The 57,671-nt window shown below is 40.0% G+C and carries 50 protein-coding genes (2 of these 50 running past the window's edge); 19 read left to right on the top strand and 31 right to left on the bottom strand.

From position 1 onward, the window contains the following. The 11 genes from AN390_RS09485 to AN390_RS09435 all read right to left on the bottom strand — a co-directional run. Window positions 1-638: the 5' portion of a DUF1365 domain-containing protein gene (locus AN390_RS09485; protein WP_055254120.1), read on the bottom strand. 100 nt of this gene lie to the left of the window's left edge; the window shows 638 of its 738 coding nt (coding positions 1-638); the start codon lies at window positions 636-638; its stop codon lies off the left edge, out of view. Beyond that, complete coding sequence (locus tag AN390_RS09480; protein ID WP_054981922.1) at window positions 631-1,887, bottom strand: NAD(P)/FAD-dependent oxidoreductase; 1,257 nt, start codon at window positions 1,885-1,887, stop codon at window positions 631-633. The genes AN390_RS09485 and AN390_RS09480 overlap by 8 nt, the downstream gene beginning before the upstream one ends. After that, on the bottom strand, window positions 1,884-2,594 hold the full coding sequence (locus AN390_RS09475; RefSeq protein ID WP_055254118.1) for an SDR family NAD(P)-dependent oxidoreductase: 711 nt from the start codon (window positions 2,592-2,594) through the stop codon (window positions 1,884-1,886). Before AN390_RS09475 ends, AN390_RS09480 begins: the two co-directional genes overlap by 4 nt. Before the next feature lie 2 nt (window positions 2,595-2,596). Continuing rightward, a complete protein-coding gene (locus AN390_RS09470; RefSeq protein WP_024031753.1) occupies window positions 2,597-3,025 on the bottom strand; it encodes a nuclear transport factor 2 family protein in 429 nt (142 codons plus the stop codon). 1 nt (window position 3,026) lies between these two features. Continuing rightward, complete coding sequence (gene phrB, locus AN390_RS09465) at window positions 3,027-4,418, bottom strand: deoxyribodipyrimidine photo-lyase (protein WP_055254116.1); 1,392 nt, start codon at window positions 4,416-4,418, stop codon at window positions 3,027-3,029. Then, window positions 4,418-5,371, bottom strand: a complete 954-nt coding sequence (locus AN390_RS09460) for a DUF523 and DUF1722 domain-containing protein (protein ID WP_055254114.1) — start codon at window positions 5,369-5,371, stop codon at window positions 4,418-4,420. Before AN390_RS09460 ends, phrB begins: the two co-directional genes overlap by 1 nt. An 8-nt stretch (window positions 5,372-5,379) precedes the next feature. After that, window positions 5,380-6,060 carry a ChrR family anti-sigma-E factor gene (locus tag AN390_RS09455; RefSeq protein WP_055254112.1) on the bottom strand — a complete coding sequence of 227 codons (681 nt, stop codon included), beginning with the start codon at window positions 6,058-6,060 and terminating at the stop codon, window positions 5,380-5,382. Further along, window positions 6,053-6,676, bottom strand: a complete 624-nt coding sequence (locus AN390_RS09450) for a sigma-70 family RNA polymerase sigma factor (RefSeq protein WP_055254110.1) — start codon at window positions 6,674-6,676, stop codon at window positions 6,053-6,055. Before AN390_RS09450 ends, AN390_RS09455 begins: the two co-directional genes overlap by 8 nt. 69 nt (window positions 6,677-6,745) lie before the next feature. Beyond that, the gene (locus tag AN390_RS09445; RefSeq protein WP_004586417.1) at window positions 6,746-7,327 is read right to left on the bottom strand and encodes an LON peptidase substrate-binding domain-containing protein; all 582 of its coding nucleotides are present in this window, start codon (window positions 7,325-7,327) and stop codon (window positions 6,746-6,748) included. A 223-nt stretch (window positions 7,328-7,550) separates the two neighbouring features. Then, window positions 7,551-7,829, bottom strand: a complete 279-nt coding sequence (locus AN390_RS09440) for a hypothetical protein (RefSeq protein WP_055254108.1) — start codon at window positions 7,827-7,829, stop codon at window positions 7,551-7,553. Window positions 7,830-8,054: 225 nt separating this feature from the next. Next, window positions 8,055-8,414, bottom strand: coding sequence for a hypothetical protein (locus AN390_RS09435; protein ID WP_024031760.1), 360 nt, complete (start codon window positions 8,412-8,414; stop codon window positions 8,055-8,057). A gap of 167 nt (window positions 8,415-8,581) precedes the next feature. On the opposite strand from AN390_RS09435, the gene AN390_RS09430 reads away from it, so the two are divergent. Both AN390_RS09430 and AN390_RS09425 read left to right on the top strand, forming a co-directional pair. Continuing rightward, window positions 8,582-9,211 (top strand): hemolysin III family protein, encoded by a 630-nt coding sequence (locus AN390_RS09430; protein ID WP_055254106.1) that lies wholly within the window; start codon window positions 8,582-8,584, stop codon window positions 9,209-9,211. 606 nt (window positions 9,212-9,817) lie between these two features. Next, on the top strand, window positions 9,818-10,717 hold the full coding sequence (locus AN390_RS09425; RefSeq protein ID WP_055254399.1) for an SDR family oxidoreductase: 900 nt from the start codon (window positions 9,818-9,820) through the stop codon (window positions 10,715-10,717). 272 nt (window positions 10,718-10,989) lie between these two features. Here the strand turns inward: AN390_RS09425 and AN390_RS09420 are convergent, their stop codons facing one another. The 3 genes from AN390_RS09420 to AN390_RS09410 all read right to left on the bottom strand — a co-directional run bounded on the left by AN390_RS09420 (window position 10,990) and on the right by AN390_RS09410 (window position 13,296). Next, a complete protein-coding gene (locus tag AN390_RS09420; RefSeq protein ID WP_055254104.1) occupies window positions 10,990-11,541 on the bottom strand; it encodes a hypothetical protein in 552 nt (183 codons plus the stop codon). Window positions 11,542-12,098: 557 nt separating this feature from the next. After that, window positions 12,099-12,410, bottom strand: coding sequence for an MGMT family protein (locus AN390_RS09415; RefSeq protein WP_055254103.1), 312 nt, complete (start codon window positions 12,408-12,410; stop codon window positions 12,099-12,101). Continuing rightward, window positions 12,400-13,296, bottom strand: coding sequence for a LysR family transcriptional regulator (locus AN390_RS09410; RefSeq protein WP_055254101.1), 897 nt, complete (start codon window positions 13,294-13,296; stop codon window positions 12,400-12,402). The genes AN390_RS09415 and AN390_RS09410 overlap by 11 nt, the downstream gene beginning before the upstream one ends. 123 nt (window positions 13,297-13,419) lie before the next feature. Between AN390_RS09410 and AN390_RS09405 the strand changes: the two genes are divergently transcribed. The 3 genes from AN390_RS09405 (at window position 13,420) to AN390_RS09390 (ending at window position 18,504) form a co-directional block, all read left to right on the top strand. Next, the gene (locus AN390_RS09405) at window positions 13,420-14,502 is read left to right on the top strand and encodes an efflux RND transporter periplasmic adaptor subunit (protein WP_024031767.1); all 1,083 of its coding nucleotides are present in this window, start codon (window positions 13,420-13,422) and stop codon (window positions 14,500-14,502) included. Between the two features lie 2 nt (window positions 14,503-14,504). Beyond that, entirely contained in the window at window positions 14,505-17,585 is a 3,081-nt protein-coding gene (locus tag AN390_RS09400; protein WP_055254099.1) for an efflux RND transporter permease subunit, read from the top strand. A 334-nt stretch (window positions 17,586-17,919) separates the two neighbouring features. Next, window positions 17,920-18,504: a hypothetical protein gene (locus AN390_RS09390; RefSeq protein WP_029774483.1), complete on the top strand. Its 585-nt coding sequence runs from the start codon at window positions 17,920-17,922 to the stop codon at window positions 18,502-18,504. 18 nt (window positions 18,505-18,522) lie between these two features. Here AN390_RS09390 and rluF read toward each other — a convergent pair whose 3' ends face one another. From rluF to AN390_RS09340, 10 genes are all read right to left on the bottom strand, one after another. Continuing rightward, window positions 18,523-19,500, bottom strand: a complete 978-nt coding sequence (gene rluF, locus AN390_RS09385; RefSeq protein WP_055254096.1) for a 23S rRNA pseudouridine(2604) synthase RluF — start codon at window positions 19,498-19,500, stop codon at window positions 18,523-18,525. Window positions 19,501-19,576: 76 nt separating this feature from the next. Further along, window positions 19,577-20,656 carry a DUF418 domain-containing protein gene (locus AN390_RS09380; protein WP_055254094.1) on the bottom strand — a complete coding sequence of 360 codons (1,080 nt, stop codon included), beginning with the start codon at window positions 20,654-20,656 and terminating at the stop codon, window positions 19,577-19,579. 34 nt (window positions 20,657-20,690) lie between these two features. Further along, a complete protein-coding gene (locus tag AN390_RS09375) occupies window positions 20,691-21,905 on the bottom strand; it encodes an EAL and HDOD domain-containing protein (RefSeq protein WP_055254092.1) in 1,215 nt (404 codons plus the stop codon). A 91-nt stretch (window positions 21,906-21,996) separates the two neighbouring features. Beyond that, window positions 21,997-23,532 (bottom strand): glycogen synthase, encoded by a 1,536-nt coding sequence (locus tag AN390_RS09370; RefSeq protein ID WP_055254090.1) that lies wholly within the window; start codon window positions 23,530-23,532, stop codon window positions 21,997-21,999. A 41-nt stretch (window positions 23,533-23,573) separates the two neighbouring features. Continuing rightward, a complete protein-coding gene (glgC, locus tag AN390_RS09365; RefSeq protein WP_055254088.1) occupies window positions 23,574-24,875 on the bottom strand; it encodes a glucose-1-phosphate adenylyltransferase in 1,302 nt (433 codons plus the stop codon). A gap of 14 nt (window positions 24,876-24,889) precedes the next feature. Beyond that, entirely contained in the window at window positions 24,890-27,427 is a 2,538-nt protein-coding gene (locus AN390_RS09360; RefSeq protein WP_055254086.1) for a glycogen/starch/alpha-glucan phosphorylase, read from the bottom strand. After that, window positions 27,420-29,483 (bottom strand): glycogen debranching protein GlgX, encoded by a 2,064-nt coding sequence (gene glgX / locus AN390_RS09355; RefSeq protein WP_055254083.1) that lies wholly within the window; start codon window positions 29,481-29,483, stop codon window positions 27,420-27,422. Before glgX ends, AN390_RS09360 begins: the two co-directional genes overlap by 8 nt. Further along, a complete protein-coding gene (glgB, locus tag AN390_RS09350; RefSeq protein WP_055254082.1) occupies window positions 29,476-31,695 on the bottom strand; it encodes a 1,4-alpha-glucan branching protein GlgB in 2,220 nt (739 codons plus the stop codon). Before glgB ends, glgX begins: the two co-directional genes overlap by 8 nt. Further along, window positions 31,688-33,685, bottom strand: coding sequence for a 4-alpha-glucanotransferase (malQ, locus tag AN390_RS09345; RefSeq protein ID WP_055254080.1), 1,998 nt, complete (start codon window positions 33,683-33,685; stop codon window positions 31,688-31,690). The genes glgB and malQ overlap by 8 nt, the downstream gene beginning before the upstream one ends. 9 nt (window positions 33,686-33,694) lie before the next feature. Next, window positions 33,695-33,997: an isoamylase early set domain-containing protein gene (locus AN390_RS09340; RefSeq protein WP_004586437.1), complete on the bottom strand. Its 303-nt coding sequence runs from the start codon at window positions 33,995-33,997 to the stop codon at window positions 33,695-33,697. 373 nt (window positions 33,998-34,370) lie between these two features. Between AN390_RS09340 and AN390_RS09335 the strand changes: the two genes are divergently transcribed. Continuing rightward, on the top strand, window positions 34,371-35,303 hold the full coding sequence (locus AN390_RS09335) for a hypothetical protein (RefSeq protein WP_055254078.1): 933 nt from the start codon (window positions 34,371-34,373) through the stop codon (window positions 35,301-35,303). A gap of 53 nt (window positions 35,304-35,356) precedes the next feature. Here AN390_RS09335 and AN390_RS09330 read toward each other — a convergent pair whose 3' ends face one another. The 3 genes from AN390_RS09330 to AN390_RS09320 all read right to left on the bottom strand — a co-directional run bounded on the left by AN390_RS09330 (window position 35,357) and on the right by AN390_RS09320 (window position 37,740). Further along, on the bottom strand, window positions 35,357-36,529 hold the full coding sequence (locus AN390_RS09330; protein WP_055254076.1) for a hypothetical protein: 1,173 nt from the start codon (window positions 36,527-36,529) through the stop codon (window positions 35,357-35,359). 86 nt (window positions 36,530-36,615) lie between these two features. Continuing rightward, a complete protein-coding gene (locus tag AN390_RS09325; RefSeq protein WP_162231848.1) occupies window positions 36,616-36,987 on the bottom strand; it encodes a hypothetical protein in 372 nt (123 codons plus the stop codon). A 324-nt stretch (window positions 36,988-37,311) separates the two neighbouring features. Further along, complete coding sequence (locus AN390_RS09320) at window positions 37,312-37,740, bottom strand: Lrp/AsnC family transcriptional regulator (RefSeq protein ID WP_004586440.1); 429 nt, start codon at window positions 37,738-37,740, stop codon at window positions 37,312-37,314. Window positions 37,741-37,922: 182 nt separating this feature from the next. Between AN390_RS09320 and AN390_RS09315 the strand changes: the two genes are divergently transcribed. The 6 genes from AN390_RS09315 to AN390_RS09290 all read left to right on the top strand — a co-directional run bounded on the left by AN390_RS09315 (window position 37,923) and on the right by AN390_RS09290 (window position 44,941). Continuing rightward, on the top strand, window positions 37,923-39,128 hold the full coding sequence (locus tag AN390_RS09315; protein WP_055254072.1) for an aspartate aminotransferase family protein: 1,206 nt from the start codon (window positions 37,923-37,925) through the stop codon (window positions 39,126-39,128). Window positions 39,129-39,173: 45 nt separating this feature from the next. After that, window positions 39,174-40,208: an arginine N-succinyltransferase gene (astA, locus tag AN390_RS09310; protein ID WP_024031782.1), complete on the top strand. Its 1,035-nt coding sequence runs from the start codon at window positions 39,174-39,176 to the stop codon at window positions 40,206-40,208. Between the two features lie 7 nt (window positions 40,209-40,215). After that, window positions 40,216-41,682 carry a succinylglutamate-semialdehyde dehydrogenase gene (astD, locus tag AN390_RS09305; RefSeq protein WP_055254070.1) on the top strand — a complete coding sequence of 489 codons (1,467 nt, stop codon included), beginning with the start codon at window positions 40,216-40,218 and terminating at the stop codon, window positions 41,680-41,682. A gap of 27 nt (window positions 41,683-41,709) precedes the next feature. Beyond that, window positions 41,710-42,513 carry a DUF1338 domain-containing protein gene (locus AN390_RS09300; protein ID WP_055254068.1) on the top strand — a complete coding sequence of 268 codons (804 nt, stop codon included), beginning with the start codon at window positions 41,710-41,712 and terminating at the stop codon, window positions 42,511-42,513. 56 nt (window positions 42,514-42,569) lie between these two features. Continuing rightward, window positions 42,570-43,424 (top strand): transporter substrate-binding domain-containing protein, encoded by an 855-nt coding sequence (locus AN390_RS09295; protein ID WP_055254066.1) that lies wholly within the window; start codon window positions 42,570-42,572, stop codon window positions 43,422-43,424. Between the two features lie 293 nt (window positions 43,425-43,717). Beyond that, window positions 43,718-44,941 (top strand): type III PLP-dependent enzyme, encoded by a 1,224-nt coding sequence (locus tag AN390_RS09290; protein WP_095206750.1) that lies wholly within the window; start codon window positions 43,718-43,720, stop codon window positions 44,939-44,941. Between the two features lie 159 nt (window positions 44,942-45,100). Here AN390_RS09290 and AN390_RS09285 read toward each other — a convergent pair whose 3' ends face one another. Continuing rightward, window positions 45,101-46,381 carry a flavohemoglobin expression-modulating QEGLA motif protein gene (locus tag AN390_RS09285; RefSeq protein ID WP_055254064.1) on the bottom strand — a complete coding sequence of 427 codons (1,281 nt, stop codon included), beginning with the start codon at window positions 46,379-46,381 and terminating at the stop codon, window positions 45,101-45,103. Between the two features lie 146 nt (window positions 46,382-46,527). On the opposite strand from AN390_RS09285, the gene AN390_RS09280 reads away from it, so the two are divergent. The 7 genes from AN390_RS09280 (at window position 46,528) to AN390_RS09250 (ending at window position 53,298) form a co-directional block, all read left to right on the top strand. Next, window positions 46,528-46,785 carry a DUF3081 domain-containing protein gene (locus AN390_RS09280; protein ID WP_024031788.1) on the top strand — a complete coding sequence of 86 codons (258 nt, stop codon included), beginning with the start codon at window positions 46,528-46,530 and terminating at the stop codon, window positions 46,783-46,785. Beyond that, window positions 46,785-47,090, top strand: a complete 306-nt coding sequence (locus AN390_RS09275) for a hypothetical protein (protein WP_024031789.1) — start codon at window positions 46,785-46,787, stop codon at window positions 47,088-47,090. Before AN390_RS09280 ends, AN390_RS09275 begins: the two co-directional genes overlap by 1 nt. A gap of 414 nt (window positions 47,091-47,504) precedes the next feature. Further along, window positions 47,505-48,080, top strand: coding sequence for a transcriptional regulator BetI (gene betI, locus AN390_RS09270; protein WP_055254062.1), 576 nt, complete (start codon window positions 47,505-47,507; stop codon window positions 48,078-48,080). Window position 48,081: 1 nt separating this feature from the next. Beyond that, a complete protein-coding gene (gene betB, locus AN390_RS09265; protein WP_055254395.1) occupies window positions 48,082-49,545 on the top strand; it encodes a betaine-aldehyde dehydrogenase in 1,464 nt (487 codons plus the stop codon). 10 nt (window positions 49,546-49,555) lie between these two features. After that, on the top strand, window positions 49,556-51,223 hold the full coding sequence (betA, locus tag AN390_RS09260) for a choline dehydrogenase (RefSeq protein WP_055254059.1): 1,668 nt from the start codon (window positions 49,556-49,558) through the stop codon (window positions 51,221-51,223). 146 nt (window positions 51,224-51,369) lie between these two features. Next, a complete protein-coding gene (locus AN390_RS09255) occupies window positions 51,370-52,587 on the top strand; it encodes a BCCT family transporter (protein ID WP_004586453.1) in 1,218 nt (405 codons plus the stop codon). A 9-nt stretch (window positions 52,588-52,596) separates the two neighbouring features. Further along, window positions 52,597-53,298: a TorF family putative porin gene (locus tag AN390_RS09250; protein WP_055254057.1), complete on the top strand. Its 702-nt coding sequence runs from the start codon at window positions 52,597-52,599 to the stop codon at window positions 53,296-53,298. A 259-nt stretch (window positions 53,299-53,557) separates the two neighbouring features. Here the strand turns inward: AN390_RS09250 and AN390_RS09245 are convergent, their stop codons facing one another. From AN390_RS09245 to AN390_RS09235, 3 genes are all read right to left on the bottom strand, one after another. Then, on the bottom strand, window positions 53,558-55,465 hold the full coding sequence (locus AN390_RS09245; protein WP_055254055.1) for a bifunctional diguanylate cyclase/phosphodiesterase: 1,908 nt from the start codon (window positions 55,463-55,465) through the stop codon (window positions 53,558-53,560). 228 nt (window positions 55,466-55,693) lie between these two features. Continuing rightward, window positions 55,694-56,152 (bottom strand): Sbal_3080 family lipoprotein, encoded by a 459-nt coding sequence (locus AN390_RS09240; protein WP_004586456.1) that lies wholly within the window; start codon window positions 56,150-56,152, stop codon window positions 55,694-55,696. 21 nt (window positions 56,153-56,173) lie between these two features. Continuing rightward, window positions 56,174-57,671, bottom strand: partial view of a carbohydrate binding family 9 domain-containing protein gene (locus tag AN390_RS09235; protein ID WP_055254393.1) — the 3' portion only. Its footprint extends 749 nt past the window's final position; only the last 1,498 of its 2,247 coding nucleotides appear in the window; its start codon lies off the right edge, out of view — the gene reads right to left on this strand; its stop codon occupies window positions 56,174-56,176.

The raw sequence follows: 57,671 nt of genomic DNA, 5'->3' as shown, positions 1-57,671 counted from the left end.
AATTTTTTTAATAATTTATTAACTTCTTGCTTCGTTAACTGACTTCGCTTTAATCGTAAAGACGCGTCGAATAACAACTCATCCCCACGTTTATTTTCTATATGAATTAATGTGTTATCGGCTGTATGTTGTACTTGCCAATGGTAGTCCATATCTAAATTCATAAAGGGTGATACGGAGAAAGCCTTCTTAAAGTTCACTTTTTTTTGTAAGGGCACCAAATAATAATGGCGCTCATTCCACGGCGTATTGCTTACCTCAGCCACCATATATTTAAAGTTATCGGTGCTATTACCGTAAAAGTAAAAATTTACAGGGCTGAAATAAATGCCCATACACCTAAGTTGGCCAAGCATATAAATATGCGAAAACGTCTCTTTAACACCTAGCCTTTCTATTTGGCACTGTGCACGTTCGATAATACTTAATGGCTCTGAGTTTGGCAGTGTGTTTAAATAATCGGATTGATTAAAACGCAGTGCTTTAAACCCAAAAGTACCTAGCATAGGGTGAATGTTATTAAGTAATAACGGATTTTTTAAATCTACCCACATCATATAAAGTGGGTATTTAAACTGATGGTTTTTTACCGCAAAGCGCCTGTGCCTTACATCGCCTAAGTATACAGCGCTATTCAAATTCAACACCTAATTGCTTAGCCACATCTACTCCACTGCGAACACCATCTTCATGGAAACCGTTATACCAATAAGCACCACAAAAATAGCTATTATTTTGGCCATCAACAGTGTGCTTGAGTTTTTGTGCGGCAATGGATGATTCGTTAAAAACAGGGTGATGATAAGTGAACTCACGTAATATATTTGCTTTGTTAATCCCTTCTAAGTGATTAAGGGTTACACAAAATTGTGTATCTGAGTCTATACCTTGCAGTATATTCATTTGGTATGTAACAACCGCTGCTTTGTCGGTGTTTTCGTTTAGTAAGTAATTCCAGCTAGCCCAGGCGGCTTTTCTATCTGGCAGTAAACTAGTATCTGTATGCAATACTACCGAGTTTTCGGTATAAGGAATTGCACCTAATACAGCGTGTTCTTGCTCAGTAGCATCACCAAGTAATGCAAGGGCTTGATCTGAGTGACACGCAAATACCACTTTATCAAATTCTGCTTGTTCGCCATTTTCAAGGGTAATAATTACTTTATTATCTACACGTGTAACCGTCTCAATGTCGGTATTTAGTTTTATCCGCTCTGCAAAACCTTTAATAAGCGGCTTAATGTATTGCTTAGACCCACCAGGGATTACATACCACTGCGGCCTGTTTGTAACATCAAGTAAGCCATGGTTGTAAAAAAAGTTTACAAAAAACTCAACCCCTACATTTTGCATCTCTTTGATGCTGGTTGACCAAATAGCCGCCCCCATAGGTAAAATGTAATGGTATTTAAAAAAGTCATTAAAGCCGTGCGTATCTAATAACTGACCCAGCGTTTGATCTTTAGGGTAGTTTTGCTCGCTGTGCATTGCTTTACATAATTTATTAAACTTAACTATATCGCTTAACAAGCGCCAAAACTTAGGCCTAAATATATTTCTTTTTTGAGCGAATAAGCTGGCAAAGGTGTGTCCGTTGTACTCAAAACCACTTGCTTGATTATGAACACTAAAGCTCATTTGTGTTTCTTGTCTGTCTACGCCAATGCGCGCGAGTAGTTTTTCAAAGTACGGGTAAGTGCGGTCATTAAATACGATAAAGCCCGTGTCTATTGCGCGTTTAACCCCAGCATCAGATATCTCTACTGTCGCGGTATGACCACCAATGTAATCGTTTTTTTCAAATACAGTAATATCGTAATGCTTATGCAGTAAATGAGCACAGGTTAAACCCGATACGCCAGAACCTATTATTGCTATTTTTTTCAACGGGCTAATCCTTTTGCTAAACGTAACCAAAGTGGTAACGGTAAAATACGTAATGCTTTTAAAATAAGCGTAAACCGATAAGGAAAATGAACTTCTTTACGGCGTTTATTGATCCCCTTAATCATATAATCGGCGGCCTCTGTTGCAGTGACGGCCATAGGCATTGGGAAATCGTTTTTATCAGTAAGGGGGGTTTTAACAAAACCAGGGTGCACCAACGTAACATCAACATCGTTTAAGTCGATTGCTAAGCTTTTCGCTAAATAGCTTACTCCGGCTTTAGATGCGCCATACGCCTCAGAGCGTGGCAGAGGTAAATACGTAACGCTTGAGCTAACAAGTACAAGTTGTCCGCCCGCACTAATTTTTGGTAATAGTGCCTCTAGGCAGTAGCCCATGGCCAGCAGGTTTACTGAAATAACTCGCTCAAACAAAGCGCTGTCAAAGTTACGGGCATCATCTACATACTCACAGTTACCAGCGTTAAGAATAACCTTATCAAAAGCACTAAACCCCAGGGTTGCTTGCTTTATGTCTTTGAGGTCTGTGGCATCAAACTGACACGTTTTAATATTGGTGTGTTTTTCAAGCTCAGCTAACTTTTCAAGGTTTCTACCGCAAGCAATCACGGTATTGCCTTGCTTTGCGTACTTTATTGCAAGCTGCTCGCCAATACCTGAGGTTGCACCTGTAATTAAAATATTCATCGCTACCCTGCTCGTTTATCTATGTAATTTATAACGCCACCTAAAATAGGAATATGCTTGTATAGCATTTCACCGACATTAAAATAGTCGCGGTGGTTAATAATTTTACCTTCTTTAAAAACCAGCTTACTGTGCCCTTCTACCGATATAGTTTTGCCAGAAGCCAGTTTTGGGTGGGCGTAATGCATAGTCCAATACAAAAATGCTTTGTCATCACGCTCGTAGGTGTCGCTAATATCAAACTGACAATGCTTAACATTACTATATAGATTAGAAAAATATCGGGTAAGCTCGCTTAGCCCGTGTATTTCGTGCATTGGGTCTTTAAATTTAATTTGCTCGCTGTAAATATCATTAAGCAAATGCAGGTTTGATTTATCGAGTTGTTGATATATTTCTACAAATTTTGCTACCGGTAATGCTGTTTCCATATCACCCCTTAAATGCAGCTATTGCACGCTCGCGAGCTGCTTTATGATCTACGATTGACGGCCAGTAACATTGCTTATCAGCCCCTATTGACGCTAAATAAGCATGAGGAAAATGAATATGTTTATCTGGCACTTTTTCAAGCTCTGGTAAATATTTACGTATAAATTTACCATTAGGATCAAAGCGCTCACTTTGAGTGATAGGATTAAATACGCGAAAATAAGGCTGCGCGTCACAGCCAGTGCTTGCAGCCCACTGCCAACCGCCATTATTAGAGGCTAAATCGCCATCAATAAGGTGCTGCATAAAAAACTGCTCGCCTTCACGCCAATCAATTAATAAATGTTTGGTCAAAAAGCTGGCGACCACCATTCTTAAACGGTTATGCATCCAGCCGGTTTGAACTAACTGTCTCATCGCTGCATCAACGAGTGGGTAACCTGTTTTTCCCTCGCACCAGGCTTTAAACTCAGCCTCGTTTTTACGCCATTTAACGCCATTGTACTTTTCGTTAAAGTTATAACCACGAGAAAGCTTAGGAAATTGCGCAATTAAATGACGATAAAATTCGCGCCAAATAAGCTCGTTTACCCAAGTAAACGTTTTACTTTTAGATGTTGTTAAAATATCTGGGTAGCGGTTTTGAATATTAACCAGTAACTGCTTAGGGCTTATAATACCCAGAGCTAGATAAGGGCTTAAACCCGATGTGCCTTTAATGCTGGGTATATCACGCTGATCGTCGTAGCTACTTAATTTGTCGCAAATAAAATTATCAACAATGGTTGCTAAGCTTTCATCATCAACTGGCCATTTTTCTGAGCTGCCATCACTTTTAATTGCCTGTGCGTTGTTATTTATCGGCTGTTTTTTTAAAGGCCACGGTAATAAGCTAAAGTGAGTATCTTGGTGTTGTTTAAGCCACTGTTTTTTAAATGGCGTAAACACTTTGTACATTTCGTTACTTTGGTTTTTAACACTGCCTACAGGCGCTATTACATCTCCCTCATAGAGGGTAAACGTAATATTTTTATCATCACACTTTGCAAGTATTTGCGCATCACGATTTACTTCATTTAACTCATACTCTTTATTGGCAATTACATGTTTTACCTTATGTTTATCACAAAATGATAAAAGCGCACTTTCACAATCGTCAAAGTAAGGAGCATCAATAATATGCAGCTCTATTGCGTACTGTGCTAGCTGCTCGCGTATATAATTGAGGCGTCTTTTTAGTAAATCTATTTGAATGGGAGCGGCGTTGTGTTGTTGCCATTGCTTTTCGCAGATAAAAAAAATGGCCTGTTTAGCGCCATTATTTAGCGCTTCAATAAGCGCTTCGTTAGAAAAAAGGCGCAAATCGCGCCTAAACCAAAAAAGTGTATTCATTATATGCCGTAACGTAATTTTAGTTCATTAGGGTAAGGATTAAAAAACACCTGCTTTTCTAGGTATTCATTAGGGTGTACTTTCAGATGATGTTTTAACAAAGTAAGCGGTACGTACAAAGGCACTAAACCTTGACGGTATTCATCGATGGCATCGCGTAGCTCTTGCTTTTCAACCTTAGATAAGTCTTTTTTAAAGTAGCCCTGCAAGTGCATTAACGTGTTGCAATTATTCCTGCGTGATGCAGGCTTTTTAAGGCCGTTCATTAACCCAAGAATGTACTCATCTGCTAAAGCGTTAATATCATCACCATTATAAGTACCAAGTAAATTACCTAAGTCGCGGTAAGCTTGATAATTATGAGCCATTAATAAGTACTTATATTGCGAATGAAACTGGGTAAGCTTATGCACTGTTAGCGGCTCAGATGCTAGTAACTGCCACTGTTTGTAGGCGTACACGCGCATTACAAAATTTTCGCGTAAGTGCATGTCGTTTAAGCGGCCGTTTTCTTCACATGGCAATAATGGATTGTGCTTCATTATTTGCTCAGCAAAAAAACCAACGCCTTCAGAGGTATTGCCGGTGCCCGCTTCGTTATAAATTTTAATTCTTTCCATACCGCAGCTTGGGCTTTTCGCACAAAAAACAAAACCACTTAGGTTTTTAGCTTGCTCTGTGGCTACTTTTTTACCGTATTCAGTTAACTTAGGCCCAACATCGCCAGTGCCATCTGGGCGACACACTTTTATTGTATCGCCCACACGTACTTGGCGTATGGTTGGCCGAGGAATAGGTAACCCTACGGCTACCTCTGGGCAAAAACGCGTGTACTCTACATGTTTTCCAAGCTCATCCATACAAAAGTTAGACTTTTTATGGCCTGTATCAAAACGTACTTTTTCGCCTGCTAAGCAGGCGCTAATACCTATTTTTATTGTGTCTGTTTGCATAAATTCTCTTAATAAATCAAGTTACCTATAGGATTAAGTAACTTACTGAGCCCTTTATTAAAATGTAGCGCACTACTGACTACTGTAAAGCATAAACAACCATCTTTTGTGAGTGGAGTGTGCTGATGAGAGCCATCTTGCCAAATAAAGTCTCCTGGCACGTAACTACCCTCTTCATCACTAAACTCACCATCAAGTAGCAATGTTACTTCAAAACCAGTATGAGTATGCTCGGGGATTTCGCCCCCTGCGCCAATATGTAAAAGGCTTGAGCGCAATGGGCCATCATCAATAGCAACGCGAGAGCGAGCAAGCTTACCCACTTGCGTAAAACGCCCATGCGAAATACGTGTTAAGGCGCGTGGTAATTCGTAGTTATGCTCATTAACTTGTACGGTTACCGGCTCAACTTCGTAAACTTCATCAATGCTAGCATCGGCGGTTATCAAATCTAGCAGGTCAGCGTCAAAATCTGGCGCTTGTAAATCATTACTTAAATTTAATGTATCAGGGGCGTATGACGCATCGCTAAATACATCCTTTGCATTAGCGGCTTCAAGTTTTGCCACTTTTGTTTGGCAAACTGGGCACATATCAACGTGTATAGATACCGCAACGCTTAACGATGCAGGTAACTGCGCTGAACAATATTGTGCTAGTAAAGATTCACTAGGGTGATGTTTAATCATGCTGATCTCCCATTTCATTACGTAATTTTTGCAAGGCTAAACGCAATCGTGATTTTACCGTGCCTACAGGAATATTTAATTGTTGAGCAAGTTGCTCTTGCGACATATCTTGGAAATAAACGCCTCGGACGACCTCTCGCTGTGCGGTTGGTAGTTTGTCTAGGTAACGTTTAATTTGTTTATCTTCCAAGTGGTCGCTAAATTCAAGTGTTGTATCTTGAGATTCGTTAATAAGTGGCCAAATATCTTCGCTTATATTTTCTTCTTTATTACTTTTCATTTTACGAAGCATATCAAATGAGGCATTACGCATTACGGTATATACCCAGGTCGTCGCAGCCCCTTTATCGCTGTGATACAAATGCGCTTTACGCCACACTGAGGTTAATGTTTCTTGTACAAGCTCCATTGCTTGTGCCTCAGAGCCAAATTGCTTAATTCCAAAGCGTTTGATTTTTGGCGAAAAGTATTCAAATAAGTAAGCAAACGCTCTTTTGTCTCGCGAAGTAGCTACATCAAGCAGAGCTTGCATAAGATCTGCACTTGGCGTTTCTGGCATGGCAGTATATTTACCTGTATTAGGTTCACAACGTGGTGAGGGTTGTTGACTTACCATAATAATTAATCCCGTGTATGCTTTTGTACATATCTATACGCCAAGCAATTAAACGCAGATCACATTATTTTAGGCAAATTCATTGTTGATCACAGTATGGAGGAAGTTTAGTAAGTTAGCAAAGTTACTTTCGAACGCAAGTTGCTGTTTTTTATCGATAGATATAGGTAATAGTTCAAGCCAGCGGGCAGCTACCCAGGCTAAATTATCAAACTTGGTTTGCCTATATAAACTAGAAAGCTCTTTATTGTTTAAAAATATGTCCTGTAAAGAATCAGACAAGCGTTGATTATCAGCCGAAATTTCACTGTGTGAGTCATTGTACCAATACGGCGTATTGCAATCGCTTAATAAGCCATGGCGCAATTCACTTTCATCTTGGTATACGTCATTTATTTGCACGCTTTTAGCAGCGTACACATCAATGAGTAGCATATTGCTAGGGTCTTGATCAAAGTCGATAATATCGACCAAACAGCCCTGAGCGCTAATATTAAATGGCGTGTCGTGCTGATAGGTGCACAGTACAAAACCGACATTATTTTGTAGTGCGGTTTTTACCATGTTTAAATACCTAGGCTCAAATATACGCAAACGCGTATAGCCTTCTGGTAAGACAAATATTGGTAATGGGAAAATCGCACGTTTCATAAAGTCTACTTCTTTAAATTACACTGCCTTTATTTACGTGCGCTTTTACTAAGTCGATCAGCTTACTCAAATCGAATTATTTAGCTATTAATTAAAAGTTGATCCAACTTCCCATACTTTTTATTACTTGAACCATATAGTAAACACTAATCATGCTTACAACAGGCGCCAACATAAGTGCAAATAATCCTAATTCGTTACTCATCGTCTTATCCTTTTACACTTATTTAGCTTTAACTTGCGTAGTTACCGGCATTGAAGACTGCGTGGTAACGTCAGCTTGTTCTTGCGCTTGATTTACAAATTGCTCAAGTACTGCCTGGGCATCAAAACTAAGGCTCTGCGAAATTGATTGTTCAAGTTCTGCCGTTGCTTGATTAATATAGCTTGTTACGTTTTGCGTTATAATATCAGTTACATCTAGGTCCACTTCACTCGCATGTACTTGCGAAGAACCTAATACTAATAAACTTGCCATAGCGATTTTAATTGAATGTTTCATAATGGTATTCCTTGTTGTGTATATTGTTTAGACGCAATAACATAATCAAGGGTTGTGCCAACAGAAAAATAAAAATTAAATGATTGATATTTAAAGACTATATCAAAATCCATATAGCAACGCAGCATTCAGGCTTGGTTAATTTAACTAACCTTTTTAATTTTTTGACTAACTATTAGTAAATATTTTTAGTTCACTATTTGCAGTTTAAAACAACGACTACCATTACTTTTTATTTTGTGTATCGGGTTTAACTTTTTTACCTAACCGATAAGCATCAACCATACTTAGTAACCAAATGACCACCATTAAAGGAAGATATTTATATTCCCCAAGCTGAGCACATTCACCTGATGGATTACGGGCGGCTTGTAAAATGCCTGAAGCCGTCATCGGAATTTTACCTGCTAAAATTTCATTTGCGCTACATTGCGCTATAGCCAAAATATCACCTAATGTCATAAACAAAAGTAGCGTAAATACACCTGCAAAAATACAGCCTATTAAATGCTTTTTAAGCGAAAAATGCCCTGCCCCAGGATACACAATGGCAGTAAGTAAAACGGCTTTGAGCTCTTTTTTCATGATAAACGTGCCTTAATTAATTGAGACTATACGACCACACTATACCCGATTAATTCCCTTTAAAATCAATAAAAGTACGGTGACTAATTTACAGTAACAATGCTGACATTGAAACATTGAGCGTACACCTGTACACTCAAGTTTAATTAATAAGTGGTAGGACTAGTATGACTATAGGTGCACCCTATTCTCGCAAAGAAGAAAAACTCAATGTATTAAGCCATGCACTGGGAATATTTTTTGCTGTGTTTGTAATGTGGGATTTATTTAAACAAGCCACCAGCGTAAAAGCTTATATTAGCACCGCTGTATATGGGGCTAGTTTATTTGTATTGTTTTTATCATCCACACTTTATCACGCCAGTGTACAGCCCAAATTACGCGCTTTTTATAAAAAATGCGATCACTGCGCTATTTACGTATTAATAGCGGGTACGTACACCCCATTTTTGTTGCTATCTCTTAATGGACTGTGGTCTTGGGGCACACTGAGCTTTATTTGGGCAGTCGCGCTTGGTGGCGTTGCTTATAAAGTGCTGGTTAAAAATGGTAATAAAAAAGTCTCGCTGGCTACCTACTTACTTATGGGCTGGTTTGCCCTTGCGATTGTATACCCACTTTATTTAAATATTGATGTAAAAGCACTGTACTGGTTACTGGCCGGTGGCATTTTTTATAGCTTAGGTACATTATTTTATAGCGCTAAAAGCACTCAATTTAGCCACGCAATTTGGCACCTCTTTGTAATAGCTGGGTGTGTGTGCCACTACATTTCAATTACTAATTACGTGTATTAATACATGTAATTAGTAATTTACTGCCACGCACATAAACCGCAATAATTTGGCTACCCTTCTATATAAAAGCGCGATAAAAGCGCGTTGTAGCTTAAGCGATATCACCGCCTTAATTTAAGACGCTGTTATTTACGGCTTTGACTATAAGCCTATCACTGTCCTTACTCGCCTAATTAACTAGCTCGATAAACAGCGTGTAACATTTTCGGTACTCTTATCCATTTTTTACCCATTTTATTCACTTACTCTTTTCCTAGTTTAAAAATAAATGCATTAAAATAAGTGAGATAGCTTCATATTTTGAATGTAACGCTATGGCATATCTATTGCTCCTTCAATATAAATGGTCAGTAAAACCTTGGCCAAGCAAATACGTTAAAGGAGATACAAAGTGGGCGCATTACAAGCTGACTCTATAAGTGAGGCAAGTGCTAGATTAGTAAGTTGCTACTTATACTCAATATTTTACAACCACACTCACTTTTACGTCTATTCCCGCCAAGCAAAGAGATAGGTAACACGCATTGCTGCGTTATCTACCATTAGGCTCTTTGCGATTACATGCAGTTAATCCAACTTAAACTTTACATTAAAGGAGACGTTGATATGCCAACTAACCAATTTACGATGCAAGACCCTAGAAGCCAATATCAAATGGGACGGACCGAAAAAGACAGTGATCAACCAGACCCAGGCCTAGATGAAATTTTAAAACCTAAAGCAGATCACGGCGAAGATACCTATGTAGGTAGCGACAGATTAAAGGGTCGCAAGGCGTTGATCACCGGGGGCGACTCGGGCATTGGCAGAGCGGTTGCCATTGCATTTGCCAGAGAAGGTGCCGATGTGGTTATCAATTACTTAGCCAGCGAAGAAGCCGATGCGAAAGAAACACTCGATATATTAAAAGCCAGCGGTAGCAAAGCTTGGGGAATTGCAGGCGATATCTCCGATGAGAGTTTTTGTAACGACCTTGTGGCGCAAAGCGTTGAAAACTTAGGCTCAATCGATATATTAGTGAATAATGCGGGTAAACAACAGTTTGTTGCCGAGTTAGACGATTTATCTACCGAGCAATTTTGCCAAACATATGCAACAAATGTATTTGCTATGTTTTGGATAACAAAGGCGGCGGTAAAACATATGCCACCGGGCGCTAGTATTATTAATACAACCTCTATCCAATGCTATCAACCCTCAGCTGGGCTTCTTGATTACGCATCTACTAAGGGCGCAATTACAAGCTTTACTAAAAGCTTAGCTAAAATGGTGATTGATAAAGGCATTCGGGTTAATGGGGTTGCTCCTGGGCCAATTTGGACCCCGCTTCAACAAAGTGGCGGCCAGCCGGCTAAAAAATTGCCTGAATTTGGTGATAACGTGCCAATAGGTAGACCAGGCCAACCTGCTGAACTAGCACCCACCTATGTATACTTAGCATCGCAAGAGTCAAGTTACATTACCGCGGAAATAATGGGTGTTACAGGTGGGCAGCATCTACCTTAATCATGCTGGTTCACTTATATTAGTTAATCTCAGCTTATTGATTTTATAAAATAATAGCGGCGTATATACGCCGCTATTATTACCTAGCCTTTTTTCAATTATACCTAAATAAGCCCCACTAAGTATTGGTGAGGCTCTGGTTAACAATACCTTAGACAGCACCTGAGCTTGCCACTAAAACCTGTGCTCACGCAGCACCATTTAGCACAGTGTGAGCAAGAGCGTGCCTATTTAGACACGCATAAATTAACTGCTTAAATAACTTAAGCAGATTAAGTGTTATCTTTTTTAGCACGTATACCGCGAATGAACTCTTCTAAATAAGGCGTAAACTCTAGCGCAAGTGCTATAAATAGCACCGTTGCCAAGTAAGTTATTGGTAAAGGAGAGGCTTTTAATTGCAGCGTAAAGTCAGGAGGAAAGCCGCCTGGAGTAAATAAAGCGGTAAATTGCTCCCAATGGCGCGCAATAATTAATACCAAAGCTAACAGGGGTATCATTTCTAAAAAACTGTGTATATGTTGCTCTACCGGCCCTACCCTTCGCTTACTTACCGCATAACTTACATCCCACATTGCTGTAAGCTCATGCAGAAAAAACAACACAATACAAAGGGCAATAATCAAACTATTAACTTCAAAAATTAAAACGAGGATTAACGGAATGCCCACTTCGGCAAACATTAATAAATGAATAAGTGACTCTTTAGCACCGCTGGTTGTAGAAATATTACTACGTCGATGACAAAACCAATCAGCAATACCAGCAGCAAGCCACACAGGGATCGCAAAGTACATTAAAATCAATAAAGTTGGGTCAGTCATAGTTTGTTAGTCCTTAATATTTGGTTTTAATAACCCTCATGCTTAAAACTAAACATTTACACTTCATCAGCTTCTTCATTCATCACTAGCGATGTGAAAAACCATATTTTTCCAATAATTTATCAGTCACTTTTAAGATGGCTTGAGGATTACTTACGTTTTTACGCTTTTACTCTTTTACCTTTTTGCAAATGAGATACCATTTTAAACGCGCCCTTGAGCCAACATTTGGTATGCTCAATATCTATTTACAACAAATAAGTAGTTCAAGTGTTATGCCAAATCTCGACGCTTAATTGATTTAATGCCATTTTAGCTATAGGTAGGTGTGGAGGTGTTTTTACTTTGCCGTATATATTTTTATTGTGTAAAAAATAGAAAATATATCGCTTTTCATTGTAAGTTTTTCATTCACAAAGCTAGATAAGGAAGTTGTGGTAAAGGTAAAACTACAAGCTGAAAAACCCTATTTGTTGTAGATTTACGCTAGCTAAAAAAAGTAAGCCGCACACTTGTAATAAAGCAGCCTTTAAAGCTCTTTTACGATAATACCTTCACTACTGCCATCTATACTCGCGCATATTTACTTTGTCGTTTTTAAAGCTAACCCCTTCTAATAATAGCTTTTGGCGCTGCTCTTGGTATTTATCACTGCCTGCAGGAAATGATATTTTACCTTGGCTGTTTACTACTCTGTGCCACGGTATAACAGAATCATCTGGCATTTGCTTTAAAAGGCGCCCTACTAAGCGTGAATTTTGCGGATAACCGGCAAGCGTTGCTACTTGCCCGTAGCTTGCAACAAAACCTGCAGGTATATTTGCAATAATGGTGTAGATGAGGGTTTCTTTATCAATATTATCGGCCATTAACGTACGCCTCACTGAGTACTTTAAATTGCTCCCAAATAGAGCGCGCAACAGGACCATGGTGTATTGCATCACGCCTAAATGCACGTACTTCTATACCAAACTCATCTTCTCTGTCGTTTATCTGTATTTGCTGCAACAGCCCTGCTTCTATTTCAGGGGCGCAATAGTCTATGTTCATCATTGCCCAGCCGGCACCAGCAAGCAAAAACGACTTTAAATTGGTTACATCGTCAATCTTCATTAAGGCAGAGCCTTTTGAGTAAGAAAGCTTGTCACTGTCTATGCTTAAGTCACTTTCAAACATGGCCAAACACGGGTAATTTTGTAGCTCATTAAAGGTCATGTACTTAGGAAACGCTTTAGTAGATGCAATAATTCCAATGTTTAATTTACCAATTGGTAGGCTTTCTAAGTGCCCTGTTGCATGAAATAAGTCAAACCAGGGGCCGATGCCTAACTCCACTTGCCCACTATTTACTTGCTCTAAAGAGACAAAGCGTTTGCCACTGGTTAAATTAAACTCTGTACGCTTAAATAGTCTAAAAGTATTACTTATGATCTCGTTATAACTGTCTTTTTGACAAATTTGCTCGTAGCAAATTCGATATTGTGGCTCGTTACCCAGTGCAAGCTCTTTAGCAAGCTGTGCTAGCTCATCATTTGCATGCAATAATTGTTGTGCTTCGCGATGAAAAACACGCCCTTTTTCAGTTAACTGTAATCGGTACTTACTTCTATCGAGTAGTTCAAAGCCAATTTTTGCCTCTAAGTTTTTAATTGCTAAGGTAAGCGCAGGTTGAGTTTTATGTAATTTAAGCGCCGCGCCACTTAAACTTGCACTTTGTACAATGGCATCTAAAATTTGTAATTGATTCAGCTTCATACTGCGCTCAACATGATCATAAATAAAACTTATTATGTTTCTAAAATTTAATGAATTTTATTTTATATGGTTGCGGCGTATCCTGCACTTAATTATTTTGCCCATCATTGCCACGGAGAAGACATGAAACTCTTTCGTCTATGTATACTTACTACGACTCTACTTACCTTAATGGCCTGTTCAGAGCCAGAAAAGCAAGTAAAAGAAGAGCCCATTAGGCCTGTAAAGTTATTCAATATAGGACATGATTCGCAAACAAATGTGCGCAGCTTTCCTGCTGAGGTGGTTGCTAACCAAGGCTCGTACTTAGCATTTAGAGTCAATGGTGAACTGGTAGAGTTTCCGGTATTAGCAGGTGAAGAAGTTGAAAAAGGACAACTTTTAGCAAAGCTGGACCCAGAGGACTTTCAATTACAGTACGATGATAGAAAAGCCCGTTATGAGCTTGCTAAATCACAACTTAGCCGCATTGAACAATTACTTGAAAAAAGAATCGCGAGTCAATCAGAGTACGATGAAGCATTGGCTAATATGCAAGTGGCAGAGTCTGCCTTTAAAATTGCCGAAACCAACCTAGAATACAGCGAACTGCGCGCCCCATTTGCAGGGACTGTAGCCAAAGTATTTGTTAAAAACTTTGAAAACATTCAAGCCAAGCAAAACATTCTACGCCTAGAAACCCGCGATTTAATGGATGTAGAAATCCAAGTTCCTGAAAAAATAATAGCGCGCATTAAAAAAGGCAGCGACTACCACCCTACCGTTGTGTTTGACGGTTATGATAATAAAGAGTACACCCTTGATTTAAAAGAGTGGGACACGCAGGCCGATCCTACTACGCTTACCTACAAAGTTGTTTTTTCGCTGCCAGTACCTAAAGACTTTAACTTACTTGCAGGGATGACGGGCCGTGTATTTATCGATTTATCAAAAGTAACCAGCTCGCAAGTGGCTTACACTATTTTACCGGTAGAGTCGGTTTTTTCTGAAGCTAAAGAAAGCGTGTCGGATAACGCCTATGTGTGGATATATAACCCAGAAACTGGTGTTGTTAATAAACAAGCCGTTAAAGTGGGCCAAGTACACCGTGACGGTATTGAAGTGCTAAGCGGTATTAAAGAAGGCCAAATTGTCGTCTCTGCTGGCGTGCACTCATTAGATGAAGGCATGAAAGTACGTCCATGGAATAAAGAGCGAGGCTTATAATTATGAGCTTTGCGCAACTCTCCATAGAGAAAAAAGTAATTAGCTGGATGTTTGCACTACTGCTGTTAATTGGCGGGAGTGTGTCGTACTTTGATTTAGGCCAACTAGAAGACCCAGAGTTTACGCTTAAAACCGCCATGGTTATAACTATGTATCCGGGTGCATCGCCACAACAAGTAGAGGAAGAAGTCACCTTTCCTATCGAAAATGCGATTCAGCAACTCCCCTACGTAGATTATGTGACCTCTATTTCATCAAATGGTAAGTCGCAAATATCGGTAGAAATGAAAAGTACCTACCGAAAAGAGCAGCTGCGCCAAATTTGGGATGAAATGCGCCGTAAAATTAACGATTTAGCGCCTTCACTCCCGAGTGGCGTTTACCCAAGCACCATTTTAGATGACTTTGGTGATGTATACGGCGTTATGTATGCGGTTACCGGCGATGGCTACTCTTATGATGAACTTAAAGATTACACCGATTACTTAAAGCGTGAACTCGTACTCGTTAAAGGTGTGAGTAAAGTGACCATTGCTGGTGAGCAACAGCCTCAAGTAATGGTTGAAGTGTCTACCCGTAAATTAGCACAACTGGGTATTGCCCCAAGCCATATTTTTGGTTTACTGCAATCGCAAAATACAGTCTCTAACGCAGGTAAAATTAGAGTGGGTGATGAGTCTATACGCTTTCACCCAACCGGCGAATTTAAAGATGTTAAAGAGCTCGAAACCCTGCTTATATCTAAACCCGGTGCTAGCGAGCTTATTTACTTAGGTGATGTAGCCAAAGTATTTAGAGAATACGCAGAAGTACCCAGCAATGTTATTCGCTACAACTCAGAACAAGCGCTTTTAATTGGCGTCTCATTTATGAACAGCGTGAACGTAGTAGATGTAGGTAAACGTATTGACGAGCACTTAGCAGAGCTTGAGTACCAGCGCCCACATGGCATACATGTAGAATCGGTGTATAACCAACCTAAAGAAGTAGAAAAATCGGTAGATGGTTTTATTGTCAGCCTAGTAGAGGCGATTGCCATTGTAATCGTGGTACTGCTTATATTTATGGGGTTAAAAAGTGGTATTTTAATTGGCGGTATTTTATTACTCACCGTTTTAGGCACCTTTATATTTATGAAGTTGTTCGCCATAGACTTGCAACGTATTTCTCTAGGTGCGCTTATTATTGCCCTTGGTATGCTGGTAGATAACGCCATAGTAGTAACCGAAGGCATATTAATAAATTTAAAGCGTGGCCAAACTAAGTTAAAAGCTGCAGTTAATATTGTAGAGCAAACTAAATGGCCGCTACTAGGCGCTACAGTTATTGGTATTACTGCGTTTGCCCCTATTGGCTTAAGCTCTGATGCGACCGGTGAATTTGCGGGTAGCTTATTTTGGGTATTGTTTATATCGCTTTTACTAAGTTGGATCACCGCCATTACGCTTACGCCATTTTTTGCAAATTTAATGTTTAAACAAGATGAGTTTAAAAAAGCTAAAAATGCTGAGGGCGAAGAGGAAGATGACGACCCATATCAAGGCTTTATTTTTACCGGCTATAAAGCACTTTTAGATGTGTCTATGCATTATCGTAAAACCACGCTTGTGCTTATGGTCGTGCTTCTTTGCTCGGCTGTGGTTGGTTTTGGTGCGGTTAAACAATCGTTTTTCCCAGCCTCTAACACGCCTATGTTTTATGTAGATTACTGGCAGCAACAAGGCTCCGACATAAGAGCAACGCTAGAGGGAATTAAAAAGCTTGAAAACTACCTTCAAAAAGAAGAGCTAGTTGAAGAAATAACCAGTACTACAGGCCAAGGTGCTCCACGCTTTATGCTTACTTATGCACCGCAAAAGTCGTACTCGTCATACGGGCAGCTCATTATAAGAGTAAAAAATCGCGAGGCGGTGGCTGTAGTAATGAAAAAAGTGCGTGAATACTCGCAAAATACACCGCTTTCAGCTGAGCTTAAAATTAAGCCCATGGAAATTGGCCCCTCAACCGATGCTAAAATTGAAGCACGCTTTACAGGCCCCGATCCGGTAATACTTAGACGATTAGCAGCCCAAGCTGAAGAAGTTATCGCACAGGACGACGGCGCTTATAATATTCGTGATGATTGGCGCGCACGCACTAAAATGATTCGCCCACAATTTAACGAACAAAAAGCGCGCCGCTTAGGTATTAGTAAGTCAGACCTTGATGATGTACTGCTTACTAGCCTTTCGGGCAAGCAAGTGGGTGTATATCGTGATGGTACGCAACTTCTGCCAATTATTGCTCGCTCACCGGCAAATGAGCGCCTAAATGTTGAAAGCGTTCACGATTTACAAATATACAGCCCTGTATTGGGTGTATTTGTGCCAGTAACACAAGTGGTTGACGAATTTGTGGTTGAATGGGAAGACAGCCTAATTATGCGCCGCGACCGAAAGCGCACAATAACGGTAATGGCCGATCACAACGTATTAGGCGATGAAACTGCCGCTAAGTTATTTGCACGCGTGCGCGGACCCGTAGAAGCAATAGAGTTACCGCGTGGCTATAAATTAGAATGGGGCGGCGAGTATGAGTCGTCATCGGATGCACAAGCCGCTATATTTGGTTCATTACCGCTGGGTTATTTAGCGATGTTTGCGGTAACCGTACTGCTGTTCAATTCACTTAAACAGCCTTTAGTTATTTGGGCTACAGTGCCACTTGCCATTATTGGTGTGAGTGCGGGCATGTTAATAATGAATGCGCCATTTAGCTTTATGGCACTACTTGGATTACTAAGTTTAAGCGGGATGCTGATTAAAAACGGCATAGTGTTGGTCGATCAAATAAATCTTGAGCTTCGCGATGGTAAATCGCCTTATCAAGCTGTGTTTGAATCTGGCGTTAGCCGTGTACGCCCTGTAGCCATGGCGGCTATTACCACCATTTTAGGTATGATCCCGCTGTTGTTTGACGTGTTCTTCCAGTCAATGGCGGTAACTATTATGTTTGGTTTAGGTTTTGCAACCATACTTACGCTTATCGTAGTACCTGTGCTTTATACTGTTGTATTTAGAATAGACTACGAGCCTAGAAAGTAATTTAAAAGCCTTACAGCACGTTTAAAACGCAGCTTACCTCACAGTAGCTGCGTTTTTTATTATTTAAACCGAGGTTAAAGATGGACATAATAAACTAGGTTGTATTTGTATTCTCTTTGGCTATTTTAGCTTTATAACCGACGAAAATGGCAATGTAGATTTAAACAACTACCGTTTCACGGGCGGTATTGCACTGGTAATAACAGGCATGTTTGACGGTACTTACGATTTAATTAAACGACTGCGCTCTAAAAACAGCGTATCTGCATTAGCCATTTATTTAGGGCTTTTTTTTACTTTATATTGGCGTTGTGTTTTATAAATAACCTCTCAAATGACAGCAAAACAACTTTTTAGAATAATAATTACCGCTAGTTTACTATTCCCACCCCTATTTTTTATTGCTTGGGATGAAAATCTCGATCCCCCCTTTATTGCCAATACCGCTTATGATTTTTTAACACATAAGCTGCTTCCTGTTTTGTCAGTAATAATTAGTATTGCAGGGGGGATGTACGGATACAAAAAGTACAACGCATGCATAACATTTAAATCAAATTTTAAAGACTACTTAGAGGATGATGGGAAGCTTAGGGGCTGGCTGGGTATTTTGTTTATACCGGTTTTAGTTTATTTATGGCTGTGGGCTAGTTTTTGTATTTCAGTAAAGTTATGGACGTATTATTATAGCGACAATAGCTGGCAGCAAGAGTACCAGCTACTGGCTGTAGAGGCGTGTCCGAGTGATTACGAATACAGCTGCGCAAAACTGGTTGTGCTTGATTTACAAACTTACAGAAAGCGCTCTTTTAGGTGGTATTTAGATAAACCAGCATTAAAGCGGTTAAAAAATGAGAAAATAAACATCGTGGGCGTTAAAAGCCCACTCGGTAACGTTGTACATCAAATACAATGGTAAGTGCGCACGCTATTTTTTTTAACTTAAAGTGCCAGATGAACGCGCTTTACCGTTTGCTGGCTTTTTGTTGTTTGCACTTTTGCTATCGCCTTGCGTATTTTTGCTAGCTCCCTCTTTACCTACATAGGTGGTTGAGCGCTTTTGAAAAGGCGTGTTACTTCTTTGAGTGCGAGTGCCTCGCTCATTATTAAAGGCACGTGGGTTTTCACCCTGAAAATCACGCTTTTTAGGCTCGCCTTTGTTATTGGCATTTTGCTTATTGGTATCAACCGAGTGCTCTTGCGTTTTACCCGAATCAGCAATGGAGTCATTAATTTGCGCCATTTCTACGTCGGTTAAATGTCGCCACTGGCCTACTTTTAAGCCCTTTAACGTTACATTCATAATGCGGGTACGTTTAAGGGTCACAACTTCATAACCTAGGTATTCACACATACGACGAATTTGGCGGTTTAACCCCTGCGTAAGCACAATTTTGAATTCTTGCGGAGCTGTTTGTGTCACTTTACATTTTTTTGTAACGGTATCTAAAATAGGAATACCGTTGGCCATTTTGCTCACAAATTGGCGATTGAGTGGTTTATCAACTGTCACCACGTATTCTTTTTCGTGGTTATTACCCGCTCGCAAAATTTTATTAACGATATCGCCTTCGTTAGTTAAAAAAATCAATCCTTCTGAAGGTCTATCTAAACGGCCGATAGGAAATATACGGGTGGGATAATTAACGGCTTTGACAATATTACTTTGAATTTTACTCTCGGTGGTACAGGTAATACCCACTGGCTTATTATACGCAATGTACACGCGTTTTGGTTTTTCGCGCAGCGGTTTTCCATCTACTAAAACAGTATCGGTATCAGCCACTTTTACGCCCATTTCAGGCGTATTACCATTAACTGTTACACGACCTTGCTCAATATATTTATCGGCTTCACGGCGTGAACAAAAACCTGTTTCACTAATAAATTTATTTAAACGTTTTAATTCGGTCATGGCACTTAATGGTCCTAATTTTAAAGGCGACTAGTGTAAACCACACGCCATTATTTTTCGCCCCTAATTTAAACCTTTACGCATTAATTTTTGCAATTTTTGCTTGAGTTAACCTGCGCCAAACATATTCCAGTGGCCCTTGCTCATAATAGCGACAATATAAAGCAGTAAACAATAGCTGCACGCTAACTAGGCCAGTCGCGATTATCCAATAGTCTATTCGGTTAAAACTTAATACCCACTGCGGATACAACACTTTATAAAGCAACAGCTGCATAAGTGTTTGGCATATATATAAGGTAAAGGCTAAACGCCCAGCTTGCTGAATAAGCCGACCCACATGGGCACGGTTATTACAAAATTTAACGATGAGATGAATATAAAATACAGCCATGAACAATGCGGCAAAGGTATTTATAAACTCTTGTATGGCGAACCCTGCTCCCCCTGTGAACTTTGACGCATAAAGCCTCATGCCTGAAAAAATAAAGGCGCCAGCTATACAAACAATAAGGTGCGGCTTAGTTAAACCTTTACTAAAAACCTCATTTTTATATAAATATATGCCAATCAGCATTAGCCCTACGCACAACCACATGATCATGATAGGAACAGCTACCAGCATTAATACATTCATACCTAGATTACTCAAAAAGTAATCGCTGTAATACGGGCTATATAAATCGATATACTGTGCTGAATCACGATAGACGACCTCATCTGGCGCACTAAAGAGCACCAACCCCGTGGCTACACAACCAATTAAAAGAAACTCCCCTGCCCTTTTTACAAGCAGTTGATTATTACTTTGCAAATATTTTAGAACAAACCAGCCAGATACACCGTACAAAAATAAAATGTCGCCAGCCCAAAGTAAAAAACCATGTACCAAACCAAAAATGATAAGCCAATGCAATCGCGCTTTTAAAGGCGCTGTTGATTTAACTTTTTGCCATTGAATATAAAGCCCTGCCCCAAACAGTAAGCTAAACAGTGTTCTAAATCGGCCATCAACAAAAAAAGTACTCACAGCATGGATAAGGGTGTCGCTAAAAGGCGGGGTAGATAAAGGAATATAGCTATAATCCACTAAGCCAAACGCATAGCCATTCATATACACTAAGCAAAGCACAGCAATGCCGCGAATAAAGTCCATATTATAATTTCGCATAATGAGCGGTTACTGTCCTTTAACTATTATTTTTATAATTATCTGCCCAATCTACGGCTTGATTATATAACCCTGGCAGCACATCACTTTTAACATTAAGTAATATAACGGCTTTTTCTAATGTCCACCAGCTACCTGTTTCGTACGCTTGTACTACATTTAAAATATAATATAGGGTGTTTTTTTCGTTTAATAATGCCGCTTTAATATCATCAGGAAAAGGTAATTTTTCGACTAATAAACTCATAGGTTGATCGAGTATGGCATCTAGTAACGAAAACAAGCCGGTTAAAAACGCCTCACCCGCCAACGATTTAGACACCTGCTTTGCTATTAGCTCACAAAAGCGTGCTCTAACTACACACACTTGCATTAGTTCTGCTGGCTTTTTACCCGCGGTGTGCGCGGTAACAATTAAACTAACAAACTTTTTTAAACGCTCATGCCCTAAATACACTAACGCCTGCTTAATAGATGAAATTTTACTCTGAATAGGAAAAACACCGCTGTTAATTAGCCGCATAAGCTTATAAGCCAAGGCCGCATCGGCTTCAAATAACGCACTAATTTGCTTTATATCTGGGCTTGGTTTCATTACTTGCGCGTAAATAGCCACAACTAACGCATAGTTATAATCAATGTCTTGCTGTTCGTGTATTGTGGGCTTGGCAAAAAAGTAGCCTTGAAAGTAATCAAACCCCATTTTATGTGCTTGGTGATAATCGGCTTGGGTTTCTATTTTTTCTGCTAATATTTTTATTTTTTTATGCTGTTTTAGTTTTTCTACAATCTCAGCAATATCTGATAAAGGCGTTTGCGCAATATCAAACTTTACTAGCTTAATAAACTTTAAAAATCGCTCCCATTGCTCGTTATAAACAAAATCATCTAATGCGAGTTTATAGTTTTTATGAAAAAGCTCTCTGCAAAGCTGATAGTTATCATCGGTGGGTTCAATGGTTTCTAACAGCTCAATGACCACATCTTTACAGGGTAAAAAGTCACATAAATTGTGCTTTAAAGAGTCTGGGCCTATATTTATCAGTGCCGTTTTACCTGAGGTGATGTGGCGTGTGCCTAAATTAAGCTGGTTTTCCATTATTAGGCGAGCAGTTGCTTGACCTTCTTCTATATCGGGAAAAAAGTTTTCACCACTATTACGAAATAAAAGCTCGTAAGCAACTACATTTTGCTTACGATTGAATATTGCTTGCCTTGCAACAAATACAGACACATTACCTACTTCTTATTTATATACTCAAACTAAGTAATTAATAGCGTAAATAGGTATAAATGTCACTTCTACTGCGTTTAATTTTAATGATTTAGCAATACATGCTTGAAATATAATCAGCAGCGACCGTTTCCCACGAAAAACGTGCTCCTTTAGCATTAGCTGTAATGTTACTCCATTGCTTAGGATTTTGCTGTTTTAGCGTAAGGGTTTCAGTCAAGCATGTCATTAACCCATCAACTTGTTCATTCAACGAGCCGCCAGAAAATGCAAAGCCATTGTTGTTGTGGCTTACGGTGTCTTTTAAACCGCCAACACTGTGTACTAAACAAGGTTGCCCTGCGCGCATAGCAAGCATTTGACTAATTCCGCATGGTTCAAACGAGCTTGGCATTAAAAATAAATCCCCAAGCTCATATAGGCTATCGCCAATACCTTGCCCATAACCTTTTAAAAACAATAAGTTTGCATTGCGTGCCATGGCCTTGGTGAAAATGCTTTCAAGGGCTTTGTCACCAGAGCCTAAAATAATAAGACGACCATTAAAACGGTTAATTATTTCACACACGTTATCAAGCGCTAATGCATTACCGTATTGTTGGCAATGTAATAATACCTTTTGCTCGGTCAGCCTGCCAACACTTGTTACGAGGGGCCCATCTATTGGCGTGTTTTTAAACTGCAGCATGCGCTGATGCGCCACATAGTAGCTCGTTTCAAGCTGCTCATGTTTTGCCATCCAGTTAAATAAAGTATGTTCAATACGCTCATACAAGAGCGATAAAGTAACCTGCTCAGGGTTTTTCTCAGGGTATTCACAGCCATTTAATATTCCCACCACCTTGCCTTGAGCCGATTGATTTTGTAAATCAAGCTCTAAGCCTTCTCCACCAAAAAAACCTTGCTGATAATTACTCGGCTTTAGTACCTCGGTACTGTAAGTAGGTGAGACTAAATGAACTTTATCTGCCAAATTTATAGCACTGCGCATAGGATTAAAACAGTGTGGGTAACGAGGGTCACACAAATGTTGCCCGTTATAACCTAACGAAGGAAACCAAGCCTCTAAACTCGAGTCGTCGTGTTTAAAAGGCCTGATCCCTTGCAGTGCTAAATTATGAACTGTATAGGCAATATGTAAATTAGCGAGGGTATCGTAGCGTTTATCAAATTTTAATAATACGGCGACACACGCGCTATGCCAATCGTGTAAATGCAGTGCTTGAGGGCGCGTTATTAAACCCTGTAGCAGCGCTTCACATAGAGCGGCACTAAATAATGCATATTTTGTTGCATCAGTAGCAAAAGGTCGCCCGGGTTCGTCATTGCAATACACCGAACCCGATTGGCTAAACAGTGGGTGCGAAATAACAAATTGATTAATGTGTGTGTTGTCATCACTTATTTTAAATAAAGATAATACCTGTGGCTGCGCTCTAAATATAACAGTGACATCACCTATATATTCACGTTGCAGTTGCTCAAACCCATAATCAGGAATAACAACATCTACGCTCACGCCTTGTGCTGCTAGTGCTTTTGGGGCATCTCTGACTACATCTGCTACCCCACCCACTTTAGCGTTTGGTAGAGCATCGTTTTCTGCGGCAACCATTAATACATGCATTTATTTACTACTTCCTTAACCTTTGTTATTCGCATCCGATTTTAAGCGAACTTTTTATTTTCGTGTGCTTGACGTTCAAGCTTTTTAGCAAGTTCCGTGAGCATATCACGGGTGACTAATACGATGCCTTTTTTAGATACCCTAAAGCCATTTTCTTCATCGGCTTTTCTATCGTAGCCAATTTCAAGCCCTGCGGGTATTTCACAGCTTCGATCAATTATGGCTCGCTTAATTTTACAATGACGATTAATGAGAGCTCCGGGTAAAATTACTGATTGCTCTATTTCGCAAAATGAACGCACGTGCACGTTTGAAAACAACAGTGATTTTCTAACCACTGAGCCCGATACAATACACCCTCCTGATACCGTTGAGTCTACCGCCATACCTCGTCTATCTTCATCATCAAAAATAAACTTAGCCGGTGGCAACTGCTCTTGATAGGTCCAAATAGGCCAGGTTGGATCGTATAGATCTAGCTGTGGCTCTGGCATTACCAATTCCATATTGGCTTCCCAAAACGAGTCTAACGTTCCTACATCGCGCCAATAAGGTTGCCCTTCTTGCATGGTATCTCTAAACGGAAACGCATACACACTGTGCTCTTCTATAATTGCCGGAATAATATCGTGCCCAAAGTCGCGGCCAGAACCTTCATTTTCAGCATCTTTTTTTAGCTGCTCAAATAAAAACTCAGTATTAAACACATAGTTGCCCATAGAGGCTAAGCAGGTACCTGGCTTACCAGGGACAGAGCTGGGGATCGAAGGCTTTTCATCAAAGCGACATACCCGATTTTTTTCATCAACGGTCATTACCCCAAAGGTATCTGCAGCCTCTTTAACAGGTACTTCAAGGCAACATACTGTCATGTCGGCGCCTTTTTGCACATGCTCGGCTAATAAAGCGCCGTAATCCATTCGATAAACGTGATCGCCTGACAAAATCATCACATATTTTGGCAGTTCGTGGCGAATAATATCCATGTTTTGAAAAACCGCATCGGCAGTCCCACAATACCACTCATCACCATTACGCTGAGATGCGGGTAAAATTTCAACCGACTCCCCCAGCTCCTTTTTAAAATGGCCCCAGGCGCGATTAACATGGCGAATCAAAGAGTGCGATTTATATTGTGTGGCTATGCCTACACGCCTCACACCCGAATTGATACAATTTGATAATGGAAAATCGATAATACGGTGCTTACCGCCAAAATAAACAGCGGGCTTTGCGCGCCAATCTGTCAATTCGTGTAAGCGTGAGCCGCGTCCACCAGCCAGTATTAACGCGTACGTATCTCGGGTTAAGCTACTTATGTAACGATTTGCATAACTAGGCATAATACTCTCTCCGTTTAGTCTGTGCTCTTAGTGGCATGGCTCGTAGTTGCGTGTAAGTCTGTTTCACTAATAGTTAGGGGGGTTAGGTGCCAAATATCTTCACTGTATTGGCTTATGGTTCTATCGCTTGAAAATATGCCGCTTGCGGCCGTATTTAAAATACTCATTTGCGTCCAATGCGTTTGGTCTTGATACGCAGCCTCTACCTGCTTTTGCGCTGCCACATAGCTTTCAAAGTCATGTGCAACCAACCACGGATCGTGAGGGCTTTTAATAGCATTAATAATGTCGTCAAATAAATTAGGCTCAAACAGGTTAAATTGCCCGCTTTCGAGTAATTGCATTACATGGCTTAGGTCGCTGTTTTGCTCTATTAAATGTGAAGGGTTATATCGCGATTTAATATCATCAATTTGATGAGCCTGGGCACCAAACAAAAAGAAGTTATCAGCGCCAACAGCGTCTCTAATTTCAATATTCGCCCCATCTAACGTGCCAATAGTAAGCGCACCATTCATCATAAACTTCATGTTACCAGTGCCTGATGCTTCTTTACCTGCGGTCGATACTTGCTCTGATAAATCGGTTGCAGGGCAAATAGTTTCCATGGCGGTTACATTATAATTTGGCAAAAACGCAACTCGTAAATAAGGCGCTGCAAGTGGGTCTTTATTAATAAACTCAGCTACGTTATTAATTAACTTAATTATTTTTTTAGCCATGTAATAACCAGGGGCAGCTTTACCCCCTAAAAGCACACAACGTGGTACTAAGTTTGTGGTATCGCCTCGGCGTATACGGTCATATAAATGAATAACATGAAGTACATTTAATAACTGGCGTTTGTATTCGTGAATACGTTTAACTTGTACGTCAAACATCATCTCTACATCAAAATCAACACCACAGCGCTCTTTCACCAAATCGACGAGACGTTGTTTGTTTTCGCGTTTAACATTTTGCCATTGCTGATGAAATGCGGTGTCGTCGAAGTAGCGGCGTAATTGGCTTATATCTGCAAAATCGCTAACCCATCTTGAGCCAATTTTTTCTGTAATTAAATGACTCAAGGCCGGGTTGCAGTGTGCTAACCAACGCCTTGGCGTAACCCCGTTGGTTTTATTATTAAACTTGTTAGGCCAAAGCTCGTAAAAGGTTTTAAATAGCCCTTCTTTTAAAAGTTCGGTATGTAGTGCGGCCACACCATTTACCGAATAGCTACCCACAATCGCTAAATAAGCCATACGTATTTGCGGCACGTCGCCTTCTTCAATTAACGAAAGCGCGCGCTGTTTACTTGCATCGCCTGGCCAATGCTGTGCCACTTGCGCTAAAAAGCGGGCGTTTATTTCATAAATAATTTCTAAAATTCGCGGCAATAGTTTCGCAAAAAGCGGCACTGACCATTTTTCTAATGCCTCTGGCAATAGCGTGTGGTTAGTGTAAGCCATTGTGCTGGTTGTAATTTCCCACGCGTTATCCCAATCAAGCTCGTAGTCATCAACTAAAATGCGCATTAACTCTGCCACGGCAATACTTGGGTGCGTATCGTTTAATTGAAATACATGATGTGCAGCAAAGTCACTAAAGTCTTCGCCGTATTGTTCAACCCATTGCGATACGATATCTTGAATACTCGCTGATGATAAAAAGTACTGTTGGCGCAATCTAAGCTCTTTACCATTTTCACTGCTGTCATTTGGGTAAAGCACCATTGTGATTTGTTCTGCTAGGTTTTTTTGCGCTACCGCTTCTGAATAACTCCCCGCATTAAACTCGGTTAAGTTAAATTCGTCGGTCGCTTCTGATTTCCATAGCCTTAGCGTATTAACAATGTCGTTTTTATAACCAGGAATAGGCACATCATATGGCACAGCTAATACGTCGTGACAACCAACCCATTGACGGTGTTCGCGCCCATGTTTATCGGTATAACTTTGTACGTGCCCAAAAAACTTCACTCGTTGTGATTGCTCAGGCGCGGCAAGCTCCCACGGGTGCCCCTCACGAAGCCAGTTATCGGGTTGCTCAACTTGGTGGCCATTTTTTAATGATTGGTTAAACATACCGTATTCGTAGCGAATACCGTAACCAACCACGGGAAGCGCAAGGCTTGCACAACTATCTAAAAAGCAGGCAGCTAAACGCCCAAGGCCACCATTACCTAGCCCTGCATCGTGCTCTGCCTGGGCTACGGTTTCAATTGTGGTGCAATACTCTTGCAGTGCATTGGAGACTTGCTCGTCTAAGTCGAGATTTAAAATTGCATTACCAAGTGCTCTACCCATTAAAAACTCTAGCGATAGGTAAGCTGTTTTACGGCGTTTTTCTTGCTTGATTTGTTGTTTGGTTTCTCTGCAACGTGCAACCAGCCGATCTCTGATTGTCAGCGCAAGCGCATGATATAAATACAGTTGCGACTCACCAACTTTGTCACGCCCTAAACTGTAATAAAAGTGCCGAGTTAAATCATCTTTTAAAGTGCTTTCATCAATTACAGGGCCTTCTTGCCACCCTTTTACCACACACACATTTTCGTCTTGCTTAGACATGACCTTCGTCCTCTAAATTTGCACTAAAAACCCAGCTGCTTTGTGCTGAAATTTCGACTATTGCATCCTCTTTACTGCTTAGCGATGCGTTATGTACACTTGATAAAACCATCTCCCATTGCGCCGCGATAGGCGATGGGGGTAACTTACAAAAAACTGTTTTTTTACTCGCATTTAAAATGATTAATAAGGCGTATTTATTTTGCTTATCTAACAAGCTATACATTAAAAACTGGCGCTGTGGCTCGTGCCAATGCTCGTTGGTCATTTTTACGCCTTGCTCGGTAAACCATTTAACCGTAAAGCGCTCGTCAATATCTTCTGAAAACACACTGTGTTTAAACGCACTGTGACCACGCCTTATTTTTAGTGCATCGTCAATAAATCGGGTTAGTGAATGATTTAGCTGCGAGTCTTTCCATGCCAACCAACTGGTGCGGTTATTTTGACAATACGCATTATTATTGCCCCCTTGCGAGTGACCCATTTCACTGCCTGAGGCAATCATAGGCACCCCTTTTGAGAGTATTAGCGTAAGTAAAAAGTTCTTTTGTTGCTGCAGCCTCAGGGCAATAATTTTGGCATCATTAGTAAATCCTTCAACACCACAATTGGTGGAATGATTAGCGCTGTGGCCATCGCGATTTTGCTCGCCATTCGCTTCATTATGTTTGTGCTCATAACTCACCAAATCGGCAAGCGTAAAACCATCATGGCTGGTAATAAAATTAATACTGTTTAGCGGCCCGCGCTGGCTGTGCTCAAAAATATCAAATGAGCCATGAATACGTTTTGCTACATTTGCAATAACGCCCTCTTCGCTTTGCCAAAATCGGCGTATTACATCTCGGTATTGGTCATTCCACTCTCGCCAAGGTGCAGCAAAAGCCCCCAGTTGATAGCCACCTGGCCCTATATCCCAGGGCTCACTAATAAGCTTTACACGACTTAATACAGGGTCTTGCTCAATGGCTTGAAAAAACGCATGGGCGCTATTAAAACCATGGGCATTTCGCCCTAAAATGGTGGCTAAATCAAACCTAAATCCGTCTACTCCCATTACTTGCACCCAATATCGTAAGCTATCAAGTACCAGCTTTAAGGTTTTAGGATGATCAATATTAATGGTGTTACCACAGCCGGTATCGTTTATATACACCTGTGGCTTATCAGCCACCGTCCGGTAATAAGCTAGGTTATCTAGCCCTCTGAGCGATAAAATCGGCCCATCGGCGCCCGCTTCTGCGGTGTGGTTATAAACCACATCTAAAATAACCTCTATATCCGCTTTATGAAGCTCGCTAACCATGCGCTTAAATTCGTTAATGTCATCATCAACTAAATAATCTTTATGCGGAGTAAAAAAGTTGAGTGTGTTGTAGCCCCAATAATTTTGCAGCCCTTTTGCTGTTAAAAACTGCTCACTTATAAAAGCATGTACAGGGAGCAGCTCTAGCGCGGTAACCCCTAAATTATGCAAATGCTCAATAAAGCTAGGGTGGCTTAAGCCTAAAAACTTGCCTTGCAAATTTTTAGGGATATTAGGGTGTCGGCACGTGGCGCCTTTTACATGGCACTCATAAATAACGGTATTAGACCAGCTATGATTCGGCTTTTTTTGTTTATAAGGCAGGCTATTAATAACCCGTGATTTAGGTATATCAATGGCATTATTAACGGTGCTTTTCGTGCCAATAGGCATTTGCCCATAGTGGCGCTCACTCCATGTAAATTCGCCAAATAAGTCTTTTGCATAAGGGTCAATCAGCAATTTGTACTCGTTAAACAGCAGGCCTTTTTCAGGACTGTACTCCCCTTCTACGCGATAACCATATAATGCGCCTTCGGCTAAGGGCGCTACATGGGCTGTCCATATACCGCCTTCGTTGATATGCATGGTTACTTTTAATATTTCAGAGTGCCCACTTTTATCAAATAAGCACACATAAGCTTGTGTTGCTTTAGGTGCGTACAAGCTAAAGTTAACGCCGCCACTGCTAATAGTTGCGCCAAGTGGCTGTGGTTGCCCATGTGAAACCTCAAATCGATTACTCATCTTCAACCTTTTGTAAATAAATAGTCGTTAACCCGCCCATTGCAATTTTAATGCTATGCGAAAAGCCATGAACGCTTGCCTTAACGCTACTAACCGTGGCGTTTTTGTTTGCTGTTACTTTAATACCTGAGCCAAAAAAAGCGTCATCATCGGTGTTTAAAATAACCTTATATTTACCCGCTGCGGGTACCCCAATTTCATACTCTTGATAAGAAACAGGCGTAAAGTTTGCCACTACTACAATAAAGTCGTGGGCATTTTTAGCATAACGTACAAAACTAAATATACTTTGCTCGTTATTGTTGTTATCTATCCATTCAAAACCCGCAGGGCTTGAGTCGAGTTCATACAGTGCAGGCGACTGCTTATAAACAGTATTAAGCGCTTGTACAGTGTTTTGTATACCGCGGTGGCTTTTATGTTCTAGCAAATGCCAATCAATAGAATGATTGTGATCCCACTCTTTTCGCTGTGCTATTTCGCCGCCCATAAACAGCAGCTTTTTACCTGGATGCGCCCACATAAATGCGTAATACGCACGTAAATTGGCAAATTTTTGCCAATCATCACCGGGCATTTTTTCAATTAGCGAACCTTTTCCATGTACAACTTCGTCATGACTGAGCGGTAAAATGTAATTTTCGCTAAATGCGTACACCATAGAAAAGGTCATTTCGTGATGATGATGCTGCCTATAAAGCGGGTCATGTTGCATGTAATGAAGGCTGTCGTTCATCCACCCCATATTCCACTTGTAGCCAAAGCCTAAGCCATTGTGATCAACACTTTGAGTGACTCCCGGCCACGCGGTCGACTCTTCAGCCACCATCATAATGCCCGGGTTGTTTTTATAACTACGCAAATTTACCTGCTTTAAGCACTCAATAGCGCCCAGGTTTTCTCGCCCACCATAACAATTGGCTACCCATTCACCTTCTTTGCGGCTGTAATCTAAATAAAGCATTGAAGCCACCGCATCTACGCGCAGTCCATCAAGGCCAAATTGCTCTAGCCAATACATCGCATTAGAGATTAAAAAGCTTTTAACCTCCGGGCGGTCGTAATTATAAATATAGGTATTCCAATCAGGATGAAAGCCCTGTCGAATATCGGCATGTTCAAATAAATGCGTGCCATCAAAGTGGTGTAAACCATGCGGATCACTAGGGAAATGCCCAGGCACCCAATCAAGTAGCACGCCTAAGTTTGCTTTGTGGCACTGCTGAACAAAGTATTTAAAACTGCTGTAATCACCAAAGCGACTAGTTGGTGCAAACAATCCCACTGGCTGGTAGCCCCAAGAGCCATCAAACGGATATTCACTTATTGGCATTAATTGAATATGCGTAAAGCCCATTTCAAGCGTGTAATTAACCAGTTTATCGGCAAGTTCGCTATAGCTTAAATAGCGGTTTTCTTCAGCCCTTTGCCATGACCCTAAGTGCACTTCGTAAATACTTACCGGCGCGTCTATATGGTTACGCTTTTGACGATTTTTAAGCTCGCTATCACTGAGCGAAATAGGCGTTGCTTGCTGTTGTAACACACTGGCCGTACTCGGAGCTTGCTGCATTTTAAAGGCAAACGGATCTGCTTTTTCAAGCACATCGCCTTGCTGTGTCACAATAGAAAATTTATAACAGGTATCGGGCTGAAGCCCTGCGATAAAAAGCTCCCATACACCACACGCAGGATGAAAACGCATATAATGACGATTAGCTTGCCAAAGGTTAAATTCGCCAATAACAGATACACTGGCTGCATTAGGCGCCCACACACAAAAACGCACTCCATCAACCCCTTGTTGGTTAATAAAGTGTGCGCCTAAATGTTTATATGCATGCTCTAAACTGCCTTCGTTAAATAAATACATTGCATCTGTATCTAGGCTGCTTGCAAAGCTATATTCATCGTAAAAACATAATGCTGAGTTTGCATATTCAACGTTACACTTATAAGGTTGCGTGGGCATTTCGTTGCTTGTTGCAATGAATAAATCACTACTGTTATAACGCTTAGCAATAACTTTTTTATCATTAATAATAATATTTACATTTTTAGCCTCGGGTAAATACACGCGTATTTCGTAGCCATTTTTATAAGCATGTGCCCCTAAAAAACTAAAAGGGTCTTTAAATCTGCCGCCTTGTAGTGCAGTTACCTGTGCGTCGTAATGGGTCTGTAATGAATCCTTTGGTGCGGTACTACTCATATCCTTTCCTTATTGAATTAACTGCAGCCAAGGTACTGGCATTATTTTTAAAAATAGCGTTGCTTGAATGAGTTAAAACACGGCGCCAATTTGGGTATTCGGTATTAGTACCGGGTATATTCACCGGATACGTTTGTTTATCTAAATCATCAAGCTGAAGTGTAAATAAACGGGTCTCACTGTGTGCAAGTGCTTTGGCAAGTTCACCGTAAACGCACATAGCATCGCTAGTTTCGCTAAGTTGCTCTGCGCTATGTAACTGTATAAAACGCAGTAATCGTTGTTTTTCTTGTTGTCGTTCGTGCAATTGCTGTTGGTACTGCTGATCATCAATAAGCTGATACTGGCGTTTAATATCTAAATCATCTGTTTGCCACCAGCCGCAAAATGGCGGTACGTCATGATTCGCTATCATAATTAAACAATGCTTAGGTAATTCTTGTAACGGTAAAAACTCACCATCATGTTGTTTTTCAAAATAAAATAAGCTATTTGAATAAATACCACTTACAGCAAGTGCGTGTTTTACCTCGGGCGGGACTATGCCTAAGTCTTCACCTATTACTATGCACTGATTAAGGTGAGACTCTATTTTTAAAATAGCCAATAAGTGCTCAAAAGGGTAATAAACATAACAGCCATCTTGTGTATGGTTACTTTCAAAGCACCACCATAAGCGCCTTAGTGCCATAACGTGATCAATGCGCAAACCGCCAACGCCTTGCATGTTTGCGCTAATAAGTGAGCGATAAAAGGCAAAGTGATCATTTTTTAATTGTTGCGGGTTAAGCGCAGGCAGCCCCCAATTTTGCCCCGCTTGTGCCCAAGGGTCTGGCGGCGCGCCAACATTGGCATTATCACTAAAAAGTGATTGCTGAGATTGATACTCAACGCCATCACCTGCACAGCCAACAGCAAGGTCATTAATTAAACCTATTGCCATGCCTTTATTTAAACAGTGCTGCTGACAATGGCTTAATTGTAATTTAGCCTGCCATTGTAAGTAGTAATCAAAGGTAGGATTGGCTGAATTCAGCGTAGTTAGGGTCTGGGCGTTTTGTTTGCAAAACTGTGCAAACTCATCGCGTCGTAAAGCACTGGCATGTGCTTCAAAATGACTAAATAGCGCTTTAAATAATGTATATTTAACTGCGCTTACTTTTTCATAATTTATAAACTGTTCATTGCTGTTAAAAAGCGCTTTTACCTCATCACTGTGTAACAAAGCATCTAATTGTGGATTGTTTTTAGCATCAGCTGATAGTTCAACACAAATGTACAAAGGATTTAATAACGCACGGCTATTAGGGCTATAGGGGCTGGCTCGCTCACTTTGCTGTGCAAACAGCAAATGTAACGGGTTGAGTAATATGTAGTCCATGTGCTGCTGTGCACATAAATCACATAGCTCTAGTAAATCATTAAAATCCCCTACACCTAGGCCTGCTTTGTTTTTAACTGTGTACAACTGCAGCGAAAGCCCAGTGCGCTTAGTATCATCTACTTGAAAAACTTTTTCTGGGGTGGCCCACAATTGAATCTCTTTGCTTTGCTCCCCTACACTAACCAACGCCTGATGATAACCTACCGGAATAGCCCCTAAAGGCACTGCTACTTCAATATAACGCACGCCATGTACATAGTAATCGCCCGTAATAGCCAAATTATGTAAGTTAGCACGCTCATAGGTTACGTTTAACTTTGGCAACGTTATCGCCACAGATAAATCACGTTGACGCTCATCTATACGAATATAAAAAAGGTTATCAGTTAAATTCACTAAGCTGGTATCGGGTGCTAACTCTAACCAAGGCGCAACATCTAATTGATAATTAAGCTGTGCTATTTGGTGTTCATCTTCGGTATTTACACCACAACATTGTAAGGCACGTTTGCGCGTGTCTTCGCTAAATATAACCTTCTCGCCCGTGTATTTAGTAAACTCATAACCGATACCGTGCAGATAAAACAACTGCGAAAGTGCGTCCATTTACTCGCCTTAATTTATGCGTTGAGTGTTCACTATGCTATTTTCTGTGCCAAATGTATTAGGTAGGTAGTCATCTGCTTGGTGGTCGTTATCCCAAATATCACCATTAATTAAATAACGAAAATGAAACTGCTGATCAACTGGCAAGCGTTGCTTACATTTAAAGACCCCTTCTTTTTTATTAAGCTTCATAGGCACCGGCTGCCAATCGGTAAATTCGCCAAGTAAACTTACTTGCTCTGCATCAGGGTGGGTAAACTCAAAGGTAACTTCAGCTTCATTTTTTGTTTTGAAAAAACGTTTATTCAACATAGTAGGCTCCAACTAAACCAAAATGGGTACTTAATCTTTGCCACAGGGCCGATACAACACTTTAAAGGGCGATGTGGGGTGCATTTAAACATCATTAAACGCGGGTAATTTAAACAAATTTTTATTTACGCATTATTACAGTGCAAAAAAGTTTTTAGCTGCACATATAAGGTGCGATTACGATAAAAATTTTCGCTTATTAATGACAAACTAATGTACAGCAAGTATTAAACCAACTTAATCATTTTTCATTATTAATATATTGAGCAAAAAATCATATAAAGGTTCACACTAACCTATAAAATTCTTTCGTTATCAGTGTGCTTAAGTAATAATACACAGCATCTTACGTCTCTGAAATACCAAAAATTTCATGTTGAAAAAAAGCATTTTATTTACTACGGTAATTGTATTTATTGCACTTGCCTCCTTTGTAAGCCTTTCTGTATATACCCTTTATAGTAAAAAGCAATTATCAGTAGACCCTAAATTAAAAGAAATTTCAGGCATTGAGTTTGATAAAAAAAAGTGCTTGTGGGCGATTAATGATGGCGGTGACGACCCAAAACTTTATCGCCTAGGCGAAGATGGCGCTATTGAAAAAGAAATCCTTGTTACGAATGCTAAAAATATAGACTGGGAAGACATGACGCAAAATAAATTTGGTCATTTTTTCTTAGGTGATTTTGGCAATAATAAAAACGATAGAAAGTGGTTAACTATCTATAAAATAGAAAACCCAATAGACATAAAAACAGAGACCACCGAAGCCGAAATTATTAAGTTTACCTATCCTGAAATGGATGGCACTCCCATTACCCCTAACAAACGCAACTTTGATTTAGAGGCCTTTGTAGAGTACAAACGCCATTTATATTTATTTACCAAAAATAGAACAGAACCTTTCGATGGCATAACCAATGTTTATAAAGTGGGCGATCATGCAGCCAATTTTGATGCACAGTTAATTGATTCATTTAAAACATGTACAACTTTAGAAAAACTCTGTTGGATCACATCCGCTGCTCTTAGCCCTGATAGGACTAAACTTGTGTTACTTGATTCTACAAGTATTTGGCTGTTCGAAAACTTTAAAGGCGACAAGTTTTTTTCTGGTGATGTGTCTCGAATCGATTTAGGTATTGTTACGCAAAAAGAAGCGATCACCTTTTATGATGATAATACGCTTATTTTTACCGATGAAGAATTCAAAGGGCTGGTAGGAGGAAATGCTTACGTTATTAAATTAAACGAAGCACAAAAAACCGTTATCAGACAAGCGCCAAAGACTGCCGTAAATAAATAGCTACACAAAATTTTGCTATACACGCGGGCTTTAATAAGACGCTGCTCACGCTATTAATTTAATGCGTTGTTATTAAATGAGTGCAGCGCTTTTTCTACATCAACTCCCAAAATAATAACGCCAATATGATCGCCCTTGGCATTTTTTATCGGTAGACTTAATTGCACCTGAAAATGATGTGTTGAAGCATCATATTCAACACTGTCAAAGCGATACACTAAAGACTGCTGGTATACGAGGCTAAATTTATTCTCATCCCCTTGCCAATAATCACTGGTGATTTTGCTTATAGCCACATTTTTACCTTGCTTATCTGTCACTATAATTTCGGTAATTATGCCTTTGAACTGCCTTTGCCATTGTTTTAAATATAATGAAGCATCAGTAAATAGCATATTTTTAGCTAAATCATGTTGATGTGTTTTAACTTCTTTTATCCAAAGCTCGTCAGCGAGTTTAAGCGCTTTGTTAGTCAGCTTTATATGGTTACTTTGCGCCACGGCATCGATAATTATGGGCTGTGAAATTAACGCCTTTATTGGCTCTAACAACGTATTTAGTATTTGTACTTGTTCGCCCTGTGATAAATAAAACGGTGCAGGGGCACATTGAGGAATCGTTTCGTCGAATTTTTCTAAAAAAGAAGGGTGCGAATTAATAAGCTTATTAGCAGCAAAAACCCCTAATGGCACATAACGATAAAATGAGCGCGGGTAGGCAGATGCGTCAATACCTAAGTGATCGGCAGCATTATTAAAATCATCTAAATCAAGTAATACTTTGTCTACTCTATGATGGTGAAGTACGTTTACTATTTCTTCTAGCGAGTTTACTTCAACTAACGAGGTAATATTTTGCGTTTTAAACCAATTAGCCTGATAACTGCCATGGACCACACCATAACGTAATTTTTTCGGGTCTTTATTAACGCTATCGGGATGAGTAAACCAGTACCAATTTTCTAGGTAAATAGGTGATGACAACTTACCATACTGGCTCATCTCAGAGGTTAAATGTGTTGTAAAATACCCATCCAACCTATCTAGTTTTACCTCGCGACGAGCCCTCAGCCAAGGTAACGATTGCAACTCAAATGGCATATCCATATTGTGTAAAATACATTGCACTTGGTTAACCGCATTATCTGGTGTTGTAAGCGATACATTGGTACCAAATTTTAAGGGTTCAGTTAAAGTTAAAAGTGCAAAAAATAACGTTGTGGGCATAATCCATTGCTAAATAATTATTTGAACTATAACAAGTATAGTCAATAAGCAAAAGATTGCATGAAATGACTTTATCTTCAGGTATGCTAACTTACACAGTTAATAAATCGCTCTGTAAGTAAGGAAACCTTTTCTTTGCTTTTATAGTACTGCTTAGATGTTTTTATTAAATATTTGGCACATTTATTTTTTGCAGATAGAAATTGGTCATTACAACCTTCTGTAGAGCTTCCCATAGCTTCTTGATAAACTTTATCACCGCACATAGTTAACGAAAACTCCGAAGCTCCGATTATAATTTCATTTATGCTAACTTCAGCTGTTTCAAGCTTATAATATAAATCACTATACGTTTTAACTTCTATATGCTTATTAAATGCATACTGACTAGCTTTAGCCGTTAAGTAGTAACCAATAAATACAATTGAAAAGATCAGTAATATAGTTTTTTTCATCATTTGTCCCTAATGACGCGATTATGCTACTTCCATTTAATGCAAGACATCCATCTTGTATGCAGCAGATAGTTTATGAGTAATGTTTATAAAAATTTACAAAGGTAGGCGTATTACAATCCATTCCGTTGTTTGTTAAATCCCTGTTATAAAAGCATTTGATAATGCTATTTAAACGTTCAATAGTTTACCACATAAATTAGCCAATACAATTCTATTTAGCGTGTTTAGCTAATATTTATTAATGCGGATATATCTAAACATTTGTCATCTTAGCAAAGCGTACCTTTATATAGTTCAAACGCAGAAACGTTATAATAAATTGTGTTAACGCTTAAACTTTGTTTCTAAAATCACTGAGGATGTTGTGCGCTCTACCCCGTCTAAATTACCTATATCATCAAGTAAATGGCTTAGCTTTTCTAAGTTTTGCGCTTGCACTACAGCAATTAAGTCAAACTCCCCACTTATGGCATAAAGCTGGGAAATAGCATCAATTTGTTTAAGTTCTAAATTGGTTTTAGTGGTGAGTTTTTGCATCACCTTTATAGATACATGAGCCGAGACCATACTGGTCAAATAGTCTTCACCGTAATCTACGCTATAGCCTTTTATAACTCCTGTTTCTTCAAGTTTTAACATACGGCTTTGCACTGTAGAGCGCGATAAATTAAGCATGCGTGCCAAGTCAGAAATACTGGCTCTTGCATTGGTTTTTAAAATTGAAAGTAGCTTTTCGTCTTGTGGAGTTATCATATTGCTTATTAATTTCGTTATTTTGACTTTTATTGTAATCATTTTTCACAAAATAGCACTGCAAATTTAACCTACAACCTTCGATAATAGTGCTTAATAACAAAAATTACCTAGCGAAGAAAACGCTAACGTTTTTATTTTGCTAATCTTTATTCAATATTCACAATTTTTAGGTGTACATAATGCAAGTAACAAGAGACTTATTTAACGATGTAATGGTGCCAAACTACAATCCGTCGGCAGTTATTCCAGTGCGCGGCGAAGGCTCACGTGTGTGGGATCAAAATAACAATGAGTTTATTGATTTTGCAGGCGGTATTGCCGTTAACTGTTTAGGCCACTGTCACCCAGCGCTTGTATCTGCTTTAAAAGAGCAAGGCGAGAAAATTTGGCACTTATCAAATGTGATGACTAATGAGCCAGCCCTGCGTTTAGCACAAAAAATGGTTGAAGCGACATTTGCAGATAAAGTGTATTTTGCAAACTCAGGCGCAGAAGCCAACGAAGCGGCTCTTAAGCTTGCTCGTCGTTTTGCACTTGACGAACACGGCGAAGAAAAATCACAAATTATTGCCTTTAACAAAGGGTTTCACGGCCGTACATTTTTTACTGTAACGGTGGGCGGACAAGCTGCTTACTCTGATGGCTTTGGCCCTAAACCTGGCGACATTATGCATTGTGATTACAACGATATTGCAGCATTTGAAGCACTTATCAGTGATAAAACATGTGCCGTAATGATGGAGCCACTACAAGGTGAAGGCGGCATTATTTCACTAACAGATGAATTTGCTAAAAAAGTACGCGAGTTATGTACCAAGCACAATGCACTGCTAATTTTTGATGAAGTACAAACAGGCGTTGGCCGCACTGGCGATTTATACGCTTACGAAGGTTTAGGTGTAGTGCCCGATATTTTAACGACAGCTAAAGCGTTAGGCGGTGGTTTTCCTATTGGCGCTATGATCACTCGTACTCATATCGCAGAGCACTTAAAAGTTGGTACGCACGGCTCTACGTACGGTGGTAACCCACTAGCTTGTGCAGTAGCAGAAGCTGCATTTGACACCGTAAACACACCGGATGTACTCAACGGCGTTAAAGAGCGTGAACAACTATTTCGCGATGGTTTAAATGCAATAAACGAAAAATACAACGTATTTAGCGAAGTACGTGGTAAAGGTTTACTTATTGGTGCGGTATTAAACGATAAATTTGAAGGCCGTGCACGTGACTTTTTAGTTGCCAGTGCTAACAATGGTTTAATGAACCTTGTTGCAGGCATGAATGTTATTCGTTTTACCCCTTCTTTAGTTATTCCATTTGAAGATATTAAAGAAGGCCTAGCACGCTTTGAAAAAGCAGTAAGCGACGTAGTAAACGGCTAATTTAATTAAGCGCGCCTTAGGGCGCGCTGTTGGAGCAAGTAATAAATGCAAGTATTACGTCCTATTACCACTGAAGACTTTGCTGCACTTAAGCAAATTGCGATTGAATCGGGCCATGGGTTTACCTCACTTCCGGTGGACGACCAGCTATTAAAAGACAAAATAGACCGCGCCGAAAAAAGCTTTGCTAAAAATATCAATCAGCCGTTAGATGAAAGCTACCTATTTGTTTTAGAAGACAGTGAAACAGGTGAGGTTATTGGCACAACCGCCATAGAAGCCGCTGTTGGCTTATCGGTGCCGCTTTATCATTACCATTTAGGTAAAACAGTACACCACTCGCCTACACTTAATGTTTATAACACCGTTGATATTTTAAGCATGTGTAACGATTACACCGGATGCTCTGAAATATGTACTTTGTTTTTGCGCGAAAACAGCCGTAAAGGCTTAACCGGGCGCTTTTTATCACGCTCACGCTTTTTATTTATGGCGCAGCACAGCGAACGCTTTGCCGATACCGTGATTGCTGAAATGCGCGGCGTAAGTGACGAAGATGGTCATTCACCGTTTTGGCAGTGGCTGCAAGAGCACTTTTTTAGTATTGAGTTTCCCAAGGCCGATCATTTAGTGGGGCTTGGCGATAAAGTGTTTATTAGTGAGTTAATGCCTAAATACCCTATTTACGTAAACTTACTCAGTAAAAAAGCCCAAGCAGTGATTGGCAACGTGCATGAAAAAACTAAACCCGCACTTAAACTGCTCGAAAAAGAAGGTTTTGAGCACCGTGGCTACGTTGATTTGTTTGATGCAGGCCCAACGGTAGAAGCCAAGCTTGGTAATATTCGAAGTATTCGTGAATCTCAAGTATGCCCTATTACTATTGGCGAGCTGGAACATATTAGCCAGCACAGCTCAGATACTTTAGCCGTTTGTAATCAAGGTGTAAGTGGGTTTAGAGCAACCTTTACCCAGCACGCCCACTATAACCACGCTAAGCACACATTAGTAATAAGCCAAGAAGTGGCTGATGCCCTTAATTTATCCCAAGGAGATGCAGCGCGTTTTTTCCGCCTGTAAAACAAATATGAACACACACCTTATAAATAACCAATGGCATTCAGGCCAAGGCCCCGCTTTTAGCTCTGTTAATCCGAGTAACGGCAAAGTTGTATGGCAAGGTAATAGCGCAACAGCTGAGCAAGTAGATGCTGCAATCAATGCAGCTAGAGCCGCACAAGTACAATGGGCAGAGAGGCCAATTGAGTCGCGTATAACCATACTTGAAAACTTTGTAGCACAATTAAAAGAGCACAGCGAAGAATTTGCAGCCATTATAGCGCGCGAAACCGGCAAGCCTCTTTGGGAAACACGCACAGAAGTAGGCGCTATGACAGGTAAAGTGGCCATTTCGATTAAAGCGTACAACGAGCGTACCGGCACCACTGAAAACCCAATGCCGGGTGCTAAAGCCTTTATACGCCATAAACCACACGGCGTTGTGGCTATATTTGGCCCGTATAACTTTCCTGGGCATTTACCTAATGGTCATATCGTACCGGCTATTTTAGCGGGTAACACCGTGGTATTTAAACCGTCTGAGCTAACTCCTCACGTTGCTGAATTTACTTTATCACTTTGGTTAAAAGCAGGCTTACCAGCAGGTGTTATTAACCTAGTGCAAGGTGAAGTAGAAACAGGTAAAGCTCTTGCTTCGCATCAAAACATAGACGGCTTATTTTTTACCGGCAGCTCAAACACCGGCCATTTATTACATAAACAGTTTGCAGGCCACCCAGGTAAAATATTAGCGCTTGAAATGGGCGGTAATAACCCATTAATCGTTAAAAATGTAGCCGATGTAAGCGCTGCAGTGCACGATATTATTCAATCGGGCTTTATTACTTCTGGCCAGCGCTGTACTTGTGCACGCCGCGTGTTTATTGAGAAATCGCTCAATGGCGATGCTATTTTAGAAAAACTGATTAGCGCAACTAAAAACATTGTTGTTGATGACAGCTTTGCAAGCGATCAACCATTTATGGGTGCCATGATCAGCGAAAAAGCCGCCTTAGGCATGGTTGCAGCGCAAAATGAATTAGTTGCAAGTGGTGGCGAAATACTTGTTGAGCTTAAGCAGCTAAAAGCAGGCACTGGGTTTGTAAGCCCAGGTATTATTGATGTAACTAACATTACCAACATGGCCGATGAAGAACACTTTGGCCCGCTTATAAAAGTGTATCGCTACAACGACTTTGACAGCGCAATAGCAGAGGCTAATAACACCAGCTTTGGTTTATCAGCAGGCTTACTTGGCGATAACGAAGATGACTACAGCCACTTTTTAAAGCGCATTCGTGCCGGCATCGTCAATTGGAACCGCCCTATTACGGGTGCCTCTAGTGCAGCACCGTTTGGTGGCATAGGCGCAAGTGGTAACCACAGAGCCAGTGCGTATTATGCCGCTGATTATTGTGCCTACCCTGTAGCATCAGTTGAGGCCGATAAGGTAAACCTGCCACAAACTTTAGCGCCAGGCTTAGTAATTGAATAAGTGAATAACCCAATTTAAGGATTTAACATGCACACTAACGTAAATACATTATTTGAAAACCTATGGGATAACTATTTAGCCGTTACCCCCTCGGCAGATAAAATTCATGATTTATTAGGCTCAACGCAAAAAGATGACATTATTAACGACCATATTGCGCTGCGGACCTTTAATATTGAAAAAGTAGGCCTAGAAAAACTAGCCGCGCACTTTTTAGCACTTGGTTATACAGAGTGTGGTGAATACCACTTTGAAGCTAAAAAGCTCTATGCTAAACACTACGAGCATAGCGACCCTAAGCAACCTAAAGTATTTATTTCTGAGCTATTAGTTGAAAAGTGCTCGCCAGAGTTACAAGCTATTGTCACAGATATGGTAGAGCAAATAGATGAAAGTGCTGTAACTGCCGATAACTTTTTATACTCAGGTACCCATTGGCAAGTAAGTAGCGACACATACCAGCAGTTACTTGCTGAAAGTGAGTACGCAGCGTGGATGTCGGCATGGGGCTACCGTGCAAACCACTTTACTGTAAATATTAATATGCTTGCTAAGTTTGATAATATTCAGGATGTTAACCAAGCACTTAAAGACGCAGGCTTCGCCCTAAATACATCAGGCGGCGAAGTAAAAGGCTCACCAGAGGTATTATTAGAGCAATCATCAACGCTTGCTGATGATTACGCTGTCACCTTCAGCGACGGTGACCTGCGCATCCCTAGCTGTTTTTATGAGTTTGCCATTAGATACCCTAAAGCCGATGGCGAGCTTTACACGGGGTTTGTTGCAGCCTCTGCTGATAAAATCTTTGAAAGCACTAACGCGCGTTAAAAATAAAACATGCCTTAATGTTTTAACTTAAAAAAAGCCCGTTTGGGCTTTTTTTTATGACAAAAATATTTAGAACATTTACACTAAGTTTTATGCCTGTATTTACTAAATTTTTGATTATCTTGCATGTACTGCTTATATCATCATTGAGCCATGCAAATGAACCACTTACATTACTCTCTAGAGCGAATGCGTCTAGTGATGGCTTTTTAAACTCAGATAAAACGTTCGAAAGCCTGCTCAATCATACAATTAATACTAAATTGCAGTGGACCAACCAAGCACGTTTAATCAAGCGGCTTATGGGTAATGAAGCAGTGTGCAGCTACGATATAATAAAAACGCCCGAGCGTGAAAAACATATTTTGTTCTCAAATATACCAACCTCTATTTACGAGCAACGAAAAATATACGCATTTAAACGCACCTTACAAAACTTTCCTGAACGAGTCTCTGTTGCTCAACTACTAGAAAAAGACTTTACCCTTGCCGTAGACTCAGGAACGAGTTATCAAAAACTTGAGCCTGTTTTAACAAAGTATAATGAGCAAATTGCAGCGATAAGCTCAGAAGATACCAGCTCTCAACTGCCTCAACTTCTCATCCATAATAGAATAGACATGATTGTTGATTACGAGGTTAACGTACTTGGTGCACTCACCAGTGAGCAACTAACACAAATAGATAGTCGTGAAATAGCTGAATTTCCAGAATTTGTTAATGGCTACTTTGCATGTAGTAAGTCAGAGCTTGGCGAAAAAGTAATAAAAACCATCAATATTTTAATGAACACCCCCGAAATTTACGAGCGCTTACAAAAAAGTTTACAACAAGCCTATAGTGCTGATACATCTAGCGCTATGATGCTTGCTTACTCTCAAGAGCACGTATACTTAACCTCTGATGAGTAAAATTAATCGTCAAGATAAACACTGCAAATCAATGTAAGATCATGATTTTAATAACAAATAAATTATTTTGAATTTATTTAAAATTTTTATTGCGCTGTATAAAAACCTACATTATTATCTCGCCGCTTCTTGATGATAGCCAATCCGAGTACATTACAAACCCCGTTTGTAGCAAGGCGATAGAGCAACTATCCAAGAGTGAATTTGACTGTGCGTTTGCACTATTGATCTCACTCAACTGACTCGTGGATACACCATACCCGAGCAGTTGCTTAATTGACTCGGAAAATAAAATGGCTTTATCAACACAACAACAAGACACCGTAACTAAAGTACCTGCAGCAGCGGTTGCTGCAAATCAAGCAATTGATTACGCGCAACCGAGTATTGCCCACATTGAACAACTTGCTTCACAATTTGGCGCACCTCTAATGGTGCTTGACTGCGACGCTATACGTCGTCAATACCGTGCACTTAAACATGCACTGCCTGGCGTTGTGTTACATTTTGCTTTAAAGCCTTTACCGCATGCTGCTGTTGTGCGCACTTTGTTAGATGAAGGCGCAAGCTTTGATTTAGCAACCAGTGGCGAAGTTGACTTAGTAGCAAGCCAAGGCGTACCAAGCGAGCGTACGATTCACACGCACCCAATAAAGCGCGACAGTGACATTCGCGACGCACTTGCCTACGGCTGTACAGTGTTTGTGGTGGATAACATTAACGAGCTTGAAAAATTTATTGCCTATAAAGATCAAGCCGAAATTTTAGTGCGTTTAAGCTTTCGTAATAAAGATGCATTTGCTGATTTATCTAAAAAGTTTGGCTGCAGCCCAGAGGCGGCAATCGACATTATTAGCCTTGCCCAGCAACTTGGTATTCGTATTAAAGGGTTATCGTTTCATGTTGGCTCGCAATCACCTAACCCAACTAAATACGTTGAAGCGATAAATGCATCTGCAAAAGTGGTTAAACAGGTGGCTGAGTTAGGCTTACCAGCTCTTAGTACACTCGATATTGGTGGTGGGTTTCCTGTGCCATACAGCGCAGATGTGCTACCAATTGATGTATTTTGTGCGCCTATTAATATCGCGTTGGCACAATTACCAGAAACAATGCAAATTATTGCTGAACCTGGCCGTTTTATTGTAGCAAGTAGTGTAACCAGTGTTGCCTCTATAATGGGGCAAGCCACGCGCGAAGGTAAAACATGGTACTACTTAGATGATGGCGTTTATGGCTCTTTTAGCGGTTTAATGTTTGATGAAGCAGCCTACCCTATCGATAGTGCAAAACAAGATGGCGAGCGTTTTGAGTCGGTACTTGCAGGCCCAACATGCGACAGTATAGATGTAATAAGTGATTCAATTATGCTACCAAAACTAAACAATGGCGATTTAATTATTAGCCGTATGATGGGTGCCTACACACTTGCTACAGCAACCGACTTTAACTTTTTTAAACGTGCTGAGGTCGTTGTATTAAACGAGCAAATGCACAGCCAAGTATTAACAGGTTAAGAAAATAAGTTCCTCGCTATAGGTACGCTGGCTTGTACCTATACATTTCAACGCAGTTGCTCATTCCAACTGCGTTTTTTTATTGCGTTAAATAACTGGGGCTTGTTTACCTTTTTGCTCAACAGAGCAGGCTCTAATAAAAGCAACCTGCGCTACTTATTACAAAAATAATGGTTTATAGTCGTTTTCTAACTGTTCAAACGATAAGTCACCTATAAATTTGCCAAAGCTTAGCCACGTTGCTAAACCTCGTAAATCTTTAAAATGTGGTGGTACAAACTTTGGGCTTTCTATTACACCTAAACTATGTAATTGCGATATAAGTCTAAAATCATCAATCGATATTTTTCCGACCAACAATAATGGCAGCTGATCAATGCGCCCAAGCTGTATAGCAACACGAATTAAGTTATATACCAGCACAAATCCTTTAATGTAAGCAATATCCTTAGTAAAAGGTAAGCCTGTTGCCGTGCTGCCTCTAAATACACGTTGTGCTAACGTATAGCTTTCATCTTTTGAAAGCCCTTGCGCTAAGTAGTCACGGTATATATCAACAAACTCTGCACCATCAATCACTTTAGTAACTGCTTGAATACGATTTACTAACTTTGATAAACGCCTAGGTGTTGATTTAAGGGTAATTATTTCGGTTAAAACAGCTAAGCCTTCTTGAGTCACTGTTGAGCTTGGCGTCCCTTTACTTAAACAGGTTAAATAAGGCTGAGCTAGCCCGTTTTGCGTTGTACCTACGTGTATCCACCCTTCGTGCACTTCTAAAATATCGAGCTCACGCTGTGAGAATTTAACATCTTGATTTAGCTTAATGTTATTTGCACCTGCAGCAGCATCACTGACAATCCCATCGCTGAGCATAACCTCTACATTAATACCCGCCATACTGCTATTTACTTGCCCAGACAGAATACGCACGGCATCACTTGCGTTAATATTTTTAGGATCATCAGGCAAAATATCAGCTATTAATAAGTTTTGCAGTGGTTTTTCTAGCATATTGGCAAGTTCGAACAGTGAAGGTTCACCCGCATGAAATAAATCTTTTGGGTGACCAAAAAGCTCTACCGACAAATCATGAAACTCAGGCGTTCCTCTATACTCAAGCATATTGAGCACCGTTTTATACTCACTACACATTTTACCCATGTATTGAGAAATAGGATTTAGCTGACCTAGCTGGTTAATAATATTGCGGTGCAAGTTAGAAAACGCTTGGCGTAATTCGCTGGGGACAAATCCTAAATCTCGTTGCTGGTAATAGGCGCTATCGATTAGCGGATTTTTTTGGCACTTTTGCCTAAAAAACGCCTCTTTGATTTGTTTATCCCAGTTAATGGCATCGAGTATTCTAATGGGTGTTTGTAAAGCAATTAATTGCTCTGACAGTTCGCGAGTTTTAAGGAGTAAAGCCTTGTCTATCATGGTGTAAGCTCAACAAAAAATGAGGCTTGAGCATAAGGTAAAACCAGTTAATAGCAAGATTATTTTAGCGCTTTTTAGCCATTGTTTTTACGGTGATCGACCCTCATATATAAAACGTAATAGCTTTAAACAATAAAGGGTTAATGATGAAAAACGAACTCGATAACAAGCAGATCCTCTCTGTGTACGAACGTATTCAGCAGCGCGGTAAACAAAATGATATTGGTAAACATTATCAAGGTGTTACGGCTTACTCTGACATTGACGGCTACACTATTTACTTAGAAGGTAGCGGCGTATTATTGCGCTTTGGGTTTCATAATGCTTATCACCTAGATTATGAGCATGACAAACATAAAGACGACTTTTTAAAAAAACTATACAACATTGCTAATGAGGAATAATGCAGCCAAGACGCATTCGTAAACGCACCACAAACAAGCAAACCACCTCGTTTATAAACCAGGTAATTACTGAGCTGCAAGCGCACCCAGAAAAGCTGGAGATAATCCGTCGAAACCTAAATGAATACCGCGAACAGACTCACCTTAAACGCGGTTTTTTGCTGGCTATTGAACGCTTTGACTGGGTGTTTGAGGCCAGTAACGATGTTAATTTTATATGCCAACAAATCTTAGCCGATGATTACATAGGTAATCGCCTTAGACGCTACCCGCTATTATTTAAAGGCGTTATTAATAGCGCCTAATTTACACGCCTTTTTTAACCTTAACGCCTCCTCTTATAACCATTACACACTGCTATTTTTTTAATTAGTACACTAATTAAACATGTAAAATGGTTTCGTTTGCTTATTTAAAATACCCTTCGTACTCTAACTATTACCATTCTAACGAATATTTATCTTTTTTATTACTCATACCCCGTAAACAAATCCTTACTATTTTTAGCGTTTAAAAATAAAAGTGTAACCCACTGAATATAGTTGATTTTATTAACAAAGACCTACATATGGTACTACTACAAATTAACCCGTTTTTATTAATAATCCATCTACATCTTGGTATCTGGTTGTTTACTTGCGCCTTGAATTGTTAGAGCTATTACATTAAGCTTATCTTTATTGAACGTTCAATTAATAAAAATTATGCCTAAAGTCGGAATGGAACCTGTCAGGCGTCAGCAGCTAATTGACGCGACCATTGAGTCAGTTGCACAGCGCGGTTTGCAAGGAACAACCATTAACACCATCAGTAAAAATGCGGGTTTATCATCTGGCATTATTAGCCATTACTTTGGTGGCAAGCAGGGGTTAATAGAGGCAACCGTTAGGTATTTGTTATCGAATTTAAAAAATGAATTAATTGAAAAAGTTGAGCCAACCACCAGCGCAATTGAGCGTTTGATGTTTATTGTTGAGGCCAACTTTGCACTTGTTCAACAGCGCAATGACACCACGCGTACGTGGTTAAGTTTTTGGGCGCAGTCAATGCACGATCAAGAGCTGCACAGGCTGCAAAATGTAAACAGTAATCGCTTGCAAAGTAATTTAGCATTTTCTTTTAAGCAACTAATGTCCGTAAAGCAAGCAAAACAAGCTGCAGAACTTAGCGCCGCCATGATTGATGGCCTATGGTTAAGAGCAGTATTAAGTCAATCTGACGAAAACCAATTTAAACACAGTGAAATATTAGCAAAAAGCTATGTACATTCACTCATCAAGCAATATGGAGCCTAGCGTGACTACACCTGTCTATCAAAACTTTATTAACGGCCACTTCCTTGCAAACCAAAGTGGTGAAACTTTTGATGTAAAAAACCCAGCCACAGATGAAGTTATTTACTCGGTAGAAGTTGCCGACGAATTTATTCAAAACGCGGCTATCGAAAGTGCAAAACAAGGCTTTGCTCAATGGTCAAAAATGAGCCCAATAGAACGTAGCCGTATTTTATTAAAAGCGGTTGCTTTATTGCGTGAGCGTAATGATGAGCTTGCCTTAGTTGAAGTGCTTGATACAGGTAAACCAATGCAAGAAGCTAACTGCGTTGATATAGAAACAGGCGCAGATGTAATTGAATACTTTGCAGGCCTAGCACCAGCGCAAGTTGGCCAGCAGCAAATGGTTGGCGAAGACTTTTACTATACCCGCAAAGAGCCACTAGGCATTTGTGCTGGTATTGGTGCATGGAACTACCCGCTGCAAATTGCATGTTGGAAATCGGGCCCTGCCCTTGCTGCAGGTAATGCGTTTATTTTTAAACCTTCTGAAGAAACCCCTTTAGGTGCTATTAAACTAGCTGAAGTTTTTGTTGAAGCAGGCGTACCTGCCGGCGTATTTAACGTTGTGCAAGGTGCCGGTGATGTAGGTCAGTGGTTAACCTCTCACAGTGAAATAGACAAAGTGTCGTTCACTGGTGAAGTAGGCACAGGTAAAAAAGTAGTGGCAAGCGCTGCCGGTACATTAAAAGACGTAACAATGGAGTTAGGTGGTAAATCACCTTTATTAGTGTTTGAAGATGCCAATATTGAGCAAGCAGTCAGTGCTGCCATGTTAGGTAACTTTTATACGCAAGGCGAAATTTGTACTAACTGTACCCGTATTTATGTTCATAAAAATGTATATCAACAATTTATTGATGAGCTTAAAACACGTACTGAGCAAAATATTATTGCCGGCGACCCACAAGATTTAGATACTAACTTTGGGGCATTAATTTCTAAAAAGCATCAAGAATTGGTAATGAGCTACATAGAAAGTGGCTTGGCCGAAGGTGCAACGCTACTTACTGGCGGTACAACTCTTTCTCCTGAATCAGCGCCTAATGGCTACTTTGTAGCACCTACGGTATTTACCGATTGCAACGATGACATGACTATTGTTAAAGAGGAAATTTTTGGCCCAGTTATGAGCGTGCTTGTTTTTGAAGACGAAGACGATGTTATCGCCCGTGCAAATGGTACACACCTTGGCTTAGCTGCAGGCGTATTTACTAGCGATATTAAACGTGCACACCGTGTTATTCACCAATTAGAAGCCGGTATTTGTTGGATTAATGCTTATGGTAATTCACCTGCTGAAATGCCTGTCGGTGGTTACAAGCAATCAGGTATTGGCCGTGAAAATGGCATAGAAACGCTTGATCATTATACGCAAACTAAGTCTATTTATGTGGGCATGGCCGACATAGAAAGTCCGTTTTAAGGTGGCAACTATGAGTAACACTTACGACTATATTATTGTTGGCGCCGGTTCTGCAGGTTGTGTACTTGCAAATCGCTTATCTGAAGATACAAACAATAAAGTGCTATTGCTAGAAACCGGTGGTAGCGATAAAAGTATATTTATAAAAATGCCAACGGCGCTCTCTATTCCTATGAATACAGATAAATACGCATGGCAATTTCACACTCAGCCAGAGCCGTATTTAGATAACCGAGAAATGCACTGCCCACGCGGTAAAGTGTTAGGCGGTTCGTCATCAATTAATGGCATGGTATATGTTCGCGGCCACGCGAAAGATTTTGACGAGTGGCAGCAACACGGTGCTAACGGCTGGGATTATCAGTCGTGCTTACCTTACTTTAAAAAAGCAGAAAGCTTTTATTTAGGTGAAAATGCGCACCGTGGTGGCACAGGCCCGCTTGGCGTTAATAACGGTAACGAAATGCAAAACCCGCTTTACACCACCTTTATAAAAGCAGGTGTAGAAGCAGGGTATGCACACACAGACGACTACAACGCAGCTCAGCAAGAAGGCTTTGGCCCGATGCACATGACTGTTAAAGACGGTGTGCGCAGTTCGGCCTCGCGCGAGTATTTAGACCCAGTAAAATCACGCAGTAACCTAACAGTTATTACAGGTGCTTTAGCACAAAAAGTGATTTTAGAAGGCAAAAAAGCCACAGGCATTGAGTACACAGTAAATGGCACTCTTAAAACGGTTCATGCGACTAAAGACGTTGTATTAAGTGCAGGTCCAATTGGCTCACCCCATATTTTACAGCTTTCGGGTATTGGCGATAAAGCCATACTTGAAGAAGCCGGTGTTGAGGTAAAGCATCACTTACCAGGCGTAGGTCAAAACTTACAAGATCATCTTGAGTTTTACTTTCAGTACAAGTGTAAACAACCTATTACCTTAAACGGTAAATTAGGTCTTATTTCAAAAGGCTTAATTGGCGCTAAATGGCTACTGACCCGAAAAGGCTTAGGTGCAACAAACCACTTTGAGTCGTGTGCGTTTATTCGCTCAAAACCAGACGTTGAATGGCCAGATATTCAGTACCACTTTTTGCCAGCAGCGATGCGCTACGATGGGCGCAGTGCATTTGCGGGTCATGGTTTTCAGGTGCATGTAGGTCATAACAAACCTAAAAGCCGGGGTAGTGTCACAATTCAATCAGCTAATCCTGAGCAACCGCCGAAAATTTTATTTAACTACTTGCAGCATAAAGACGATATTGAAGGCTTTAGAGCGTGTGTGCGCCTAACTCGCGACATTATTGAACAAAGCGCATTTGATGACTACCGCGATGAAGAAATTCAACCAGGTAAGCACATTCAAACCGACGAAGAAATAGATGCTTTTGTACGCCAAGCAGTAGAAAGTGCCTATCACCCGTCTTGCTCTTGCAAAATGGGCGAAGATGATATGGCCGTGGTTAATTCTAATACCCAAGTTCACGGTATTGAAGGGCTGCGTGTTGTTGACTCGTCAATCTTCCCTACGGTGCCAAATGGTAACTTAAATGCCCCTACAATTATGGTTGCAGAAAAAGCAGCTGATCTAATTTTAGGTAAAACACCGTTACCGCAAGCATCTGTGGACGTTGCCATGAGCAGTAATTGGCAAACAACGCAACGTAATAGCGAGATTTAATTAAGCCATAACGTGCCTAACACTATGTAGGGCACGTTCAACTTGCAGTGGCTCACGGCGTAAATTGGTTACGCGGTGTTTATGCAAGCAATAAAACAAAAACGGAGAACTTATGAGTTACTTTTATTCATTTTGGGAGGGCGATAATGACTATATGGCTTAGTGCTGGCATTATATTTACGCTACTTGCAGTTATCACTATTTTATTTAAATGGGGTAACGTACGCGTAGTAGGCGTAACACCAGTGAGAACGTTTACCTTTATCGCAATCTTATTTACCTCAGGCCTAGACGTTGGCCTAATCATGTTTCCATTAACCGAATTTGCAGGTTATGCAGACATAAAAGCAAGCCCAGAATACGCGTTTGCAAACCCACTGGCTATTGAGTTTGGCTACTGGGGATTCTTGATCTGGGGATTTTACTTTCTTACGTGCTTTTATTTCTGTGTAATAGAGCCCAAAGTTAAATTTTTCGAAATTTCATGGGTTAAGTTCATTAATAACGTGGTTATTATTGGCACATGTGCCTTTACGGCTTACCTACTGCTTTCTAACTTGCCGTGGTACTTACCAGAGCTAGGCGATGGTTCGAGCGTTATACCTACCTTCTACTTTATTGTATTTGCAGCTATTTGCTTTGCTGTGTACTCAAGTACAGATATTAAATACGTGCGCTTTTTAAGTATTTCTACAACGTGGTTATTTATCGCATTAATTGCCTTTATGTGGGCAGGTGCCTTTGTCGTTGGTGACAGCGAAATGTCGGCATTTACCAATAACCTTGCTGAAATTGGTACTTACTTTGCCAATATAAATCAGTTTGTTTTACCGCTTAATGACTACCATGAATTTTATCTATTTTGGTGGTTTGCGTGGAGCATTATGATTGGCCAATTTACGTCTCGCTTTGTAGGCGGCCTTAAAACATACCAAGTATTAGGTGCAATGTTGATATTTCCATCTATTCCGATTGCAATTTGGTTTAGCGTACTTTATCACTACCACGAGATGGGTATTTCAACAGCGGGTATTAAAAACTTTGCCATGGTATTTGTTGGGATAGTGTTTGTTATTAATTCGCTTGATTCATTAATACGCTTATACACAGATAACCTTAACTTAACGGTTAAACGTTTAGGTAAAATGAACTATATGATACTCAATATTGTTGCCCTTTCGTTACTAACCCTATTGTTTAAGCTTGAGTTTTTACAAATTCAATGGGTTGGCGCGTTAGTAATTGCACTGTTTTTTGGCTGTGCTGCGTTTATTGGCTACAGCAAATTTAAAACGGTTAACAATATAGACAGTTCGCCAAAAGCAAACAAAATAGATTACACAAAAATAGAAACTGTACATTAGGGATCAACAATGAATAACAAACTAAAAAAACTAGCAGTAGCGCTACCTTTCGCACTTTTATCAACAACGGTGTCAGCTAACTGGTCAACAACCATTACAGCAGCATCTGACTATACTTTTAACGGTGTAACTCAAACTGATAGCGACCCTGCAATTCAAGCAAGCCTTGATTACGCGTTCGACAGCGGTGTCTATGCGGGTGCATGGGCATCTAATGTAGATTTTGGTGATGACACTGATTTTGAACTTGATGCCTACCTAGGTAAATACGTGCAATTAACTGATAAGGTTAGCGCTGATTACGGTATTGCTTATTACACATACCAAGGTAATAACAGCGATGGTAACTACGCCGAAGCCTACACAAAATTTGGCTATGCAAGTGAGTATGGTCAAACAGAGCTAAACTTTTGGTATAGCTGGGATTACTTTGGTACAGGTGCTGGCCATGTTATTTCTATGATTGCCCACACCTTTGAAATTGCCCCGAATCATGCCATTCGTGCAAGCTTTGATATTTCTAATTCGCTTGATGGCGAAAAATGGGCATGGGATGTAAACCAAAAGAAATCATACAAACATTACCGCCTAGCGTACCAAACTAGCTACGAAGGCTTTGGTATTGAGATTGCTGCTGAAGACACAAGCCTAGATTACGATTACGCTGATGAGCGTATAGTACTTGCTATATCACGCACATTCGATTTATAAAATTGTAGTTGTTAGATTCTACAAACAAAAATGCCACTTTTAAAAGTGGCATTTTTTTACTAAATTTTAAGGCTGTAGTCCTAAAGAACTTAGTTTTATTTAGAGGCAATTAAGCACAATATAGGGTTTAACATTTCGTGGCCTAAATAGCTGGGCCAGTGAATGCTCAAGTTAATCGCTATCGGTAGGGGCAATTTCATAACATAGCCTGAGCCTAAAACCCTACATAAGCTATTAAATTACCTATAATAAACAGGCTCTAACCTTCTATTTCCCACGCGCTGGTGCCCGCTGCAGATAAGTTAGCGGTATTTTTACGCAAAACTTTGTTACCCACATTGATGGATGATTGAGGGCGACTAACCAAATAACCTTGCACAGAGCTTACTCCCATGCGTTTTACAAGTTCAAACTGCTCGATTTCTTCTACGCCCTCTGCCACTATTTTAAGTCCTAACTTTTGACCTAATTCGCTAATCGTATTAAGGATGTCATTGTACTTTGGACTTTTATCGGCTTGAGAGATAAACGAGCGATCTATTTTTATTACATCAATGGGCAAATCAGCCAATGTACTTAATGAACTAAAGCCGGTACCAAAATCGTCAATAGCAATTGTCACACCTTCTGCACGAAGCCGCTCAAGCTCTTCAATCATACTTTTACTGGCTTTAATAAACGTAGACTCTGTTATTTCTAGCATTAAAGAATGCGATGGCAGCCCTGTGTTTTTTAGGTTTTTCATTATCCAATCGTACACTGAGCGGTGTTTTAGTTGCACACCCGATACATTAACCGAAATTTTCACTTTGCGCATACCGGCATTATGCCATGCCGCCATTTGCCTACACGACTCATGCATAATCCAATCGCCGAGCTCTAAAATAAGGTTAGACTCTTCGGCAATAGGTATAAACTCCGCCGGTGAAATCATCCCTTCTATAGGGTGATCCCAGCGTGTAAGCGCTTCAAAATAATCTATCATGCAATCTTCTACATGCACGATAGGTTGAAAAGATAAGTAAAAGTCTTTACACGCAACCGCCAAACGCAGCTCTTCTAATAAATAGTGATAGCGGCGCATTTTATTACCCATCTCTGGGGAGTACACTTTAAAAATGCCTTTACCATCGCTTTTTGCACGGTACATTGCCACATCGGCCAATTGCAATAATGCTTGTGGTGTTGATGCGCTCTCTGGGTACGCCGCTATACCAATACTGGCGCTAATTTTTATTATTTTATTACCCAGTACAAAGTCTTTTTCAAGTTCACTGAGTACGTGCTTAGCAATATCGACTACTTTATTATCGGTATCTACCGACTCAATAAAAATTGAAAATTCGTCACCGCCTAAACGTGATAAATTTTGCTCTAACTGATTCGCCTCGTTAATATTACTTAACTTATGATGGCGTAATACGTTGGCTAAGCGCGTAGCAACCTGTACCAAAATTTCATCACCAAAGCTGTGGCCAAACGAGTCATTTACCTGTTTAAACCCATCTAGGTCAATAAACAATAAGGCGCATTTAAGCTGCTCTTCTTCAGTAAAATTTATTTGCCTATCTATATGCTCAATATAAGCATGGCGGTCAATGAGCAAAGTTAGCTTATCTTGGCAGATACTTGTTTGTGTTTGCTTTAAATAATTAGCAACATGGGTATTTAAATTGTTTATTGACTGGCTTAAATTACCCAGCCCTGACGGGTTGTCGTGTTGCGGTTGTAGGTTAAAGGCTACAAGCAATTGATTAGCGTTGTTATTCAGTTGTGCAATTTGATGCTGATAAGAGATTTTTTTACGCTCTTTACGAATAATTGTAAAGCCAACAAACAATACCATACACACCAATATAAAGTTTATTGGCGACGTTAGCGTCATTAAAATAAGCTTTGTTGCGTTTGCAGCAATAAATTCCGTGTCGGTAGTTTTAACTAACAAAAAATCGGCAGAAGGCTGGTGTATTAAATAGTGCCCATTGAGCATAGGGTTATACCAAGGCGCCATTTCGAGCGTTGTATCTACAATATCAAAGTGGCGTAAATCTATATCAGGGTTGAATAAATTAATGCGGTTAATTTGGTTTGTTAGTTCGATGTTTAAACAAAAGCAAAACAAGATAAATACAAAAAAAATGCCGCCTAAGGGTTTAAATTTATTCATCAACAAAATCCATCTAAATTACTTATCCTATAAACCCGTTACTAAATGACGATTATATCGCCTATTTTTAGTACTAAGCAAGCCATAGCACAGTCCTTATTCATTGAATTTTTAGAACTGTACTCAAAAAGAATAAATTAATGCTTAATAATTAACTAATTATAGAGAGTGATGAATAAAAATAAACCTTAAGCTTAAAATGTTTGAAAAAACTAATATTACAAGTATTTAATACATACCATCGATTAGTTCGATAATTTTTTCTTTCGCGTCTATAAACTTATCCAAACCACCGCCGGTGCGATAAGATGCTTGCGCAATTTTTTTATTGGTTTGAGCGTCTGTAACCCAAATATTCGCGTATGACATGTACAACGCTAAATCCCAATGCCAGTTAGCCACGTAATAAGCAACGGCATTACACCCTGCGATGTCAGCATTAGGTAATTCAGTTTGATACTCCTGATGTTTCAATACATAGTTAGCAGCAATTACACGTGTTTTGACGTTATGTTTTGCAAACCCTTCTTCCATTGCTGTGACAACGCCTTCTTTAACTGCCTTATGTTCAGCTATACATACTACTTCTGGTTTCACAGTGTCAAAGCGAGTTATATCTTGCTTAGCAGCACAACCCGCTAGGGTTGCTACCATTGCAGCTGCGATAGTTATTTTTATTGTTTTCATATTCATCCTTTTAATGGTTATTTAAAGTTGCCATGCATAGCTCACTTTTGTAAAAAATGTACGTTGATCTCTTTCAACGTGTTTTAGAGAATCGTCTTGATAGCTTTTATCTGAGTAGCCTAAATAAAATAATGTTTGAGCATTAATTTTGTACGAGTAAACTAATTGGCTGCCATAGTCTTTATTAATGTGGCTAACTTGGTAGTAGTAGGCATCTTTATTTCTATCAATGTCTTCAAATTGCAATATAAGCTTGAGCATAGCGCGCATGCTAAATTTATAATAAAGCCTAAAATCTAATAAGTTCGCAGTATAAACTCGCTCCCCTTCAGGGTTATCTAAAACGCTGTAGTTATGTGTAGCGTCTACTTGCCAATGATCGTTTATATCCCACGTAACTTGCGTTTGCGTAGCATACGAATCGCCAATTTGCTCATTGGCGTAATCAATGCGGCTGCCATACTCACCGTAAAACGAAAGCCATATATTATTTTTAGGTTTAAAGCCCGTATAAACAAAGCCAATATTTTGATTATAAAAAGCATCATTATAGTTTTCATAACGATGCAGTAAGCCAATTTCAAAAATAGACTGCTTTTGCCCTTTTAATGTTATAAACCCTTGGTATTCTTCTTCAAGTAGGTCGCCATTTTGCGCCCATGTTTTATCCCAATCAGCCTCATAAGACCATGACGTTAATAAGCCAGATTCATCTGCATACCAGGTTTGTCCGCCCCCAAAGCCTACGTTCTCATAATCTACTTTTTCTTGATAACCTAAGTCAGTGCGATAGTCTTTACCTATGTTTTCGTAGCTGGCAAACAAATTGTAGCCACGTTTATCACGGGTAAACTCTATAGCGTACGCTTCATCAGATTGAGTTTTAGATAAGTTATAGTTACTTGTTAAAAAATCAGAGTTTTTAGAATCTGTTGTAGCTACCTGGTAGGTCAGTAGATCTGATTGATTAAACCAATAGCTGCCATCGACAGAAAGCACCGTATTATAGTAATCATCGCTTTCGCGGTGAGTCGTACTTAGCCCTATAGTTCCTTGTTGGCCAATATCGTATTGATAACGCGCCGCTGCTGCATGGGTTTTATCCTCTAAAATTGCAAAACCAGAGCCTTGATTTGTAGGCAATAAAATATTGCTATTATTGTCATCGGCATACATAAATGCATAGCTATGTTGCCCTGTTTTACCTGTTAATTTCGCCCCTACTTCAGGCTCTGCAATAGTGCGGGTATACAATAGTTCAAATAAACTGCTTTTAAAGTAGGATGCGCCATCTAAAAAAAATGGTCGTTTTTCTGCATAATAAATTGAGTACGTGGTATTTACATCAAGGGCTAACGCATCACTTTCTATTTGCGAAAAATCTGGGTTTATAGTGGCATTAATTACCGCATCTTGTGTAACCCCCCAGCGTAAATCAAGGCCAGCTTCGGTGTTTATATCGCCATTATCCCACTGCCCTGGCAAGGTAGCTTTTGAATCATTTCTGAGCGCCGTAAGT

It is taken from the genome of Pseudoalteromonas sp. P1-11 (assembly GCF_001399995.1).
Lineage (GTDB): Bacteria > Pseudomonadota > Gammaproteobacteria > Enterobacterales > Alteromonadaceae > Pseudoalteromonas > Pseudoalteromonas atlantica.
This window is presented reverse-complemented; position numbering and strand designations above follow the sequence as displayed.

Coding starts and splice junctions, on each gene's coding strand:
- AN390_RS09255 (WP_004586453.1), top strand. CDS start 51,370: ATGACTATATGGCTTAGTGCTGGCATTATATTTACGCTACTTGCAGTT.
- AN390_RS09320 (WP_004586440.1), bottom strand. CDS start 37,740: ATGATAACTCCACAAGACGAAAAGCTACTTTCAATTTTAAAAACCAAT.
- AN390_RS09290 (WP_095206750.1), top strand. CDS start 43,718: ATGGCTTTATCAACACAACAACAAGACACCGTAACTAAAGTACCTGCA.
- AN390_RS09325 (WP_162231848.1), bottom strand. CDS start 36,987: ATGATGAAAAAAACTATATTACTGATCTTTTCAATTGTATTTATTGGT.
- malQ (WP_055254080.1), bottom strand. CDS start 33,685: ATGGACGCACTTTCGCAGTTGTTTTATCTGCACGGTATCGGTTATGAG.
- AN390_RS09360 (WP_055254086.1), bottom strand. CDS start 27,427: ATGTCTAAGCAAGACGAAAATGTGTGTGTGGTAAAAGGGTGGCAAGAA.
- astA (WP_024031782.1), top strand. CDS start 39,174: ATGCAAGTATTACGTCCTATTACCACTGAAGACTTTGCTGCACTTAAG.
- AN390_RS09425 (WP_055254399.1), top strand. CDS start 9,818: ATGCCAACTAACCAATTTACGATGCAAGACCCTAGAAGCCAATATCAA.
- AN390_RS09315 (WP_055254072.1), top strand. CDS start 37,923: ATGCAAGTAACAAGAGACTTATTTAACGATGTAATGGTGCCAAACTAC.
- AN390_RS09450 (WP_055254110.1), bottom strand. CDS start 6,676: ATGGTAAGTCAACAACCCTCACCACGTTGTGAACCTAATACAGGTAAA.
- AN390_RS09240 (WP_004586456.1), bottom strand. CDS start 56,152: ATGAAAACAATAAAAATAACTATCGCAGCTGCAATGGTAGCAACCCTA.
- AN390_RS09280 (WP_024031788.1), top strand. CDS start 46,528: ATGAAAAACGAACTCGATAACAAGCAGATCCTCTCTGTGTACGAACGT.
- glgX (WP_055254083.1), bottom strand. CDS start 29,483: ATGAGTAATCGATTTGAGGTTTCACATGGGCAACCACAGCCACTTGGC.
- AN390_RS09380 (WP_055254094.1), bottom strand. CDS start 20,656: ATGGACTTTATTCGCGGCATTGCTGTGCTTTGCTTAGTGTATATGAAT.
- AN390_RS09430 (WP_055254106.1), top strand. CDS start 8,582: ATGACTATAGGTGCACCCTATTCTCGCAAAGAAGAAAAACTCAATGTA.
- AN390_RS09370 (WP_055254090.1), bottom strand. CDS start 23,532: ATGCATGTATTAATGGTTGCCGCAGAAAACGATGCTCTACCAAACGCT.
- AN390_RS09460 (WP_055254114.1), bottom strand. CDS start 5,371: ATGCAAACAGACACAATAAAAATAGGTATTAGCGCCTGCTTAGCAGGC.
- AN390_RS09420 (WP_055254104.1), bottom strand. CDS start 11,541: ATGACTGACCCAACTTTATTGATTTTAATGTACTTTGCGATCCCTGTG.
- AN390_RS09445 (WP_004586417.1), bottom strand. CDS start 7,327: ATGAAACGTGCGATTTTCCCATTACCAATATTTGTCTTACCAGAAGGC.
- AN390_RS09475 (WP_055254118.1), bottom strand. CDS start 2,594: ATGAATATTTTAATTACAGGTGCAACCTCAGGTATTGGCGAGCAGCTT.
- glgC (WP_055254088.1), bottom strand. CDS start 24,875: ATGCCTAGTTATGCAAATCGTTACATAAGTAGCTTAACCCGAGATACG.
- AN390_RS09470 (WP_024031753.1), bottom strand. CDS start 3,025: ATGGAAACAGCATTACCGGTAGCAAAATTTGTAGAAATATATCAACAA.
- rluF (WP_055254096.1), bottom strand. CDS start 19,500: ATGACCGAATTAAAACGTTTAAATAAATTTATTAGTGAAACAGGTTTT.
- betA (WP_055254059.1), top strand. CDS start 49,556: ATGAGTAACACTTACGACTATATTATTGTTGGCGCCGGTTCTGCAGGT.
- AN390_RS09390 (WP_029774483.1), top strand. CDS start 17,920: ATGACAGCAAAACAACTTTTTAGAATAATAATTACCGCTAGTTTACTA.
- AN390_RS09285 (WP_055254064.1), bottom strand. CDS start 46,381: ATGATAGACAAGGCTTTACTCCTTAAAACTCGCGAACTGTCAGAGCAA.
- AN390_RS09275 (WP_024031789.1), top strand. CDS start 46,785: ATGCAGCCAAGACGCATTCGTAAACGCACCACAAACAAGCAAACCACC.
- betI (WP_055254062.1), top strand. CDS start 47,505: ATGGAACCTGTCAGGCGTCAGCAGCTAATTGACGCGACCATTGAGTCA.
- AN390_RS09245 (WP_055254055.1), bottom strand. CDS start 55,465: ATGAATAAATTTAAACCCTTAGGCGGCATTTTTTTTGTATTTATCTTG.
- AN390_RS09340 (WP_004586437.1), bottom strand. CDS start 33,997: ATGTTGAATAAACGTTTTTTCAAAACAAAAAATGAAGCTGAAGTTACC.
- AN390_RS09440 (WP_055254108.1), bottom strand. CDS start 7,829: ATGAAACATTCAATTAAAATCGCTATGGCAAGTTTATTAGTATTAGGT.
- phrB (WP_055254116.1), bottom strand. CDS start 4,418: ATGAATACACTTTTTTGGTTTAGGCGCGATTTGCGCCTTTTTTCTAAC.
- AN390_RS09250 (WP_055254057.1), top strand. CDS start 52,597: ATGAATAACAAACTAAAAAAACTAGCAGTAGCGCTACCTTTCGCACTT.
- AN390_RS09400 (WP_055254099.1), top strand. CDS start 14,505: ATGAGCTTTGCGCAACTCTCCATAGAGAAAAAAGTAATTAGCTGGATG.
- AN390_RS09405 (WP_024031767.1), top strand. CDS start 13,420: ATGAAACTCTTTCGTCTATGTATACTTACTACGACTCTACTTACCTTA.
- astD (WP_055254070.1), top strand. CDS start 40,216: ATGAACACACACCTTATAAATAACCAATGGCATTCAGGCCAAGGCCCC.
- glgB (WP_055254082.1), bottom strand. CDS start 31,695: ATGAGTAGTACCGCACCAAAGGATTCATTACAGACCCATTACGACGCA.
- AN390_RS09300 (WP_055254068.1), top strand. CDS start 41,710: ATGCACACTAACGTAAATACATTATTTGAAAACCTATGGGATAACTAT.
- AN390_RS09455 (WP_055254112.1), bottom strand. CDS start 6,060: ATGATTAAACATCACCCTAGTGAATCTTTACTAGCACAATATTGTTCA.
- AN390_RS09335 (WP_055254078.1), top strand. CDS start 34,371: ATGTTGAAAAAAAGCATTTTATTTACTACGGTAATTGTATTTATTGCA.
- AN390_RS09410 (WP_055254101.1), bottom strand. CDS start 13,296: ATGAAGCTGAATCAATTACAAATTTTAGATGCCATTGTACAAAGTGCA.
- AN390_RS09415 (WP_055254103.1), bottom strand. CDS start 12,410: ATGGCCGATAATATTGATAAAGAAACCCTCATCTACACCATTATTGCA.
- AN390_RS09435 (WP_024031760.1), bottom strand. CDS start 8,414: ATGAAAAAAGAGCTCAAAGCCGTTTTACTTACTGCCATTGTGTATCCT.
- AN390_RS09295 (WP_055254066.1), top strand. CDS start 42,570: ATGACAAAAATATTTAGAACATTTACACTAAGTTTTATGCCTGTATTT.
- AN390_RS09330 (WP_055254076.1), bottom strand. CDS start 36,529: ATGCCCACAACGTTATTTTTTGCACTTTTAACTTTAACTGAACCCTTA.